Annotated in this window: 52 protein-coding genes (2 of these 52 cut by a window edge); 23 read left to right on the forward strand and 29 right to left on the reverse strand. The window is 74.3% G+C overall.

Annotated features, from left to right (window positions below; translation table 11 throughout):
* A protein-coding gene (locus AB0M16_RS21100; protein WP_365345009.1) for a beta-ketoacyl-ACP synthase III crosses the window boundary here: on the reverse strand, positions 1-553 show its 5' portion. 392 nt of this gene lie to the left of the window's left edge; 553 of the gene's 945 nt are visible here — the first part of the coding sequence; it begins with the start codon at positions 551-553; the stop codon falls past the left edge of the window.
* Positions 554-776: 223 nt separating this feature from the next.
* On the opposite strand from AB0M16_RS21100, the gene fdhD reads away from it, so the two are divergent.
* A complete protein-coding gene (fdhD, locus tag AB0M16_RS21105) occupies positions 777-1,619 on the forward strand; it encodes a formate dehydrogenase accessory sulfurtransferase FdhD (RefSeq protein WP_365345011.1) in 843 nt (280 codons plus the stop codon).
* A gap of 163 nt (positions 1,620-1,782) precedes the next feature.
* On the opposite strand, the gene AB0M16_RS21110 is transcribed toward fdhD, so the two are convergent.
* The 3 genes from AB0M16_RS21110 to AB0M16_RS21120 all read right to left on the reverse strand — a co-directional run bounded on the left by AB0M16_RS21110 (position 1,783) and on the right by AB0M16_RS21120 (position 4,308).
* A complete protein-coding gene (locus AB0M16_RS21110; protein ID WP_365345013.1) occupies positions 1,783-2,166 on the reverse strand; it encodes a (2Fe-2S) ferredoxin domain-containing protein in 384 nt (127 codons plus the stop codon).
* On the reverse strand, positions 2,163-2,684 hold the full coding sequence (locus AB0M16_RS21115; RefSeq protein WP_365345015.1) for an isochorismatase family protein: 522 nt from the start codon (positions 2,682-2,684) through the stop codon (positions 2,163-2,165). Before AB0M16_RS21115 ends, AB0M16_RS21110 begins: the two co-directional genes overlap by 4 nt.
* Positions 2,685-3,081: 397 nt before the next feature.
* Positions 3,082-4,308 (reverse strand): bile acid:sodium symporter family protein, encoded by a 1,227-nt coding sequence (locus AB0M16_RS21120; protein ID WP_365345017.1) that lies wholly within the window; start codon positions 4,306-4,308, stop codon positions 3,082-3,084.
* A 97-nt stretch (positions 4,309-4,405) separates the two neighbouring features.
* Here AB0M16_RS21120 and AB0M16_RS21125 point away from each other — a divergent pair, with 97 nt between their 5' ends.
* The 7 genes from AB0M16_RS21125 (at position 4,406) to AB0M16_RS21155 (ending at position 13,837) form a co-directional block, all read left to right on the forward strand.
* Positions 4,406-5,281, forward strand: coding sequence for a LysR substrate-binding domain-containing protein (locus tag AB0M16_RS21125; RefSeq protein WP_365345154.1), 876 nt, complete (start codon positions 4,406-4,408; stop codon positions 5,279-5,281).
* Between the two features lie 276 nt (positions 5,282-5,557).
* The gene (locus AB0M16_RS21130) at positions 5,558-7,414 is read left to right on the forward strand and encodes an AMP-dependent synthetase/ligase (RefSeq protein WP_365345019.1); all 1,857 of its coding nucleotides are present in this window, start codon (positions 5,558-5,560) and stop codon (positions 7,412-7,414) included.
* Positions 7,415-7,526: 112 nt separating this feature from the next.
* Complete coding sequence (locus AB0M16_RS21135) at positions 7,527-8,792, forward strand: ABC transporter substrate-binding protein (protein WP_365345021.1); 1,266 nt, start codon at positions 7,527-7,529, stop codon at positions 8,790-8,792.
* 13 nt (positions 8,793-8,805) lie between these two features.
* On the forward strand, positions 8,806-11,736 hold the full coding sequence (locus AB0M16_RS21140) for an ATP-binding cassette domain-containing protein (RefSeq protein ID WP_365345023.1): 2,931 nt from the start codon (positions 8,806-8,808) through the stop codon (positions 11,734-11,736).
* Positions 11,733-12,497 (forward strand): ABC transporter ATP-binding protein, encoded by a 765-nt coding sequence (locus AB0M16_RS21145; protein WP_365345025.1) that lies wholly within the window; start codon positions 11,733-11,735, stop codon positions 12,495-12,497. The genes AB0M16_RS21140 and AB0M16_RS21145 overlap by 4 nt, the downstream gene beginning before the upstream one ends.
* A gap of 92 nt (positions 12,498-12,589) precedes the next feature.
* Positions 12,590-13,384, forward strand: a complete 795-nt coding sequence (locus AB0M16_RS21150; protein WP_365345156.1) for an aldo/keto reductase — start codon at positions 12,590-12,592, stop codon at positions 13,382-13,384.
* A 3-nt stretch (positions 13,385-13,387) separates the two neighbouring features.
* Positions 13,388-13,837: an RICIN domain-containing protein gene (locus AB0M16_RS21155; protein WP_365345027.1), complete on the forward strand. Its 450-nt coding sequence runs from the start codon at positions 13,388-13,390 to the stop codon at positions 13,835-13,837.
* A 21-nt stretch (positions 13,838-13,858) separates the two neighbouring features.
* Here AB0M16_RS21155 and AB0M16_RS21160 read toward each other — a convergent pair whose 3' ends face one another.
* Together AB0M16_RS21160 and AB0M16_RS21165 are read right to left on the reverse strand one after the other, a co-directional pair.
* The gene (locus AB0M16_RS21160; protein WP_365345029.1) at positions 13,859-14,782 is read right to left on the reverse strand and encodes a class I SAM-dependent methyltransferase; all 924 of its coding nucleotides are present in this window, start codon (positions 14,780-14,782) and stop codon (positions 13,859-13,861) included.
* 102 nt (positions 14,783-14,884) lie between these two features.
* Positions 14,885-15,817, reverse strand: a complete 933-nt coding sequence (locus AB0M16_RS21165) for an AraC family transcriptional regulator (protein WP_365345031.1) — start codon at positions 15,815-15,817, stop codon at positions 14,885-14,887.
* 81 nt (positions 15,818-15,898) lie between these two features.
* Here AB0M16_RS21165 and AB0M16_RS21170 point away from each other — a divergent pair, with 81 nt between their 5' ends.
* On the forward strand, positions 15,899-16,858 hold the full coding sequence (locus AB0M16_RS21170) for an NmrA family NAD(P)-binding protein (RefSeq protein ID WP_365345033.1): 960 nt from the start codon (positions 15,899-15,901) through the stop codon (positions 16,856-16,858).
* Here AB0M16_RS21170 and AB0M16_RS21175 read toward each other — a convergent pair.
* A complete protein-coding gene (locus tag AB0M16_RS21175) occupies positions 16,849-17,799 on the reverse strand; it encodes a WYL domain-containing protein (RefSeq protein WP_365345035.1) in 951 nt (316 codons plus the stop codon). The two genes, AB0M16_RS21170 and AB0M16_RS21175, sit on opposite strands and share 10 nt — an antisense overlap.
* A 39-nt stretch (positions 17,800-17,838) precedes the next feature.
* On the opposite strand from AB0M16_RS21175, the gene AB0M16_RS21180 reads away from it, so the two are divergent.
* Both AB0M16_RS21180 and AB0M16_RS21185 read left to right on the forward strand, forming a co-directional pair.
* Positions 17,839-18,327, forward strand: coding sequence for a hypothetical protein (locus tag AB0M16_RS21180; RefSeq protein ID WP_365345037.1), 489 nt, complete (start codon positions 17,839-17,841; stop codon positions 18,325-18,327).
* A complete protein-coding gene (locus AB0M16_RS21185) occupies positions 18,324-18,791 on the forward strand; it encodes a hypothetical protein (protein WP_365345039.1) in 468 nt (155 codons plus the stop codon). The genes AB0M16_RS21180 and AB0M16_RS21185 overlap by 4 nt, the downstream gene beginning before the upstream one ends.
* On the opposite strand, the gene AB0M16_RS21190 is transcribed toward AB0M16_RS21185, so the two are convergent.
* Both AB0M16_RS21190 and AB0M16_RS21195 read right to left on the reverse strand, forming a co-directional pair.
* Positions 18,769-19,512: a class I SAM-dependent methyltransferase gene (locus AB0M16_RS21190; protein ID WP_365345158.1), complete on the reverse strand. Its 744-nt coding sequence runs from the start codon at positions 19,510-19,512 to the stop codon at positions 18,769-18,771. The two genes, AB0M16_RS21185 and AB0M16_RS21190, sit on opposite strands and share 23 nt — an antisense overlap.
* Before the next feature lie 47 nt (positions 19,513-19,559).
* Positions 19,560-19,862 carry a 4a-hydroxytetrahydrobiopterin dehydratase gene (locus AB0M16_RS21195; RefSeq protein WP_365345041.1) on the reverse strand — a complete coding sequence of 101 codons (303 nt, stop codon included), beginning with the start codon at positions 19,860-19,862 and terminating at the stop codon, positions 19,560-19,562.
* 105 nt (positions 19,863-19,967) lie between these two features.
* Between AB0M16_RS21195 and AB0M16_RS21200 the strand changes: the two genes are divergently transcribed.
* Complete coding sequence (locus tag AB0M16_RS21200; protein ID WP_365345043.1) at positions 19,968-20,777, forward strand: helix-turn-helix transcriptional regulator; 810 nt, start codon at positions 19,968-19,970, stop codon at positions 20,775-20,777.
* Here the strand turns inward: AB0M16_RS21200 and AB0M16_RS21205 are convergent.
* Complete coding sequence (locus AB0M16_RS21205; protein ID WP_365345045.1) at positions 20,767-21,183, reverse strand: hypothetical protein; 417 nt, start codon at positions 21,181-21,183, stop codon at positions 20,767-20,769. The two genes, AB0M16_RS21200 and AB0M16_RS21205, sit on opposite strands and share 11 nt — an antisense overlap.
* 369 nt (positions 21,184-21,552) lie before the next feature.
* On the opposite strand from AB0M16_RS21205, the gene AB0M16_RS21210 reads away from it, so the two are divergent.
* Complete coding sequence (locus AB0M16_RS21210) at positions 21,553-22,719, forward strand: low temperature requirement protein A (protein WP_365345047.1); 1,167 nt, start codon at positions 21,553-21,555, stop codon at positions 22,717-22,719.
* A 64-nt stretch (positions 22,720-22,783) separates the two neighbouring features.
* Here the strand turns inward: AB0M16_RS21210 and AB0M16_RS21215 are convergent, their stop codons facing one another.
* The 5 genes from AB0M16_RS21215 to AB0M16_RS21235 all read right to left on the reverse strand — a co-directional run bounded on the left by AB0M16_RS21215 (position 22,784) and on the right by AB0M16_RS21235 (position 27,982).
* On the reverse strand, positions 22,784-22,945 hold the full coding sequence (locus AB0M16_RS21215; RefSeq protein ID WP_365345050.1) for a hypothetical protein: 162 nt from the start codon (positions 22,943-22,945) through the stop codon (positions 22,784-22,786).
* Positions 22,946-22,994: 49 nt separating this feature from the next.
* Positions 22,995-23,303, reverse strand: coding sequence for a hypothetical protein (locus tag AB0M16_RS21220; protein ID WP_365345052.1), 309 nt, complete (start codon positions 23,301-23,303; stop codon positions 22,995-22,997).
* A gap of 130 nt (positions 23,304-23,433) precedes the next feature.
* A complete protein-coding gene (locus AB0M16_RS21225) occupies positions 23,434-24,882 on the reverse strand; it encodes an amino acid permease (RefSeq protein WP_365345054.1) in 1,449 nt (482 codons plus the stop codon).
* A 67-nt stretch (positions 24,883-24,949) separates the two neighbouring features.
* Positions 24,950-27,142 carry a phage holin family protein gene (locus AB0M16_RS21230; RefSeq protein WP_365345056.1) on the reverse strand — a complete coding sequence of 731 codons (2,193 nt, stop codon included), beginning with the start codon at positions 27,140-27,142 and terminating at the stop codon, positions 24,950-24,952.
* 435 nt (positions 27,143-27,577) lie between these two features.
* Positions 27,578-27,982 (reverse strand): recombinase family protein, encoded by a 405-nt coding sequence (locus AB0M16_RS21235; RefSeq protein WP_365345058.1) that lies wholly within the window; start codon positions 27,980-27,982, stop codon positions 27,578-27,580.
* 156 nt (positions 27,983-28,138) lie between these two features.
* Here AB0M16_RS21235 and AB0M16_RS21240 point away from each other — a divergent pair, with 156 nt between their 5' ends.
* Together AB0M16_RS21240 and AB0M16_RS21245 are read left to right on the forward strand one after the other, a co-directional pair.
* On the forward strand, positions 28,139-28,918 hold the full coding sequence (locus AB0M16_RS21240) for an MBL fold metallo-hydrolase (RefSeq protein WP_365345060.1): 780 nt from the start codon (positions 28,139-28,141) through the stop codon (positions 28,916-28,918).
* Positions 28,919-28,946: 28 nt separating this feature from the next.
* A complete protein-coding gene (locus tag AB0M16_RS21245; RefSeq protein ID WP_365345062.1) occupies positions 28,947-29,582 on the forward strand; it encodes a VTT domain-containing protein in 636 nt (211 codons plus the stop codon).
* Positions 29,583-29,944: 362 nt separating this feature from the next.
* Here the strand turns inward: AB0M16_RS21245 and AB0M16_RS21250 are convergent, their stop codons facing one another.
* From AB0M16_RS21250 to AB0M16_RS21265, 4 genes are all read right to left on the reverse strand, one after another.
* Positions 29,945-30,748 carry a HEAT repeat domain-containing protein gene (locus AB0M16_RS21250; protein WP_365345064.1) on the reverse strand — a complete coding sequence of 268 codons (804 nt, stop codon included), beginning with the start codon at positions 30,746-30,748 and terminating at the stop codon, positions 29,945-29,947.
* Positions 30,749-31,111: 363 nt separating this feature from the next.
* Positions 31,112-32,161, reverse strand: a complete 1,050-nt coding sequence (locus AB0M16_RS21255) for an MBL fold metallo-hydrolase (RefSeq protein WP_365345066.1) — start codon at positions 32,159-32,161, stop codon at positions 31,112-31,114.
* 89 nt (positions 32,162-32,250) lie between these two features.
* Complete coding sequence (locus tag AB0M16_RS21260) at positions 32,251-33,498, reverse strand: aminotransferase class I/II-fold pyridoxal phosphate-dependent enzyme (protein ID WP_365345068.1); 1,248 nt, start codon at positions 33,496-33,498, stop codon at positions 32,251-32,253.
* Between the two features lie 233 nt (positions 33,499-33,731).
* The gene (locus AB0M16_RS21265) at positions 33,732-34,868 is read right to left on the reverse strand and encodes a sulfite oxidase (RefSeq protein ID WP_365345160.1); all 1,137 of its coding nucleotides are present in this window, start codon (positions 34,866-34,868) and stop codon (positions 33,732-33,734) included.
* A gap of 393 nt (positions 34,869-35,261) precedes the next feature.
* Here AB0M16_RS21265 and AB0M16_RS21270 point away from each other — a divergent pair, with 393 nt between their 5' ends.
* Entirely contained in the window at positions 35,262-35,780 is a 519-nt protein-coding gene (locus AB0M16_RS21270; protein WP_365345070.1) for a GNAT family N-acetyltransferase, read from the forward strand.
* A gap of 326 nt (positions 35,781-36,106) precedes the next feature.
* A complete protein-coding gene (locus AB0M16_RS21275) occupies positions 36,107-36,919 on the forward strand; it encodes a methyltransferase domain-containing protein (RefSeq protein WP_365345072.1) in 813 nt (270 codons plus the stop codon).
* A 63-nt stretch (positions 36,920-36,982) separates the two neighbouring features.
* Here AB0M16_RS21275 and AB0M16_RS21280 read toward each other — a convergent pair whose 3' ends face one another.
* Positions 36,983-38,953, reverse strand: a complete 1,971-nt coding sequence (locus tag AB0M16_RS21280) for a DUF5107 domain-containing protein (protein ID WP_365345074.1) — start codon at positions 38,951-38,953, stop codon at positions 36,983-36,985.
* 148 nt (positions 38,954-39,101) lie between these two features.
* Between AB0M16_RS21280 and AB0M16_RS21285 the strand changes: the two genes are divergently transcribed.
* Complete coding sequence (locus AB0M16_RS21285) at positions 39,102-39,434, forward strand: DUF6204 family protein (protein ID WP_365345076.1); 333 nt, start codon at positions 39,102-39,104, stop codon at positions 39,432-39,434.
* Here the strand turns inward: AB0M16_RS21285 and AB0M16_RS21290 are convergent.
* The 3 genes from AB0M16_RS21290 to AB0M16_RS21300 form a co-directional block, all read right to left on the reverse strand.
* Positions 39,422-40,075 carry a GNAT family protein gene (locus AB0M16_RS21290; RefSeq protein ID WP_365345078.1) on the reverse strand — a complete coding sequence of 218 codons (654 nt, stop codon included), beginning with the start codon at positions 40,073-40,075 and terminating at the stop codon, positions 39,422-39,424. The two genes, AB0M16_RS21285 and AB0M16_RS21290, sit on opposite strands and share 13 nt — an antisense overlap.
* Before the next feature lie 301 nt (positions 40,076-40,376).
* Positions 40,377-40,727 (reverse strand): hypothetical protein, encoded by a 351-nt coding sequence (locus AB0M16_RS21295; RefSeq protein ID WP_365345080.1) that lies wholly within the window; start codon positions 40,725-40,727, stop codon positions 40,377-40,379.
* The gene (locus AB0M16_RS21300; protein ID WP_365345082.1) at positions 40,724-40,975 is read right to left on the reverse strand and encodes a LapA family protein; all 252 of its coding nucleotides are present in this window, start codon (positions 40,973-40,975) and stop codon (positions 40,724-40,726) included. Before AB0M16_RS21300 ends, AB0M16_RS21295 begins: the two co-directional genes overlap by 4 nt.
* A gap of 175 nt (positions 40,976-41,150) precedes the next feature.
* Here AB0M16_RS21300 and AB0M16_RS21305 point away from each other — a divergent pair, with 175 nt between their 5' ends.
* Together AB0M16_RS21305 and AB0M16_RS21310 are read left to right on the forward strand one after the other, a co-directional pair.
* Positions 41,151-41,903, forward strand: a complete 753-nt coding sequence (locus tag AB0M16_RS21305) for a GntR family transcriptional regulator (RefSeq protein WP_365345084.1) — start codon at positions 41,151-41,153, stop codon at positions 41,901-41,903.
* A gap of 101 nt (positions 41,904-42,004) precedes the next feature.
* Positions 42,005-43,114: an adenosine deaminase gene (locus AB0M16_RS21310; RefSeq protein ID WP_365345086.1), complete on the forward strand. Its 1,110-nt coding sequence runs from the start codon at positions 42,005-42,007 to the stop codon at positions 43,112-43,114.
* Between the two features lie 324 nt (positions 43,115-43,438).
* Here AB0M16_RS21310 and AB0M16_RS21315 read toward each other — a convergent pair whose 3' ends face one another.
* From AB0M16_RS21315 to AB0M16_RS21330, 4 genes are read right to left on the reverse strand one after another with little or no spacing between them, the layout of a single operon-like run.
* Complete coding sequence (locus AB0M16_RS21315) at positions 43,439-44,368, reverse strand: LD-carboxypeptidase (RefSeq protein ID WP_365345088.1); 930 nt, start codon at positions 44,366-44,368, stop codon at positions 43,439-43,441.
* Positions 44,365-46,350 (reverse strand): prolyl oligopeptidase family serine peptidase, encoded by a 1,986-nt coding sequence (locus AB0M16_RS21320; RefSeq protein WP_365345090.1) that lies wholly within the window; start codon positions 46,348-46,350, stop codon positions 44,365-44,367. Before AB0M16_RS21320 ends, AB0M16_RS21315 begins: the two co-directional genes overlap by 4 nt.
* Positions 46,351-46,397: 47 nt before the next feature.
* The gene (locus AB0M16_RS21325; RefSeq protein WP_365345092.1) at positions 46,398-47,732 is read right to left on the reverse strand and encodes a M20/M25/M40 family metallo-hydrolase; all 1,335 of its coding nucleotides are present in this window, start codon (positions 47,730-47,732) and stop codon (positions 46,398-46,400) included.
* Entirely contained in the window at positions 47,725-48,558 is an 834-nt protein-coding gene (locus AB0M16_RS21330; RefSeq protein WP_365345094.1) for a M55 family metallopeptidase, read from the reverse strand. The genes AB0M16_RS21325 and AB0M16_RS21330 overlap by 8 nt, the downstream gene beginning before the upstream one ends.
* A gap of 160 nt (positions 48,559-48,718) precedes the next feature.
* Here AB0M16_RS21330 and AB0M16_RS21335 point away from each other — a divergent pair, with 160 nt between their 5' ends.
* Positions 48,719-49,795, forward strand: coding sequence for a hypothetical protein (locus AB0M16_RS21335; RefSeq protein WP_365345096.1), 1,077 nt, complete (start codon positions 48,719-48,721; stop codon positions 49,793-49,795).
* Between the two features lie 78 nt (positions 49,796-49,873).
* Here the strand turns inward: AB0M16_RS21335 and AB0M16_RS21340 are convergent, their stop codons facing one another.
* Both AB0M16_RS21340 and AB0M16_RS21345 read right to left on the reverse strand, forming a co-directional pair.
* A complete protein-coding gene (locus AB0M16_RS21340) occupies positions 49,874-52,324 on the reverse strand; it encodes an MFS transporter (protein WP_365345099.1) in 2,451 nt (816 codons plus the stop codon).
* 290 nt (positions 52,325-52,614) lie between these two features.
* A complete protein-coding gene (locus AB0M16_RS21345) occupies positions 52,615-53,058 on the reverse strand; it encodes an SRPBCC family protein (protein ID WP_365345101.1) in 444 nt (147 codons plus the stop codon).
* Between the two features lie 148 nt (positions 53,059-53,206).
* Here AB0M16_RS21345 and AB0M16_RS21350 point away from each other — a divergent pair, with 148 nt between their 5' ends.
* The gene (locus AB0M16_RS21350) at positions 53,207-54,259 is read left to right on the forward strand and encodes an Rv2578c family radical SAM protein (protein ID WP_365345103.1); all 1,053 of its coding nucleotides are present in this window, start codon (positions 53,207-53,209) and stop codon (positions 54,257-54,259) included.
* A 114-nt stretch (positions 54,260-54,373) separates the two neighbouring features.
* On the forward strand, positions 54,374-55,514 hold the 5' portion of the coding sequence (locus AB0M16_RS21355; RefSeq protein ID WP_365345105.1) for an alpha/beta hydrolase. 461 nt of this gene lie beyond the right edge of the window; 1,141 of the gene's 1,602 nt are visible here — the first part of the coding sequence; its start codon is at positions 54,374-54,376; its stop codon lies beyond the right edge, outside the window.

Here is a 55,514-nt window from a genome sequence, read left to right on the forward strand (position 1 = left end):
CGGAGCCCCACAGGACGGGGCCGATGGCACCGGTGTCGGTGTCCGTCGCCTCGACGACGGCCGCGCCGGCGCCGTCACCGACGAGCACGCAGGTGGTGCGGTCGGTCCAGTCCGTCACATCGGTCATCTTGTCGGCGCCGATGACCAGCGCGCGGCGGGCGGCCCCGGCCCGTACCGCGTGGTCGGCGGTGGCGAGGGCGTGGGTGAAGCCCGCGCAGACCACGTTGAGGTCCATCGTGGCGGGCGAGCCCATGCCGAGGCGGGCGGCGACGCGCGCGGCGGTGTTGGGCGAGCGGTCGATCGCGGTGGAGGTGGCGACGAGCACCAGGTCGATGTCGCCGGGGCCGAGGCCGGCCGCGGCGAGTGCCTTGCCGCCGGCGTGCGCGGCGAGTTCGTCGACCGGCTCCTCGGGGCCGGCGACGTGCCGGGTGCGGATGCCGACCCGGCTGGTGATCCACTCGTCGCTGGTCTCGACGAGGGCGGCCAGGTCGTCGTTGGTGAGCACCTTGGCGGGCTGGTAGTGCCCGAGCGCGGCGATTCGAGTGCCCGTCATGCCCGGGACCCCCTAGGTCGTTCGATCGGTGGTTCGTTCGTGCGGTTCGTGCGTCTGGTTCGTTCCTGCGGCAGGACCACCCAGTCTTGCCAGCGACTGATGGGTAACAGGTGACGTAAACCACCAAGATTCACCCGAAGTGCCTGTCCGACCGTGACAAGAGGAGAATGGCCCGGTCAGGCCGTACGCGGCTTCCCGCACGGACAGAATCGAGTGCAGCCTCATGGGACGGGTCACCGAGCGACGGCGCGTGCTGCGCATCCGGGGCGGGGCGGTGAACGAGCGGCCGGACACCCTGGTGGCCGAGGAGCCGCTGGAGATCCGGCTGAACGGCCGGCCGATCGCCATCACGATGCGCACCCCGGGCGACGACTTCGCGCTGGCCGCGGGGTTCCTGGTGAGCGAGGGGGTCCTGGCGGCCGCCTCGGACGTACGGAACATCGTGTACTGCGCGGGCGCCAAGGACGACGGCTCCAACACGTACAACGTGGTGGACGTGCAGCTGGCGCCCGGCGTGGTCGTTCCCGACATCACGCTGGAGCGGAACGTCTACACGACCTCGTCGTGCGGTCTGTGCGGCAAGGCGAGCCTGGACGCGGTACGGACCACGGCGCGCTTCCCGATCGCCGACGCTCCCCCGGTGCGGCTGACGCCCGAGCTCCTCGCGGCGCTGCCCGACCGGCTGCGGGCCGCGCAGCGGGTCTTCGACCGGACCGGCGGCCTGCACGCGGCGGCGTTGTTCTCGGAGGACGGCGAGCTGCTGGACGTACGGGAAGACGTGGGCCGGCACAACGCCGTGGACAAGCTCGTGGGGCGGGCGCTGCGCGAGGGCCTGCTTCCGCTGCGGCGGGCGGTGCTGCTGGTGTCGGGGCGGGCCTCGTTCGAGCTGGCTCAGAAGGCGGTGATGGCGGGGGTACCGGTGCTGGCCGCGGTGTCGGCACCGTCCTCGCTGGCCGTTGACCTGGCGGCGGAGTCGGGCTTGACCCTCGTCGGCTTCCTGCGCGGGCAGGACATGAACGTGTACGCGGGCGAGCACCGGATCGCCCTGGAGCCGGCGACCCGCTAGGCCTGCCCGGCAGGGCCTGGGGGAAAGGGAAGAGCGCCAGGGCCTGGAGAAGAAGGGGAAGCGGGGGCCGACGAGGAAGGCGGGGGACGCCGGCGGCGCCCGGCAGGGCGCGCCGTGCCGGGCTTTTCGGCCCCCGCCCTGGTCCGCCGGCCCCGGTCCGGCCCTAGGTTCGGGGCGGGTCGATCATCTGGAGTGCGAGGGTCGCCGGGGGCGCCGCGATGCCGGGACCGCCGGCCTCGGTCCAGGCCAGGACCTCGTCGAGGCAGTCGTCGTCCGCGCTCCAGCCGATCCAGGCGGCCCGGCCACCGCGTCGCCTTCCCTCCGTGGACGGCTGGACCACCAGCACGTTGGCCTGGGCGCAGGGTCCGAGGCAGTCGCTGGTACGGACGATCAACCGGCCGCCGGAGGCCGCGGCGGCCGCCCGGAGCCGGGCCAGCTGCCCGTCGTGGTCCATGCCGGGGTTCTTGCGGGCGTCGCCGCAGCAGCAGCCGCGGCACACGACGAGGGAGCAGGGGCGGGCCCCGTACCGTATCGGCACCCGGGTCACGCGGCCGGGTCCAGGGTGATGGCGTCGACCTGGGCGACGGTGCCGAGGCGCGGGAAGTCCAGCTGGACGGAGGCGCGGTGCTCGTCGGCGGTGAGGGCGGTCATGGCGTCCTCGGCGAAGACGAGGTCGTAGCCGAGGTCGCCCGCGGCGCGGGCGGTGGACTCGACGCCCAGGTTGGTGGCGATGCCGCCGAAGACGAGGGTGGCGACGCCGTGCTTCTGCAGGAGCTCATGGAGGCCGGTGCCCTGGAATCCGCCGATGCTCCGCTTGACGACCACGTCGTCGCCGTCGTGGACGAGCGCCGCGACGAGTTCGCTGCCGGGCGGCTGGGTGTCGACGCCCGGGCGTTCGACGCGGATGTGGACGACGGGTGCGCCGGCGGCCCGGAATGCGTCGGCGAGGCGGCCGGCCGCGGCGAGGGCTTCGGTGCCGGGGCGGGGGGCGAGGGGCAGCGCGACGATGCGCTCCATCAGGTCGACGAGGACGAGCGCGGTGCGGCCGGGATCGAGTGCGGGCATGGGAGCACCGTATCGGCCCCGATGATCAACGAGGTGCGACCAGGGATGTGATCCCGCCAACGGGCGCCCGGCCCGGCGGGGGGCGGCCCAGGGGACGAAGCTCGGGGGCGACCCCGGTACCGAGCTCGGGGGGCGACCCCGTACCGAGCTCGGGGGGCGACCCCGGTACCGAGCGTCCGAGCCGGCGCGGGAGAGTCGACAGGACCGAGTTCGGGACCGGCCGCGGGACCGAACGCGGGAGCTTTGACGGGACCGAGCTCAAGACCGGCCAGGCCACGGGACCGAGCTCGGGAGCGTACGCGCGACCAAGCTCGGGACCGGCCGCGGGACCAGGTTCGCGAGCGTTCGCGCGACCAGGCTGCTCGGGACCGGCCGCGCGGCCGGTCTCCCGACCTGCCTAGGGGGCTGCCTCGGGAGCGCCGGCCTCGGCCGCGAGCACCCCACCGGCGGCCACCCCACCGGCGAGCGCCCCGCCCCCAGGCCGCCCGTCCACGACCACCCCGCCCACGACCGCCCCGCCCCCAGGCCGCCCGTCCACGACCGCCCCGCCCCCAGGCCGCGCGTCCACGACCACCCCGCCCACGGCCACCCCATCCGCGGCCGCTCCACCCCCGACCGCCGCGCCCGCGGGCTCCGGGTCGCGGGCGCGGCGTCGGGCGATGACGGCGCAGACCATGAGCTGCATCTGGTGGAAGAGCATCAGCGGCAGCACGGCGAGCGAGGCGTGCGCGCCGAACAGGACACTCGCCATCGGCAGACCGGCGGCGAGGCTCTTCTTGGAGCCGGCGAACTGGATCGCGATCCGGTCCCCCCGGCGGAAGCCGAGCCGCTCGGCCCCGTACCAGGTCAGTGCGAGCATCACCGCCAGCAGCACCGCCTCCACGGCGAGCAGCAGGCCGAGCCGGGCCGGGGTCACGAGGTGCCAGACGCCCCGGTTCATGCCCTCGCTGAAAGCCGTGTAGACCACGAGCAGGATCGAGCCCCGGTCCACGTGGCCCAGCACCTTCTTGTGCCGGACGAGGAATCCCCCGACCCATCGGCGCAGGAGCTGCCCCGCCAGGAACGGCACGAGCAGCTGCAGCACGATCTTGAGCACCGAGTCGGCGGAGAGGCCGCCCGCGCGGCTCCCGAGCAGGAACGCGGCGAGCAGCGGGGTGATCACGATGCCGGCGAGCGAGGAGAAGGAGCCGGCGCAGATGGCGGCGGGCACGTTTCCGCGGGCGATCGAGGTGAAGGCGATCGAGGACTGGATCGTCGACGGCACCAGGCACAGGAAGAGGAAGCCGCTGTAGAGGTCGGGGGTGAGGACGGTCGGCACGAGGCCCCGCGCGGCCAGGCCGAGCAGCGGGAAGATCACGAAGGTGCAGGCGAGCACGGTGCCGTGGAGCCGCCAGTGCTTCAGGCCGTCCAGCGCCTCGCGGGTGGAGAGGCGGGCCCCGTAGAGGAAGAAGAGCAGGGCCACCGCCCCGGTCGAGGCGCCGCTGGCGACCGTCGCCGCCGCCCCCGTGGCGGGCAGCAGCGCGGCGAGACCGACCGTGCCGAGCAACGCCAGGATGTACGGGTCGATCGGCAGCCAGGACGGCAGCAGGGGCCTGTGGGGCCCACGGGGCGTGCGGGAACTCATGCGTCCATCCTGGTGGATGGCCCCCCGATCGGGAATCCCGCACAGCGCACTGACTGTCATCACGAATCGCGATAACGTCGGGGAGGTGAGCGCCAGCGTGTACGAGCCGACCCAGCTGCGGACCTTCCTCGCGGTCGCGCAGACCCTGAGTTTCACGCAGGCCGCGCGGCGGCTCGGTCTGCGCCAGTCCACGGTGAGCCAGCACGTGCGGCGTCTGGAGGAGGCGACCGGCCGGCCGCTCTTCGTCCGGGACACGCACGGCGTGGAGCTGACCGAGGACGGTGAGGCGATGCTCGGTTTCGCCCGGACGATCCTGGAGGCGCACGAGCGGGCGGCGGCCTTCTTCACCGGCACGCGGCTGCGCGGCCGGCTGCGCTTCGGCGCGTCGGAGGACTTCGTGACGACCCGGCTGCCGGAGATCCTGGAGGCCTTCCGGCGGGAGCACCCGGAGGTCGACCTGGAGCTCACGGTCGAGCTGTCCGGCACGCTCCAGGCGCGCCTGGAGGCGGGTCGGCTCGATCTGATCCTGGCCAAGCGGCGCGGCGGCGAGGACGGGGACGGCGGCGGCGAGCTGGTGTGGCAGGACGTGCTGGTGTGGATCGGTTCGCCGCGGCTGCGGCTCGATCCGGACCGCGCGGTGCCGCTGATCGTCTTCCCTCCGCCGGGCATCACCCAGGCCCGCGCCCTGGAGGCGCTGCAGGCGCAGGGGCGCCCGTGGCGGATCGCGTGCACGAGTTCGAGCCTGAGCGCGAACGTGGCGGCGGCCCGGGCGGGGCTCGGCGTGATGGCGCACACCCGCGGTCTGGTGCCGCCCGGCCTCGTCGAGCTTCCCGCCCGGGCCGGGCTCCCGGAGCTGGGCGCGGTCGACTTCGTGCTGCGCAAGGGGCGTCGGCGCGGGGCGACCCAGGACGCGGCGGACGCCCTGGCCACGGCGATCCTGGCGGGCGGCGACAGGCTCCACCGGCCACGCTGAGCACCGGACGGGCGCCCGCCGGCCGCCGGCGAGGCGCGTCCGCCCGACCGGTGGGCGCCCGGTCCGCCGCCTGGCGGGTGGCCGCGGTGATCGCTCCGTACAGATTCGGTGGAGATTCCGCCCACCAGGGATTACCGGGGGTCACCCAACCGGCCTCGCGAACCACTCACTTGCCCGGTTTCCCTTCGCTGACCTGTGGAGACGTCCAATGTCGCGGCTTGGTGAAGCCCCTCCCGTCGCGTCGCGGCGTGGGGTAGGTTCACCGGCGCCGTACGGATGGCGACATCGAGCGGGCGAGGGAGCAGATCAGTGCGCGAGTTCACCGTGCCGCCCGTCGAGGCGGCGCCTCAGGTCGGCGGTCTGGCGGACGCCGTGTTCGATCATGCCGACCGGGATCCGTTCCGGGTCGCGCTGGGCCGCAAGGACGCCGAGGGGCTGTGGCGGGACGTGACCGCCGCCCAGTTCCGGGACGAGGTCATGGCGCTCGCGAAGGGCCTGATCGCGGAGGGTGTGCGGTTCGGCGACCGGGTCGCGATCATGGCGCGGACCCGGTACGAGTGGACGCTCTTCGACTTCGCGCTGTGGGCGCTGGGCGCGCAGTCGGTGCCGGTCTATCCGACGTCCTCCGCCGAGCAGGTCCTGTGGATGCTGCACGACGCCGAGGTGACGGCCTGCGTGGTGGAGCACGAGGACCACGCGATGACGATCGGCTCGGTGATCGACCGGCTGCCGCGGCTGCAGCGCCTGTGGCAGCTCGACGCGGGCGCGGTCGGCGAGCTGATGGCGGCCGGCGCGGACATCGACGAGGACGTGGTGCAGCGGCACCGCAAGGCGGTGACGCCGGAGTCGGTGGCGACGGTGATCTACACGTCGGGCACGACGGGCCGCCCCAAGGGCTGCGTGATCACCCACTCCAACTTCATGTTCGAGACGGACATGCTGATCGGCCGCTGGGAGCCGGTCTTCCACTCCCGGCCCGGCGACGAGGCCTCCACGCTGCTGTTCCTGCCGCTCGCGCACGTCTTCGGGCGGATGGTGCAGGTGGCGGCGGTCCGGGGCGCGGTGAAGCTGGGCCACCAGCCGGTGCTCGCGGCGTCCGAGCTGCTGCCGGACCTGCAGGCCTTCCGGCCGAGCTTCGTGCTGGCCGTGCCGTACATCTTCGAGAAGGTCTTCAACGCCGCCCGGCGCCGGGCGGAGTCGGAGGGGAGGCGGGGTCCGTTCGACAAGGCCGTGGACGTGGCCGTGCGCTACGCGGAGGCGTTGGAGCACAAGGCCTTCGGCATCGGGCCGGGCCCTTCCGCGGGGCTGCGGATGCAGCACCAGTTCTTCGAGAAGACCGTGTACGGGAAGGTCCGCGAGGCGCTCGGGGGCCGGGTGCGGCACGCGATGTCCGGCGGTTCGGGCATGGACCGGCAGCTCGGGCTCTTCTTCGAGGGCGCGGGCGTGACGATCTTCGAGGGGTACGGCCTGACGGAGTCGTCCGCGGCGGCGACGGCGAACCCGCCGGAGCGCACCAAGTACGGCACGGTGGGCCAGCCGGTGCCGGGGACGACGGTGCACATCGCGGAGGACGGGGAGGTGTGGCTGCACGGCGGCCAGGTCTTCTCCGGGTACCTCAACAATCCACAGGCCACGGGTGCCGTGTTGAACGACGGCTGGCTGGCGACCGGGGACCTGGGAGCGCTCGACGAGGACGGCTATCTGACGATCACCGGGCGGAAGAAGGAGATCCTGGTGACCTCGGGCGGCAAGAGCGTCTCGCCGGCCGGCCTGGAGGAGCGGGTGCGGGCGCATCCACTGGTGGCGCAGTGCATCGTGGTCGGCAACGACCGCCCGTACGTGGCGGCGCTGGTGACGCTCGACCAGGAGGCCGTGGAGCACTGGCTCGCGATGCAGAACCGGCCGCCGCTGCCGCCGGCCGAGCTGGTGCGCGATCCGGACCTGGAGACGGAGATCCGGCGGGCCGTCGTGTCGGCCAACGTGCGGGTCTCGCAGGCGGAGTCGATCCGGACCTTCCGGATCCTGGCGCATCCGTTCAGCGAGGAGCACGGGCTCCTGACCCCGTCCCTGAAGCTGAAGCGGAAGGCGATCGAGCAGACGTACGCGGCCGAGGTCGAGGCGCTGTACCGCTGAGCCGGCACCTCCACCAGATATCTGACGCATCATCAATTGACGTTGCATCAGTTATTGACGGTTCATCAGGTCGCTCACAGAATGCGGTCACCCGACGGAGGGATGACCGACCGTGCCCAGAACGCTCCGCACCCTCGCCGCCGCGGCAGCGGCCCTGTTCCTCGTCACAGCCTGCAACTCCGCTTCCACCGGCGGCACTTCGCCCGCACCGGGAGCCTCCGGCGGCACCGTACGCGGAGTGACCGCCGACACGATCAAGGTCGGCGGAATCGTCTCCATGACGAGCGCCAGCGGCTACTCGAAGAAGGACACCGACCTCGGCGCCAAGGCGCGCTACGACCGGGCCAACGCCGAAGGCGGCGTCAACGGACGCCGGATCGAGTACCTGGGCGCCCAGGACGACGGACAGGACCCGGCGCGCAATCTCGCCGCGGCCCGCAAACTCGTCCAGCAGGACCGGGTCTTCGCCGTCGCGCCCATGAGCTCGGTGACCTTCGCGGGCGCCGACTTCCTCGACGCCCAGGCGGTTCCCACGGTCGGCTGGGGCACCCTCCCCTCTTTCTGCGGCCCCAAGCACCTCTACGGCTTCAACGGCTGCCTCGTCCCCACCCCCGGCGGCACGCTCAACCAGACCTGGCCCGAGGGCCTCGCCACGATCCTCGGCGGTGCCAAGGGCCGCTCGGTCGCGCTGATCGCGGGCGACAACGACGCAGGCAAGTTCGGCATCCGGACCTTCACCCAGGGCTTCAGGGCCGCCGGCTTCGAACTCGCCTACGCCAAGGCCGCCGTGCCCGCCGGCTCACTGCCGAACGACTGGTCCGCCTACACCAAGGAGATCCTGCGCTCCGGCCCCGGTGGCAAGGCTCCCGACGCCGTCGTGTCCGTGATGCAGACCCCGTACAACATCGGCCTGTTCACGGCCCTCAAGCGGGCCGGCTACCGGGGCGTGCTCTCCGACCCCACCGACTACGACCCGGGACTCCTCGCCAGGGACGCCACCCGGCAGGCACTCGACGGGGTCGTGGTGCTCCTGCAGTTCCAGCCCTTCGAGGCCGACAGCCCGGCGATGCGGCAGTTCAAGGCGGACATCAGGAAGGCGGCCGGCAAGGACGTCCCCCTCAACATGCACATGATGACCGGCTACATGAGTGCCGACCTCTTCCTCTCGCTCGCCGCCAAGGCGGGCAAGGACCTCACCGTCGAGTCCTTCCAGAAGGCGGCGAACGGCTTCTCCGACACCGGCACCCTCGTCGGCGACCGGGCCGAGCCCAAGGGCCAGAAGGAGAGCTTCGGCTGCGGCGCGCTCGTCCGGCTGACCGGCGGGCGCTACGAGGTGGCCGTGCCCTTCCGCTGCCACCCGCCGATCCCCTTCCGGTAGGGGGCGCGGATCCGTGGGCGACCTGCTGGCCTTCGTGCTGAGCGGTCTGGTCTCGGGCGCGCTGTACGCGCTGCTCGCCACCGGGCTCGTACTGTCCTCCGCCGCTTCCGGGCTGTTCAACTTCGCGCACGGCGCGACCGCGTACCTGTGCGCGCTCGCCTTCCACGAGCTCCGTTCCGGCTTCGGCTGGCCCGCCGTCCCCACCGCCGTGCTGCTCGTCCTGGTCGTGGCGCCCGGGCTCGGCTGGGGGCTCGACCGGCTGATGTTCCGCAAGCTGGCCAAGGTCGGCGAGACCGCGCAGATCACGGCCACGATCGGCCTGCTCGTCGCGCTGCCGGCCGCCGGCCTGTGGGCGGTGGAACTCCTGGAGCGGGCCGGGGCGCCGGTCGTGCCCGCCGAGAACCAGTTCGGCCTGCCGGGGGTGGGGCCGAGCCCGGCGGTCTCCTGGCGCCCGTTCGAGGCGCTCGGGATCGACGGCGTCGGCGTGGACTCCGACCAGCTGATCACCTGGCTGGTCACGGCGGCGGTCGCCGTCGGACTGTGGGTGCTGCTCCGGCACACCCGGCTCGGGCTGCGGCTGAGGGCCGCCGTCGACAACCGCTCGCTCGCCGAACTGCGGGGCGTGGACGCCGACCGGCTCTCGTCCGTCGCGTGGATGCTCTCCTCGGCGCTCGCCGGTCTCGCCGGCGTCCTCGCCACCCCGCTCCTCGGCCTCTCCGCCCACGACTACACGCTGTTCCTCTTCGTCTCGGCGACGGCCGCGGTCCTCGGCCGCTTCGCCTCCGTGCCGCTGGCCTTCGCGGGCGGGCTCGGGCTCGGGGTCGTACAGAACCTCGTCGCCGGCTACGCGAGCTTCGCCGAGGACGTCACCGGCTTCCGCACCGCCGTGCCCTTCCTCATCCTCTTCGCCGGACTCGTGCTGCTCGCCCGACGGGAGCGCGTCGCGGGTACGGCGGCCGTCGATCCCCCGCCCGACGACCGGCTCGCCGCGCTCGGCCCGGCCCGCCGCTGGGGACCGTGGGTGGCGGCGGCGGCGCTGCTCGCCCTCGCCTTCTCCACGGTGACGACCCCGTTCTGGAGCGGCATCCTCGCGCAGGGCCTGGCGATCGGCCTGGTCTTCCTGTCCTTCTCCGTCGTCACCGGCCTGGGCGCGATGGTCTCGCTCGCCCAGGCGACCTTCGTGACCGGCGCGGCACTCGTCGCCGGGCTCCTGATGAGCCGCGGCTGGCCCTTCTTCGCGGCGACGCTCGCCGGTACGGCCGTGGCGGCGCTGCTCGGCGCGGTGGTGGCGCTGCCCGCGCTGCGGCTCGGCGGGCGCTCGCTCGCCCTGGCGACCCTCGCGCTCGCCTTCCTCGCCGACCAGGTCCTCTTCCAGTTCGGATGGCTGCGCAACGGGGACACCGGTTGGGAGATCCCCCGCCCCGTCCTCGGACCGCTCGACCTGTCCGACGACCGGGCCATGGGCGTGGCCCTCGTCCTGCTGTGCACGGCGGGCGTGGCGGCGCTGAGCCGGCTGCGGGGCTCGCGCCGGGGACGCGCGATGCTGGCGGTCCGCTCGGCCCCGGCCGCGGCGGCGGCCTCGGGCGTCTCGGTGGTGCGGACGAAGCTCCTGGTCTTCACGGTGTCGGCGGGCGTGGCGGGGTTCGGCGGCGTGCTGTACGCCTCGTACAACACGCGTGTGACGGCGACGGACTTTCCCGCGATGGCGGGCCTGGTGTGGCTGGCCGTGGTCGTCGCGGCGGGCGTCCGCCGCCCCCAGTACGCGGTCGTCGCCGGCCTCGTCTTCGCGGTCGCCCCCCACCTCCTCGCCTCGTACGTCACCGACTCCGCCCATCTCCCGGTGGTCCTCTTCGGTCTCGCGGGTCTGGCCCTGGCCAACGATCCGGACGGCTACGTGGCGGCGATCCCCGCTCGCTGGGCGGCCCGCCGGGGCGGCCGTGCGGGCGCTGTCGGTCGGGGCACGGCCGGCCGAGGTGGCGCCGGTCCCAGTGGGGCAGGTCCGAGTGGCGCTGGTCCTGGCCCGGCCGGGCCAGGCGCGGCCGGGCCAGGTGTCGGGCCCGATGGGGTCGGTCCCGACGGGGTCGGGCCCGACGAGGTCGGTGGCGGCGCCCGCGGCGCCGATTCCCTCGGCCGGGCCGCCATGACCGGCGTCCCCTCGCCCCGCGCCGAAAGCGCCCCCGCCACGGACGGCCCGGGCGCGGGTCCCGGCCGTGCGGGAGCGGGCACGGCCGCCGGGGTGGGCCGCGCCGCGCTGGAGCTCGCCGGGGTGCGGGCCGGGTACGGGGCCGGCGCGGACGTGCTGCACGGTGTGGACCTCGGCGTGCGGGCCGGGGAGATCGTCGCCGTGCTCGGGGCCAACGGGGCCGGGAAGTCCACGCTCTGCCGGGTGGCCGGTGGGCTGTTGCGGGCCCGGGGCGGCGACGTCCGGGTCGGCGGGACGGAGGCCCGGGCGGACTCCGCTGTGGAGCGGGCGCGGCGCGGGGTGCGGTTGGCGCCCGAGGGGCGAGGGATCTTCGCCGGGTTGTCCATCGAGGAGAACCTGGCGCTGCAGCTGGCCGACGCGGCCGACCGGGAGGCGGTCCTCACCCGCTTCCCCGCGCTCGCCGCGCGGCGGGGCGTCGCCGCGGGCTCGCTGTCGGGGGGCGAGCAGCAGTTGCTCGCGCTCGCGCCGCTGCTGCAGCGGCCGCCGGACGTGCTGATCGCCGACGAGCCGTCGCTCGGGCTCGCGCCCCGGGTGGTCGACGAGGTGTTCGCGGTCCTGGGCGAGCTGCGGGCGCGGGGGACGGCACTGCTGCTGGTGGAGGAGAAGGCGGCCGAGGCGCTGGGGCTCGCGGACACCGTCGCGTATCTGGCCGAGGGGCGGATCGTGTGGTGCGGTCCGCGGGCCGAGGCGGACGCCGAGCGGCTCGCCGACGCCTATCTCGGGATGGGAGTGCGTTCATGACGGCGCTGCTGGAGGCGACGGGCGTGGAGGTGCGCTTCGGCGGGGTGCGCGCGCTCGACGACGTGGCGGTCGCGGTCCGCGGCGGCGAGGTCTGCGGGCTCATCGGGCCCAACGGGGCCGGGAAGACGACGCTGTTCGACGTGCTGTCAGGGATCCGGCGGCCGGACCACGGGCGGGTGTTGCTGGACGGGACCGACATCACGCGCCGTTCCCCGGTCTGGCGGGCCCGGCACGGGGTGCGCCGGACCTTCCAGCGGCAGCAGCTGTTCGGGCAGCTGACCGTCGAGGACAATCTCGTCGTCGCGCAGGAGTGGCGCCGCGGCCCCGTCGCCGCGCGCCGCGCGCGGGCCGCCGAGGTGCTGCGCGTGTGCGGACTCGACGCGCTCGCGGGGACGTACGCGGGCGTGCTGCCGGTCGGGCAGGCCCGGATGGCGGAGCTGGCCCGGGCGCTCGCCGATCCGCCGCGGCTGCTGCTGCTCGACGAACCCGCGTCCGGCATGTCGGCCGAGGAGCGGGGCCGGCTGGCGGCCGTGGTGCGGCGCCTGGCGGAGGAGGAGGGGTGCGCGGTGCTCCTCGTCGAGCACCACGTCTCCTTCGTGATGGAGCTGTGCGCCCGCGTGGTCGTCCTCGACCTGGGGCGGGTGCTCGCCGAGGGCCCGGCGGAGGACGTGCGGGCGGACCCGCGGGTGCGGGCCGCCTATCTGGGCACGGCCGGGACTTCCTCGGGCCCGGCGGAATGCGATCCGGCCGGTGATCGTTGACGCTGGCTGGAGAGAACCGACGACGTTAGGAACGACCCCTCGTGAGCACGGACAACAAGGTCCCCTTCCTCACCCTGAACAACGGCGTGCGGATGCCGCAGCTCGGCTTCGGCGTCTGGCAGGTGCCCGACGACGAGGCCGAGGGCGCCGTCGCCACGGCGCTGGAGGCGGGTTACCGCTCCATCGACACCGCCGCGATCTACGAGAACGAGACGGGCACCGGCAAGGCGCTCGCCACCTCGGGGCTCCCCCGCGAGGAGCTCTTCGTCACGACGAAGCTGTGGAACAGCGAGCAGGGCTACGACTCCACCCTGCGCGCCTTCGACGCCTCGCTGGCGAAGCTGGGCCTGGACCACGTCGACCTGTACCTGATCCACTGGCCGGTCCCGGCGAAGGACGCGTACGTCGACACGTACCGCGCCTTCGAGAAGATCCTGTCCGAGGGGCGGGCCCGGGCGATCGGCGTGTCCAACTTCCTGCCCGAGCACCTGGAGCGGCTGATCGGCGAGACCTCGGTCGTCCCCGCGGTCAACCAGATCGAGCTGCACCCGCAGCTCCAGCAGACGGAGTCCCGCGCGGCGCACGAGAAGCACGGCATCGCCACCGAGGCCTGGTCGCCGCTCGGGCAGGGCCGTGGCCTCCTGGAGGTCCCCGCGCTGGTGGCGATCGCGCAGAAGCACGGCCGCACCCCCGCCCAGGTGGTGCTGCGCTGGCACCTCCAGGTGGGGAACGTGGTGATCCCGAAGTCGGTGACCCCCGCCCGCATCCGGGAGAACATCGCCGTCTTCGACTTCGAGCTGGACGCCGAGGACCTCGCGGCGATCGCCGCGCTGGACGAGGGCCGCCGCCTCGGCCCGAACCCGGGCGAGTTCAACGTCGGCGCCTGACCCGTGCAGGTCGCGGAGGGGGTCTACCGGGTGCGGAACGTGGCCAGCGGGCTGCTCCTGGAGGTGTACGAGGGGTCGACGCGCAGCGGCGCCCCGGTGCGGCAGGCGGCCGACCGGGGCGCGCCCGGCCAGCACTGGCACATCGCCCCGGTGCCGAACGGCAGCGGCCTCCACCACCTGGTGAACGTGGCCGGCGGCAAGCGGCTCGACGTGGCGAACGCCTCGACGGAGAACGGCGCCCGCATCCAGCAGTGGAGGGCCAACAACTTCGGCGCCCAGGAGTGGATCATCGAGCAGGACCTGCAGTCGCCGGGCACGGTGACTCTGGTGAGCTTCGTCAGCGGCCTGCTCCTTGAGGTGGCGGACGGCTCGCACGAGGACGGCGCGGACGTGCGTCAGTGGGAGGACACCGACTCCCCGTCACAGTGGTGGCGGTTGGAGCCGGTGTCCTGAGCCGAGGGTCGCGCCCGGGTGTCAGGCGGGCCTGCGCGCCGTGTGGACCGTACGGGCGGCGAGCAGGAAGACGTCCGGGCGGCGGTGCAGGGAGAGCGGGTCGGCCGGGTCGAGCAGCCGGTCGAGGGCGGCGCGGTCGTCGTCCGCGAGGCACTCGGCCAGGCCGCTCCGCTGCCGTTCGTAGTAGGCGACGACCTGCTCGCGGACGGCGTCCGGCAGCGGGGCGGGGAGGTCGGAGAGGAAGCTCCGGGTGCCGCTGGGGGTGAGCCCGGCGTCGGCGAGGAGGCCGGCCCAGTCGTCGATCTCCTCCTTGGTGCCGGGCAGCGCGGCCCGCATCTCGCCGAACCAGTCGGCGCTCGCCGCGTCGATCCTGGCCTCCAGTCCGGGGCGGCCCACGCCCGCGTTCCACGGCAGGTGGCGGGCGGGGAGGCCGCCCTCGGCGAGGGCGATGACACCGCCGGGGTCCAGCACGTCGGCGAAGGACGCGAGGGCGGCGCGCTGGTCTCCGATGTGGTGCAGCGAGTGGCTGGCCCAGATCAGGTCGGCGGTGCCCAGCGTCGCGAAGTCCGCCGGGAGTTCGGCCCGCAGGGTGCTGACCCGGCCGCCGAGCCCGCGGGCGTCGGCGCGTTCCTGGGCGAGGGCGAGGAGTTCGGGGCTCGCGTCCACGGCGACGACCTCGGCCTCGGGGAAGGCCTCCGCGAGCAGGGCGGTGACGACGCCGGGCCCGCTGCCGATGTCCAGGACCCGGCGCACCGATGCCGCGGGCGCGAGGACGGCGAGCCAGGCGGCGGCCTCGGCGTAGAGGGGGCTCTGGGTCTCCGCCTGGCGGGTGAGCAGGGGTGCCAGTTCGACCCAGTCGAGGTGGGCGCGGTCGTGGTGGGCGTGGTGGGCGGCGTGGCTGCGGCCGTGGCCGTGCGGGCGGCCCTGGTGCTCGATAGCGCTCATGGGGACAGCGTGCGCCCATCCGTGCCGGAGAGGCGAACGAACTTGCCGATCCGGCAAATGTCGCACGTGCGTCGGATCGGCCCCGCGCGCCCTGGGGAAGGCTCAGTTCCCTCGGTGCTGCTGCGGGCTGATCCCGCGGACCCGCTTGAAGGCGGCGCTCAGCGCGAAGGCGCTGCTGTAGCCGACCTGGCGGGCGACGGACTCGACGGTGGCGTCGGTCTGCCGCAGCAGGTCGGCGGCGCGCGCGATGCGCCAGCCGGTGAGGTACGCCATCGGGGGCTCCCCCACCAGGTCGGTGAAGCGCCGGGCGAGCGCGGCCCGGGAGACGCCGGCCTTGTCGGCGAGGGAGGCGACCGTCCAGGGATGGGCCGGGTCGTTCTCCATGAGCCGCAGTGCCCGCCCGACGACCGGGTCGCCCATCGCCCGGTACCAGGCGGGGGCGGCGGCCCCCGGCCGGGAGAACCAGGCGCGGACGGCGGCGATCAGGAGCAGGTCGAGCACCCGGTCGAGGACGACGCTCTGCCCGGGCTCGTCGCGAGAGATCTCCTGCTCCAGGAACGGCATCAGCGGGCAGTTCCACGCGTCGGCGGGCAGGTGCAGCAGGCCGGGCAGGGCGTCGAGCAGCCGCCGGCTGACCTCGCCGGCCAGCAGGTAGGTGCCGACGAGGACGGCGGTGCCGCCGTCGGGGGCGTTGCCCCAGGTCCGCACGCCGAGGCTCATCGACTGCTCCAGCGGCTCCCCGCTGAGGGTCGAGCAGTGGCCGCCGGGGCCGATGACGGCGGTGGGCACGGCGTCGGCGGTGTGGGCGACGTTGTACGGCTCCGGGCCGCGGGCGATCGCGATGTCACCGGGCCGCAGCAGGACCGGAGCCCCGCCTCCGTCGGGCACGATCCAGGCCTCGCCGTCGGTGACGCACATCAGGCAGAGCGGGGCTTCGTCCGCGATCCGTACGGACCAGGGCGGTGCCATCACCATGCGCAGGATGAAGGCGCCCTTGGCGCGGGGTCCGTCGAGGAGGCCGGCGAGTGCGTCCATGGCCGCCAGCGTAGACGGAGGCGTATGCGGGTGAGCCGGTGGAGCATGGGAATCCCGGTCCGCGACGACGAGTCTTGAGCCATGACGACGCACACGGAGAACACGCAGACGGACAACTCGCAGACGGACGGCACGCGGAGGGACGGCACGCGGACGGTTCTGGTGACGGGTGCGACCGGCAAGACCGGGCGCCGGGTGGCCCGCGGCCTGGAGGAGCGCGGGGCGCGGGTCCTCGCCGGCTCCCGCGGCGGCCCGACCCGCTTCGACTGGGAGGACCCGGCCACCTGGGGTCCGGCCCTGGCGGGCGCGGACGCCGCGTTCGTCAACTACTACCCCGACCTGGCCGCGCCGGGCGCCGAGGAGGCGATGCGGACCTTCGGCGGGCTCGCGGCCGCGCACGGGGTGCGGCGGCTCACCCTGCTCTCCGGGCGGGGCGAGCCGGAGGCGGTGCGGGCGGAGCAGGCGCTGCGGGCGGCCGGGGTCGAACTCACCGTCGTACGGGCCGCGTTCTTCGCGCAGAACTTCGACGAGGGGCTGCTCGCGGAAGGTGTCGCGGCCGGGGTGATCGCCTTCCCGGCCGGTGACACGGCGGAGCCGTTCGTCGACGTGGACGACCTCGCGGAGGTCGTCGTGGAGACCCTGGTGCAGGACGGGCAGGCGGGTCTGGTGCACGAGCTGACCGGGCCGCGGGCGCTGACCTTCGCCGAGGTGGCGGCCGAGCTGTCGCGGGCCTCGGGCCGGGAGGTCGCGTACGTGCCGATGGGCGAGGTCGAATTCGCCGGGATGCTGGCCGGGTTCGGCATGCCGGAGCCCGAAGCGGCATGGCTGGCCGCCTTGTTCACGACGCTCCTCGACGGGCACAACACCCCGGTGACGGACGGGGTGAAGCGGGTCCTGGGCCGCGAGCCGCGCGACTTCTCGGCCTACGCGGACCGGGCGTTCGGCCCGGCCGCGGACCAGGACGGCGTGGCGGACCGGGAGGGCGAGCCGGCGGCGGACCAGGACGGCGACCCGGCGGCCACGGTCGCGGCTCAGGCGTAACGGGCGGCGAGGGTCCGCACGGTGGCGGCGATCCGCTCGCGGAGGTCCTCGGGGGCGAGGACCTCCACCTCCGTGCCGAGGGCGAGCAGGGTGTCGTGGGCGTGCCGGGGCCCCTCGACGGGCAGGGAGGCCCGGATCCAGCCGTCGGACTCCGTGACGCCGTGCTCGGCGACGGCCAGGGCGGCGGCGCCGCTGAGCCGGGCGACACCGCGCGGGGAGATCCGGACGAGGGCCTCGCCCTGGTGCAGCCGGGCGTGGAAGTCGTCCTGGGCCGCCCGCCAGTGGGCGGTCAGGTCGAAGTCCTCGGGGATGACGGCCTCCTCGTCGGTGACGGTGAGGTCGAGGATCTGGTCGACCCGGTAGGTGCGCGGCCCGGGCCCGGCGACCAGGTACCAGCGGCCCGCCTTGAGCACCAGGCCGTACGGCTCCAGGCGCCGGTCGACGTCGGTGGGCTCCTTCCAGCGCCGGTAGCGGACGGTGATGACGTGCCCGGTCCGGACGGCGTCGGCGACCTGCGGCAGGAACGGGGCCGCTCGCTCCGTGGCGTACCAGCCGGGTGCGTCGATGTGGAAGCGGGTGCGCAGCCGGTCGACGTGCTCGCGCAGCGGCGCGGGCAGGGCGGCCCGCAGTTTCAGCTGGGCGTCGGTGAAGTGGCCGCCGAGCCCGAGCTCGTCGGCGGCGACGGGAAGCCCGGCGAGCACGAGGGCCTCGGCCTCGCGCGCGTACAGGTCGGTGAGCCGGTTGCGGTGTCCGGCGAGCAGCCGGTAACCGCCGCGGTGCCCGGCGTCGCCGTACAGCGGCACTCCGGCGGCGTGCAGGGACTCGACGTCCCGGTAGACGGTGCGGACCGAGACCTCCAGCTCCTCGGCGAGCTCGTGGGCGGTCATGCGGCCGCGCGTCTGCAGGAGCAGCAGGATCGTGAGGAGACGGCTGGACTTCACTGACACAAGGTGTCAGTGAAGTGCTCCTACAGTCCAGCCATGACTTTCGCGGAGAAGCACCTCATCGTTCTGCCGCCCGTCGAGATCGGCGGCCGGCACATCAAGCGCTACCACGTGACGGCCGACCCGGCGGGCATCGAGCCGGAGGTCGAGAAGGCGGCGTACGCGCTGCTCCCGGAGCTCCTTCCGGCGCCGGACGGCACCCCGGCGGCGAGTTTCGTGGTGCTGCACCGGGGCGGCGACACCGGCGCGTACCTCAACGTCTACAGCTGGGTGTGGGACAACGTGCTCCACTTCACGGGCGCGGCGGCGGGCCAGCCGGCCCTCGACTGCCCGGACCTGGACCCCACCCGTTTCGTGCCGACCGAGCCGGGCGCGCGCAACTGGATCGGCTGTGTTTGGGAGTTGGCCCCGCTCGGTCACGAACGGGCCGCCTGGGTGCGGCACATGCTCGCAGCCGAGACCGCCGACCTCGACGCGTACCTGGCGGACGCGCTGACCAGCGGCACGACGGGGGTGGACGCGTGAGCGGCGGCGGCTTCGACTTCCTGGAGGGCGGGTGGACCGTCCGCAACCGGCGGCTCGCCGACTTCCTCGATCCGGACAGCGGCTGGGAGGAGTTCGACGGGCACACCACCGGGCTCCTGTTCCGGGACGGTCGGGCGCACGTCGACGAGATCGTCTTCCCCGCGAAGGGCTTCAGCGGGCTGACCCTGCGCCTGTACGAGCCGGAGACCGACGAGTGGACGCTGAACTGGTCCAACAGCCGCACCGGCCGGCTGGAGCCGCCGGTGCGCGGGCGCTTCGGCCCGGACGGCACGGGCGAGTTCTTCGGCGACGACCACTACGGGGGCCGTCCGGTGCGGGTGCGGTTCCGGTGGTCGGGGATCGGCCCGGAGACGGCCCGCTGGGAGCAGGCGTTCGCGCCCGCCGGGACCGAGCGGTGGGTGGTGAACTGGGTGATGGACTTCAGCCGCGGGCCGCGTCCTTGACGTAGCGGGCGAGCCGGTAGGCGGGATCGGCGCGCGGCCGGTCCTGGTCCGGGAGGGCGGCGAGGGCCCGGGAGAGGGCCTCCACGGTCGCGGGGGTGCCGTGGAACCAGGACGCGTAGGAGCCGCGGCGCAGTTTCTCGGCGGTGCCGCGCGGGGTGCCGCCCTGGCCGTGGCCGGTGAAGTCGGTGCCGGAGGCGGGGACGAGGCCGTGCGCGGCGGCGTACGCGGTGACGAGGCCGAGCCGGTCCGATGCCGCGTCGGGCGCGCGGTGCGGGCGGAGCACGGCGTCGATGTCGCTGCCGACGTCGTGGGCGAGGTCCTTGTCGACGGTCGTGACGAACACGCCGCCGGGGCGCAGCACCCGGGCCGCCTCGGCGACGACGTCCTCGACGAACGGCACCAGGTGCAGCAGCCAGACGGCGCTGACGGCGTCGACGGCACCGTCCCGCAGCGGCAGCCGCCGGGCGTCGGCGCGCACGGCCCGGCCGGGGACCCGGCCGGCGGCCGTGCGCAGCATCGCGTGCGCGGCGTCGGCCCCGTACACGGCGAGGCCGGGCCGGGCGAGGCGTTCGGTGACGAGGCCGGTGCCGCAGGCGAGGTCGAGCAGCGTGCGGGCGTCGGGCGGCACGAGCCGCAGCACGGCGTCGGCCGCCGCCCGAGCCCGCGGCACCCCGCCGCGGGTCTCGTCGTAGTGCGCGGCCTCGGCCTCGTAGTCGAGGATCGGCTTCCCCGTGTGCTCCCCCATGCGGGAGATCGTACGTGGCGGTGTCAGCGAGCGCCGTGGCCGGGCGCCACCGCCTCCACGCGTTCGGCGAGCCCGAAGTCCTTGTCGGTGACCCCGCCGGCGGTGTGGGTGTTCACGGAGACGGCGACGGTGTTGTAACCGAGCGTCAGATCGCTGTGGTGGTTCAGCTCCTGCTGGATCTGGGCGACATGGACGACGAGCGCGGTCGCGGCGAAGTGGTCGGCGAGCTCGTACTTCCGGGTGATGCGGTCGCCGTCGAGGGCCCAGCCGGGAAGCTCCCGCAGGCGGTCCTCGATCTCCTTCTGCGACAGGGGCTGTGTGGGCACGTGGTGCTCCCTCCGGTCGTGCTGGCTGGTGGCGGTGCGCTGGGTGGTGACGGAGCGGTCCCGGGGAGAACGTACCCGGGTCCCCCTCTGGGATACCGTCTGACCATGACAACTGTCGCGACCGACACGGGTGTGGGTCCGCTGCTGCGCGGCTGGCGCGAGCAGCGGCGGTTGAGCCAGCTGGAGCTGGCGCTGCGGGCGGACTCGTCCGCGCGGCACATCTCCTTCGTCGAGACCGGGCGCTCGCGGCCGAGCGAGGAGATGGTCCTCAAGCTGGCGGAACACCTGGACGTGCCGGTCCGGGAGCGCAACGCCCTGCTCCTGGCGGCGGGTTACGCCCCCCGGTTCACCGAGTCGACGCTCGACGAGCCGTTGCTGGAGACGCTCCGCGAGGGCATCGCGCGGCTGCTGCAGGGCTACGAGCCGTTCCCGGCGCTCGTCGTGGACGGCTCGTACACGGTCGTGGCGGCCAATCAGGGGATCGGGATGCTCCTCACCGGGCTCCCGGAGCACCTGCTGACCCCGCCGTTGAACGCGATGCGGATCACCCTCCACCCGGAGGGCCTCGCGCCGCGGATCCGCAATCTGCGGGAGTGGCGGGGGCATCTGCTGGCCCAGATGGAGCGTCAGATCGGCCTGGTCCGCTCGGAGGCGCTGCGCGCGCTGTACGAGGAGGTGGCGGCCTATCCGCTGCCGGAGGGCGCCGGGGGTCCCGACGACCGGGAGGACCCGGTGCCGTACCCGTACTTCGCGCTGCCGCTGCGGATCGAGCACGACGGGCACGTGCTGTCGTTCGTGTCGTCGATCTCGACGTTCAACACGCCGCTGGACGTGACCGTCGCCGAGCTGGCCATCGAGACGTTCCTCCCGGCCGACCCGGCGACGGTGGCGTACCTCCAGTCGCTCAAGGCGTAGCGGCCCGCAGGGCCGACCACTGGAGTCCGGCGAAGCCGGCGACGGTACCGGCCTGCAGCAGGGTCCACACCGCGCCCGCGGTCGTGGGCTCCAGCCAGGCGACGAGCGCGACGACGCTGAGCACCGTCCACAGCAGGTTGGCGTCGACCACGGTCTTCACGCCGAGGGCCGACGGCCGCGGACGGCTCGCGAGCCAGGCCACTCCGGCCGCGTACGCGGTCAGGAAGAGTCCGAGTTCGAACAGCAGCCCGCGGTCGACGCCGAGGAACTCGCCGAGGGGGCCGGGGGCGGCGACGTAGGCGAGACCGTTGGCGCCGGTGACGACGGCGTCGAGCGCGAGGAACCGGCGCACCATGGACCGCGGCTGGGTGGTGCGGGCAAGACCGGCGAGCAGGGCCTGGGACATGGCGGATCACCCTCCTGAGAGGCGTATCTGACGGGGTGTGGGCCCGGCGCCCGGGCGGAGTGCGCCGCCCGGGACCCGGTGATTCGAGAGTGCCGTGCACCTCTCGGGGCGTCGATTACGTGCGAGGTAATGCGGACCTGGACGCTCGGGAGGACGGGGACGCTCGGGGGACCGGAACGCTCGCGAGGACCAGGTCGCTCGGGAGGGCCAGATCGCTCGGGAGGGCCAGATCGCTCGGGAGGACCGGGGCGAGGGACCGGGTAGGGTTCGCGCCTGGATGGCCGGATGAGGCCGGCCCGTTCGTTCAGGGGGACTGCCGTGGGGGGCAAGGGACGGTCGCATCTCGTCGCGACCGGGGACGATCACAAGGTGACGCCGGCGGAGCTGTTCTTCGACCTCGTCTTCGTCTACGCGATCACGCAGGTGACGGCGCTGATGGCGGCCGACCCGTCGCCGGTGCGGGTGGTCGGGGCCATGGCGGTGCTCGCGCTGATGTGGTGGTGCTGGTGCGCCTTCTCGTGGCTGGGCAATGTCGTGCGGGCCGACTCGGTCGCCCTGTTCGGGGTGCTCGTCACGGTGATGGCCACGGTGTTCGTGGTGTCGCTGGCGGTGCCGGAGGTGCTGGCCGACGCGCCGGGCGGGCTGCCCGCGCCGCTGGTGTTCGTGCTCAGCTACGGCGTCGTGCGGGTGCTGCACCTGGCCTCGTACCGTCTGGCCAGCCCCGGCGACAAGGTGCTGCACCGCGTCCTGGGGCGGACGGCGCTGCTGTCGGTGCTGCCGCCGTTCGTGCTGCTGCTGGTGGGCTGCGCCTACGACGGGAAGATCCGGCTGCTGTTCTGGCTGGGCGCGGTGGCCGTGGACTACGGCGCGATCTTCGTGACCGGCTCGTCGGGCTGGCGGGTGAACGCGCCGGGTCACTTCTCCGAGCGGTACGGCCTGATCGTCATCATCGCGCTCGGCGAGTCGATCGTGGCCATGGGCGTTGGCATGGAGGGCTTCCCGCTGACCGTCGCCGTGATCGGCGCGTGCGCGGCGGGCCTGCTGCTGTCGGCGGGGCTGTGGGCGCTGTACTTCCGCCGTTTCGGTGAGCACCTGGAGCACCGGCTCGCCGCGCTGGACGGCGACGAGCGGACCCGGTTCGCCCGGGACGCGTACACCTTCCTGCACCTGCCGCTGGTGGCGGGCGTGGTGCTGTGCGCGCTCGGTATGAAGAAGGTCCTCACCCAGGTCGCCGACACCGGCCACTACGATCTGGCCGAGCCGCTGCACGGCACCGTGGCCTGGTCGTTGACGGGCGGGGTCGGCGTCTTCCTGCTGGGCTCGGCGGCGATCATCCTGCGCGCGGGCGGACCGCGCCCGACCCCGCTCCTCGTCGTCGGCGTGTGCTGCCTGTTCGCCGGACCGCTGGTCGCCCGCGTCCCCGCGCTGCTCGTGCTGTCGCTGCTCGCCGTGGGGGTGCTCGTCCTGGTGCTGGTCCACGGCCGCCGGGCCGCCGCGGCGCCGTCCGCCGCCGGGGACCTGCCGCACGCGGCGTGACGTCCCCGGCGACGGAGACCGGTCGGCCGGAAGGTCCCGGAACCGGGACGAGGGAACTGGGCGGTCAGTCCGCCCGGCGCTCCGCGTCGGCGGAGAGCTCCGGCGCGGTGCGGGCCACGTGCGGTTCCGTTTCGTGTTCCCGCTCGGCGCGGCGTTCCGTGGCGCGTTCACGGGCCGCCTCGGCGCGCAGCAGGGCGTTGAGGACGGCGTAGGGGTCGACGGGCATGGCGGTGCTCCTTGCGGTGGGGGGTGGGGTGCGAGGGAGGCCAGGCCCCTCAGCACCGCATCACCGCCGACCGGGGAGCGTCGCCCTGCGCGGACGGAACGGGGACGGGGGCGGGGTCGCCGGCGGGGGCGGCGCACGGCGCGGCCCGCGGCGGCGCGGGGCGCCGTACCCCGCGGACGGGCGCGGTCGCCTCGGTCTCGGCGGCGTCGTGGCTCTCCGCTCCCGGATCGGCCGCCGCGGAGACGGACCGCGACTCGCCCTCGGCGCCCGGCACCCCCGCGGCGGCTCCCGCGCCGGCGCCGAGCAGCGCGGCCAGCACGAGCAGCACCGCGAGCGCGAACCGGGCGAGGGACCTCATGGAGATCCGTACTGCCCCGCGGGAAGGGGCGTAGGCCGCCCGGGCGCCAGATCCGCCCGGGCGGCCTACGCCCCCGGCCCGCTTTTCACCGCACCGGGTGTCCCGGCGGCAGCGGTCGTGCGTCCCCGCTTCAGGAGGCGCGCCCCTTGCGGGCCGCCATCACCGCGTACACGAGGACGCCGGCGAAGAGGAACAGCACGCCCTGGTAGACGGCGGCGTAGCCGGAGCCCGCGACCAGCCAGAGGGAGAAGCCGAAGGCGGCGAGGGCGAGCACGCCGTCGCGGACGAGGCCCGCACGGGAGACCTTCTCGCGCTGCCCGGACAGCAGGAAGTAGATCTGGGCGGCCGTGGAGAGCAGGTAGGGCACGGTGGCGGTGAAGGTGGTGACGAGCACGAGCATCTCGAAGACGCCCTCGGTGCCGGCCGTGTAGTTGTAGACCGTCAGGAGCGAGGCGAGCGCGACGGTGACGACGACGCCGACCGTGGGGACACCGCGCCGCTCGACCGTGAAGGCCTTCGGGAACAGGCCGTCGCGGGCGGCGGCGTAGGGCATCTGGGCGCTGAGCAGGGTCCAGCCGTTGAGGGCGCCGAGGATGCTGACCATGGCCATGCAGGCGACGGCCACGCCGCCCCAGGAGCCGCCGAACATGATGTCGGTGGCGTCGGAGAAGGGGGCCGTGGAGGTGACCAGCTCGTCGTGGGCCACGGTGCCGAAGACGGACAGCGTGCCGAGCAGGTAGAGCGCGGCGGCGCCGAGGGTGCCGAGGACGGTGGCGCGGCCGACGTTGCGGCGCGGGTCGCGCACCTGGCCGGCGCTGACGGCGGCGGACTCGACGCCCAGATAGCTGAAGAGCAGGATCGCGGCGGACGCGGAGACGGCGCCGAGCGCGCTGCCGCCGCTCGCGTGGAAGGGACCGAGATTGTCCGGATCGAAGAAGAAGAACCCGCCGATGGCGACCAGCAGCAGCGGCACGAACTTCAGCACGGTGGCGACGACCTGCACCGCGCCGACGTACCGGGTGCCGGCCAGGTTGGCGAGGCCGGGCAGCCACTGGAAGGCGAGGGCGGCGGCGATCGTGACGAGCGTGGACCCGTGGACCGGGAGGACGACGTCGAGGTAGCCGACGGCGGCGACGGCGAGGGCCGCGTTGGAGACCCAGGCGGTGACCCAGTAGGACCAGGCCGCCAGGAAGCCGGCGAAGTCGCCGAAGGCGGCGCGGGCGTAGACGTAGGGGCCGCCGGTCCGCGGGAGGCGGTGGGCGAGCCGGCCGAAGACGAGGGCGAGGGCGATCGCGCCGAGGGTGAGGACGCCGAAGGCGAGCAGGCTGATGGTGCCGAAGGGCGCGACGGAGGCGGGGAGGAGGAAGATGCCGCCGCCGATGATGTTGCCCATGACGAGGGCGGTGGCGACCGGCAGACCGAACCGCCGGGCGTGCCTGCCGGCCTGCGGGTCCTGCTCCCCGGCGGGTGCGGGAGCGGCCAGTGCGGGGCCGGGGGGTGCGGCAGCGGCCAGTGCGGGGCCGGACGGTGAGGGAGCGGCCTGTGCGGGGCCGGGGGGTGCGGTGGGGGCTGTGCTCATGGGGGGTGGTGGTGCCTCTCGTCGGACAAACGCCCCCATGGTCCAGAAATCGGGACGGCGCTCCAAGTCACCCGTTTTTGTCCCGCACGGCGGGCCCATCCACCGGAAGAAATGCTCCCGCGTCGCGCTTCGGCGGGGAAATCTCCAACGGCACCTGCGGCCCCTCGCTCTCCCGCAGCCAGCCGCGCAGCACCTGGTGCACCTGCTCCGCGCCCACCAGACCGTCGGGCGGGGCGGTGAGCTCGCGCGGCCAGAGCACGAACGGTTGCGCCTGCTCGCCGCCCAGACCGCCGTGCGAGCCGATCTGTTCCTCGAAGGCGTGGACCGCGCCGGTCGCCGGGTCGTACATCGAGTTGACCATGATGTCCGCGACGTGCGGGAACCCGTCGGTGCGGCGTACGGCCGCGGCCGCGCCCGGGCCGAAGACGGCGAGCGGCCCGTCCGCGTCGTCGTCGGTGAGTGCGGCGACCGGCACCTCGACCCCGTCGCGCGCGAGCACGACCGAGCCGTGCTCCTCGCTCGCGACGAGCACGAAACCGATGCCCGGGTGCTGCGCGAGGGTGCGCAGGAGCGCCGGGTGCAGCCGGTCGATCTCCTCGCGGGTCATCCGGTGCGGCACGCCGGGGAACGAGACGAGGCCGAGGTTGCCGGACGCGAGGACGACCGGCTCTGGCGCCCGTGCCGCCGCGACCGCCGCCGCCTCGGCGCCCTCCGTCCCCTCCTCGTCCGCCTGGTCGACGGGGCGGTGCAGCGCGCTGCGCAGTGCGTCCCGGGCCGCGTCCCGCGCCTCGGAGCCTCCCCCGGACTCCGTCTGGGGGTGCCCCCGGCGGGTCCGGCGCACCCGGCGCGGCACCGGCAGCCCGCAGCCGGCCCGGACCAGGTCGCGCAGCGTCAGCCCGTACGCCGACGCGAAGGTCTCCCCCGGGCTCTGGCCGTGGTCGGAGAGGAGCACGATCCGGTACGGGCGGGGGGCGTGCTCGGCGACCTTGGCGATCAGGGCGATCACCCGGTCGAGCCGCGCCAGGACCTGGTCGGTGTCGGGGCCCTGCGGCCCGGAATGGTGGGCGACCTCGTCGTATGCGACCAGGTCGGCGTAGACGGCGGTCCGGCCGGCGAGCATGTCGCCCATCACGGCCGCGACCACCACGTCGCGCTCGACGACCGTGGCGAAGGCGCGCACGAGGGGGTAGAGGCCGCCGCGGGAGACCCGTGGGGTGGCCCGGCGCAGCCGGGCCCGGGTCGCCTGGAAGATCTCGCGGAAGGTCTCGGCGACGAAGGAGCCGGCCGTGCGGACGGCGTTGGCGGGGTCGGAGAAGTACGCGAAGTAGCCGGCGCGCGAGCGGTTGCGGCGGCCACGGCGGGCGGCGGTCGACAGGACGAGGGCGATCTGGTCCGCGCCGCCGCTGAACAGGTTGCCGCGGGAGGCGCCGTCGAAGGTGAGGAGTCCGCCGTCGCCGGTGCGCTCGACGGCGCGGCGCTGGAGTTCGACGGCGCTCGCGGGGCGGTTGGACACCATGAGCCGGCCGGTGTCCTTCTCGTACCAGCGGAAGGCGGGCACGTCCTCGTTCGTGCCGTGCAGGATCCCGAGCTGGCTGGCGCCGGTCTGGCTGGACCAGTCGGTGCGCCAGGGGGTGAGGGTGTGGGTGCCGGCGAGCCAGTCGGCGACGGTGGGCATCCGGCCGGCGGCGACGGCGTCGCGCAGCACGCGGTGGCCGACCCCGTCGAGTTGCAGGAAGAGAGTGCCGGGGACGGGTTCGGCTCCGCCCTCGCGGACGATCCGGGGGCGTTTGCGGTCGGTGAGGCGGTAGAGGCGGCGCCGGTAGGCGTCGTCGTCGCGGACGGCGAGCGCGGTGGAGGTGGCCGAGGCGACGGCGGACATCACGGCGGCGACCACGACGGCGGTCTCGGGCGCGGCGGCGCCCCGCCCGTCGGGGATCAGCCAGAGCGCGACGAGCAGCAGCGAGCCGTTGAGGAAGAACACCAACAGGCCCAGCACGAGCGCCGGTACGAGCAACAGGGCGCGCACGATCAGCGGCCAGACCAGCGCGCCGAGCAGAGCGAAGGCACCCGCGCCCCAGGCCGCGGTGAGCGCGGTCCTGGTGATGCTGTCGCCGTCGGCGGACTGCAGTTGGAAGTCGGGGAGGAGGGCGGCCAGGGCGAGCAGGGTGAGCGTGGAGACCACCCACACCGTGATCACCCGGAACAGGGCCCGCCCCGCGCTCCGCCAGCGTCCGGCGGTTCGCCCTCGCCGTTCACCCACGCCTGGTTCACCTTTCACCCGTTTCCTGCTTCAAGCGTGGCACAACGACTGCGGGGCGGGGACGTGGCAACAGGCGTTCGAAGGCACGGGCCGTGCGGGGCAGGGGCGTGGCAACAAGCGTTCGAAGGCGTGGGCCCTGTGGGCACGGCCCCTGCGGCATGAGGGCCCCCTCCTTGGCAGGGCGGTCTGCAGGGCAAGGGCCCCTGCTCGGGACGGGCGGGCCTGCGGGGCAAAGGCTCCTGCTCGGGACGGGCGGGCCTGCGGGGCCACGGGCCCCTGCTCGGGACGGGCGGGCCTGCGGGGCAAAGGCCCCTGCTCGGGACGGGCGGGCCTGCGGGGCCACGGGCCCCTGCTCGGGACGGGCGGGCCTGCCGAGCCCAGGCCTCGCAGGCGCGACGGGCAGCCCGCCTGGGGACGGGCCGCTGCCGGGGAGCGTCAGGAACCGTCGTACCCGGCGGTGGGCATGGAGAGCCGGCGGTGCACCCCGGCCTTCATGGGCGCGTCGTACGCCGGTTCGTCGAGCCCCGCGGTCTCCAGCCGCACCCCGCGCCGCTCGCACTCGGCGAGGAACTCCGGCACGTCCGTCAACGCCCGGGCGAGAACGCGCTCGTTCGGGGCGACGAAGAGGTCCACGGTGCCCTCCTCGACGTCCGCCCACAACGCCTGGTGGTCGGGCCTCATGCCGTAGCAGAGCAACTGCCGTGCCACCACGTAACCCTTGTCGTGCGCCCAGCGGACGCACATGGCGTACTGGCTGCGGGTATCGACCAGAAACGGGTCGTCGTCGAGCTCTTCGAGCGGGGTGAGGCTGGCGATCGCCGCCACCCGAACGTCGTCCATGGACCGACCCTACTGCGTCCCGGGGCACCCGAGGAGGGGTTCGGTATACCAAGTGCGGGTGGTCCGGCGAAGACCGGCCACACCGACGGCCGCGGACATCTACCCTCGTTACGGAAGGTCCATGGGTTCGGCCGCGGGAGATCGGGAGAGGGTGGCGTGGCGGTGGAGGTCACCTGGTGGGGTCATGCCACGTGCACGGTCGAGGACTCCGGGATCCGCTTCCTGACCGACCCGCTCTTCGCGCGCAGGTTGGCGCACCTGCGCCGCCGCCGCGGCGCGCTGCCGCCGCCCGAGGCGGCTCGGGCCGAGGCCGTGCTGGTCTCGCACCTGCACGCCGACCACCTGCACCTGCCCTCGCTCGCCCGCCTCGCCCCCGGCACCCACGTCATCGTGCCGAGCGGCGCCCCGCGGGCCGTACGGGCACTGCGCCGGCTCGACGTCCGCGGGCTGCGGCTCACCGAGCTCGGGCCGGGCGACGAGGTGTCCGTCGAGGGCGTGACCGTACGCGCGGTACCGGCCCTGCACGACGGGCGCCGGCTCCCGGTCGGCCCGCACCGCTCCCCCGCGCTCGGTTACGTGGTGGAGGGCGAGGCCCGCACCTACTTCGCCGGTGACACCGGCCTGTTCGACGGCATGGCGGAGGCGGTCGGGCCGGTCGACGTGGCACTCCTTCCGGTCGGCGGCTGGGGGCCGTACCTGGGTCACGGCCATCTGGACGCGGGCCGCGCCGCCCAGGCACTGGCCGCCCTGTCCCCGGCGGCCGCGGTCCCGGTCCACTTCGGCACGTACTGGCCGATCGGCATGGACGCGATCCGCCCGCACGAGTTCCACGCCCCGGGCGACGAGTTCGTCCGCCATGCCGCCCGCCTGGCCCCGAAGGTGACGGTGCACCTGCTGGGACACGGCGAGCGGGTCCGCCCGGAGGTGGCGCGGTGAGGCGTCCGGGTGGGGCGGGGGCCGCCCGGTGATCGAACGACTCGTGGCGGCGGTGCGGGAACTGCCGCCGGAGTCGACGCAGCAGGCCGTCGGCTATCCGTCCCTCTTCCTGCTCGTGGCGCTCGGCGCGCTCGTGCCGGTGGTGCCGACGGGGGCGATCGTGAGCTCGGCCGCCGTGGTGGCCTTCCACCAGAGCGCGCCGCTCGCCCTGCTCTTCGTCTTCCTGACGGCGGCCTGCGCCGCGTTCCTGGGCGATCTGGCCTTGTACTGGCTCGGGCAGCGGGGCGTGAGGTCCCGCAACGGCTCGCGCTGGCTCGCGGCCCTGCGCGGCCGGGTCACCCCGGAGCGGCTGGCCCAGGCGCAGGAGCGGCTGGACAGCCAACAGGTGCCGGTGCTCGTGCTGTCCCGCCTGGTGCCGGCGGGACGGATCCCGGTGATGCTGGCCTGCCTGCTCGCCGGGATGCCGCTGCGGCGCTTCGCGCGGGGCGATCTGCCCGCGTGCCTGGCGTGGGCGGCGACGTACCAGCTCATCGGCATCCTCGGCGGATCGCTCTTCCCCGAGCCGTGGCAGGGCGTGGTGGCCGCGGTGGGACTCACGGTCCTGATCAGCGCCGCACCCGCACTGTGGCGGCGCATGCGCGGTCCCGGCCGCGGGGCTTCGTAGGCCCTGCCGTCACACCTCCGTCACACCTCCGTCGTCGCCGAGCGGGTTCCCGACCGCCGGGGCCGGTCGGACGGACCGGCGGCCATGGGCAGGCACGGCGGGAGCGGCGTGGTCGCCGGACTACTGATCCTTCGTCACCGGACGGGGTACGCGGCCGTCCTCGACGGGTTCCGGCCGTCCGGCGTCGCTCCGACCGCCCGGGTGGCGTACGGCGCACAGGAAACCCAGGCCCAACGCGATGGCCATGCCGTAGAACACCCATTTGACCCAGACGGGCCCTCGTCAGGACGCACTCTGACCCAGACGGGCCCTCGTCAGGGCGCGCATTCGTCAGGACGCGCTCTGGCCCAGACGGGCCCTCGTCAGGGCGCACTCTCGTCGCGGACCTCCGCCACGGCCTCCCGGACGTCTGGGTGCGGATCGTCGGCGAGTCCGTCGAGCAGGCGTGCCACTCCCGGCGTGGACCAACGGCCCACCGCCCACACCAGGTTCTCCCGTACGCCGGCTTCGGGGTGGGCGGCGAGCGGAGCCAGCCGGTCGAGCGGCCCCCGTCGGCGCATGCCGAACCAGTGCAGCGCCTCGGACAGCACGGCCGGATCGCCGGGTTCGCCCGCCGCCTCGATCCTGGCGAGCAACACGCCGACGGGCGGCGGCGGACCGTCGAGCGGATGCGGCAGCCGCTCGCGCAGCCGCCGGCCGCCGTACTCTCCGCGCACCCGGCATCCGAAGCAGGTGCAGGGCCGTACGCCGTGCGCGTCCGGTCGGTACCGCCAGCCCACGACCTGGGGCGCGGTCCGGATCCGGTGCACCTCGCGGGGCCGGATCGCCCGGGGTACGAACACCTCCCAGCCCCGCGGGTCGTCGAGCCCCGCGACCCGTCGCACCGCCTCGGCCGCGGGCACCGTGGACTGCGCTTCGCGCGCCCGGTCCGCGTAGTGCCCGACCCACACCGGCTGCGCGTCGTCCAGGCGCACGTGCACGGCCACGAGCCCACCGCGGCTGCCGAAGCGGGCCAGTTCACGCAGCCATTGATGGGTGAGCGTGTACGACGGCAGCACCGGAAAGCAGTACACGCCCCGCACGCCGCCCTGCCCGCGCGAGTCGGCCCGGATCCCGGAACGGCGCAGACGCGGCGCGTTGGCCGCGGACGTCAGGTGTACGAACATCGCCGATGCAGCTGCGGCGCCGCACCCTCGCGCTGCCACGCGCGCAGCACGCCCAGTACATCGCGCAGCTCGTCGACCCGCGGCTCGCTCAATGTCGTCCTCATGCCGCGATGACACACCACCGGGCCGCCGGTCCGCACGCGGTTTCCGAGCGGGCGGGCCCGGGCCCGGGCCCGTCCGGCCCTGAGCCGCCGGCCGGGTCGGCCGGCCCGGTCGGGTCGGGTCGGTCGAGCCGGTCGGGTCCGGTCCGTCCGGTCGGGTCGGTCAGCCCTGAGCAGGTCGCGTCGGTCGGGTCGTGTCGGTCGGGTCCGGTCCGTCCGGTCGGGTCGGTCAGCCCTGAGCAGGCCGCGTCGGTCGGGTCGGTCAGCCCTGGGCGGCGAGGACGCGGGACGCGCCCACCGCCAGGTCCCACAGGTCCTCGCGCGGCAGGCCCGCCTCGTCCCAGGCGGCGAGGACGCGGGTGTGGGGTTCGAGGACGGGTTCGGACGAGAGGGCGAAGGTGGCCCAGTGCATGGGGGCCATGCGGCGGGCGCCGAGGTCCTGGAAGGCGCGGACCGCTTCCTCGGGGTCGGTGTGGACGTCGCCGAGCCACCAGCGCGGGTCGTAGGCGCCGATCGGCAGCAGGGCGAGGTCGATGCCGGGGAGGCGGCGGCCGATCTCGGTGAACCAGTGGCCGTAGCCGGTGTCGCCGGCGAAGTGGATGCGTCGGCCGGAGCGGTCGGTGAGGACCCAGCCGCCCCAGAGGGAACGGCAGGTGTCCAGCAGGGTGCGCTTGGACCAGTGGTGGGCGGGCACGAAGTCGAAGCGCACGCCGTCCAGTTCGGCCGCCTCCCACCAGTCGAGTTCGGTGACGCGGCTGAACCGGCGGCGGGTGAACCAGCGGCCCAGACCGGCCGGCACGAACATGGGTGTGCGGCGCGGGAGTCGTTTGAGGGTGGGTGCGTCGAGGTGGTCGAAGTGGTTGTGGCTGATGACGACCGCGTCGACCGGGGGCAGGTCCTCCCAGCGGACGCCGACGGGGGTGAGCCGGGCCGGGGTGCCGAGGATGCGGCGGGACCAGACCGGGTCGGTGAGGACGGTGAGCCCGCCGATGCGCAGCACCCAGCTGGCGTGTCCGGCCCAGGTGACGGCGAGGGTGTCGGGGCCGGCCTCGGGCAGTGGCCCGGGGGCGAACGGCAGCAGCGGGACGTCGCGCAGCCCTTCGGGCCCGGGGCGTACGGCGCCCTCGCGGGCGAACCGGGCCATGGCCCGTACGCCCGGCAGCGGGGCGGTGAGCCGGTCGGTGAAGCTGCGCGGCCAGTCGTGGCGCAGCCGGCCGAGGGGCTGGAGCGCGGGAGCGGGGGCGGGGGGCGGGGTGTGGGGGGTGCGGGCGGAGTGCGGGGCCCGGGGTGGCCGGGCCGTCTGTTCCGTCATCTCTGCGGCCTCCGTCTGTTCCGTCAACCGTTCGCGAAGCGTCGAGGCGTCGCCGGACCGTCGTCGTCGGGGTTCGTCGACCGGCCCGGCTAGCCGGTCAGTTCTTCGAGGGCCGCTCCGAAGGAGCTCAACGCGCCTGCCACGTGGGGCAGTTCCTCGGGGCGCGGGGATGTGAGGGATCCCGTCCGCTGCTCCTCGGTCCTTCCCAGGAAGGCCGCGGTGTCGAAGCGGACGCGGAGCGCCCCGAGTTCGTCGCCGAAGCGGTGGCCGCCGGGGACCGGGGTGCCGAGCCGTTCGGTGAGGTGGTTCTCCAGTTCCAGGGAGTCGGTGACGCCTCGGGCGGCGAGCCCGGCGCGCAGCGGGCCGAGGTCGGCGTAGACGTGCCGCCCGGCCTGCGGCGGGCGGGCGACACCGCCGGCCGCGAGCACCGCGTGATGCGCCGCGGCGGCCACGCGCCCGTGCACGCGGGCGGTCAGCCGGGCCCGTACGGTCACGTCCTCGGGTTCGTCGAGGGCGTGCGCGGCGGCCGGGGCGAACGGCCCGGGGACGAGCGCGCCGAGCGCCGTGAGGATGTCGAGCGTACGGGCCCGCTGGTCGCCGTAGCCGTCGGCGCGCGCGCCCGCGGCGGGCGGGAAGCGGGCGACGGCCAACGGCCAGGCGGCGGGAGCGAGGGCGCCGGCCAGGTCGGTGAGGACCGTGACGTCGTCGGGGCACATCTCGGCGGGACTGAGCAGCACGGTCTCGTGGGGCCGGTGCAGGGTGTCGCGCCAGGTCTCGTCGCTGATGATGTGCAGCCCCTCGGCCACGGCCGCCTCGCAGGCCTCCCGGACGAGCTCGGGCGGGGCGACGGTCGCGGTGGGGTCGTCGGCGACGGAGATCAGCAGGAGGCGGGGGTCGCCGCCCTCGGCGCGGATCCGGCGGACGGTCTCCAGGAGCGCGTACGGGTCGGGGACGCCGCCGCATTCGGCGGGGGTGGGGACGTGGTACGCGGGGCGGCCGAGCAGCCGTGCCTGCGGCGTCCACCAGGCCGGGCACGGGCGGGGCATCAGGAGGTCACCGCCATGGGCGGCGATCAGGGCGAGCAGGAGGGGCGGGGCGCCGGGCGCGGCGACGACGTCCTCGGCGTGGGTACGCAGTCCGCGCCGCCACCAGTAACCGGCGGCGGCCTCCCGCAGCACGGGCCCGCCGCCGGGGGGTTCGGGAGCGGTGCGGTCGGCCGCGGCGGCGAGGAGGGCGGCGAGGCCGGGCAGCACGGGGAGGCCGGGCTCCGGCGCGGGCGGTCCGTAGCGCACCGGTCCGCGGCCTTCCAGGGCTGTCCGCCGCACGTCCCGCTGCATGTCCCGAACCTCCCAGAGCCTCCGGAGCCTCCTGAGCCGGCGAACCTGCCAGGCGCCCGGCCCGCCGGGGTGCACGCGGAGCTCGCCCGACACCCTTCAGAGCCCTTTATACGGAGGTTCCGCCGGATCCGCCGCTCGTGACGCCGTGCCGGACACCGTGCCGACGCCGTGCCGACGCCGCTCCGGGCGCCGCGCCGGGGGCCGGAGCCGCGACAGCGGCCCTCGCCCGACGGTCAGACGACGGTGACGGGGTGCCGGACGACCGCGTCGAACAGATACCCCTGCGTGTTGTGCACGGCCCGCTCGGGCTGGGTGTTCCCCGCCAGGTCGGTGACCCGGGACAGCAGGGTGACGGGTCCGGGGCCGTGCGGGCGCCAGGGCGTCGTCCAGCGGACCCAGGGCTCGTGCCGGGAGGGCTGGAGGAACCGGGCGGGCCGCCAGCGGGCTCCGCCGTCGGTGGAGACGTCGACCCTGCGCACGGGCGCGTGTGCCGACCAGGCGCGGCCTTCGAGCCGATGCGTGCGGCCGGCCTCCAGGGTGGCGCCGAAGGGCAGTTCGTACGCGCTCTTGAGGGTCTGGCGGGTGAGCGGAGCGCTGCCGCCGGGCGGGTGGGCGGCGCCGAAGAACCGGTAGTGGTCGGTGAACCAGGGCGAGGCCAGCGGGGCGCGCGAGACCTCGATGTCGCCGAGCCACTTGATGGACGCGATGCCGATCCAGTTCGGCACGACGAGCCGGACCGGGTGCCCGTGGTCGTACGGGAGGGGCTCGCCGTTCATCTCGTAGGCGAGGATCACGTCGTCCAGGGCCTTGGCGACGGTCAGCGGGCGGCGCACCCGGCCGAGGTCGACGCCACCGGTCACGTACGAGGCGTCGAGGCCGCGGGGCTGGACGTCGACCGCGTCGGAGGCGATACCGGCCAGCCGTAGCACGTCGGAGAGCCGCGCCCCGCGCCAACGGGCCGCGCCGATCGCCCCGAGCGTCCAGGGGGTACCGGCGACGGACTCGCCCTGCTGGGTGGTGTAGAGGCTGCGGCCGTTTCCGGCGCACTCGATCAGCGCCGTACGGGTGACGGACGGCAGGTCACGCAGCTGCCCGTACGTGAAGCGGACGGGCGTACGGCCGTGCAGACCGTCGCCCCAGACGGTGAGGTGCCAGTCGGAGGCGTCGAGGACGGGCGTGGAGGTGTGGTTCCGTACGAAGAAGCGGTCGACGGGGGTGAGGACCCCGGTGTCCTTGAGGGTCTCGTAGCGCGCCTCCGCGTTCGTCCCGCGCAGGGTGAAGTACTCGGGCGGGAGCGGCTTGAGGATGCCGGGCGCGGCGAGGGAGGGGGCACCGGCGGTGGCGGACGGGACCCCGAAGGCGGACAGCACGGGAGCGGCGACGAGCGCCTTCAGGAGGGAGCGGCGGGCGGGCACGGGCGTCTGTCTCCTCGGCAGGTCGGGAGGGGCGAGCGGAGGGGTGGGCCACACCCTAGGGGCGGAGAGGGGACGGAGGGCGGCCGGCGACGGGGCGTTCATCGTCCTGTCATGTGACAGACCGTCAGGTCGGTTCGTGGGCCGGTGGGCTGAGGGATCCGGCTTGCGGGCCGGGGCCCGGGGGCCCGAGGCGGGGGGCCTGCGGGCCGGCGGGGGGCTGCGGGCCCGCGGGGGACTGCGGGCCCGCGGGGGACTGCGGGCCCGCGGGGGTCCCGAGGCCGGCGCGGGTCCCGAGGCCGGCGGGGGGCCTGAGGCCGGCGGGAGGCCGTCGCCCGGGAGACTGTGCGGATGAACGCCTTCGAGCCGAACCGCGTCGCCGCCGTCCCCTTGAGCGGCGCCCGCCTGGACCTGGAGCCGCTGCGGCTCGATCACGCCGCGGAGATGGCCGGGGCCCTCGCCGATCCCGCGCTGCACTCCTTCATCGGCGGTGCACCGCTTCCGCAGCCCGAGCTCCGGGCCCGCTACGCGCGCCTCCTCGCGGGTCCGCCGGACCCGACGACGACGTCCTGGTGCAACTGGGTGCTGCGCCTGCGCGGGACCGGCGCGGCGGTCGGCACCGTGCAGGCCACGGTGGTGCCGGGCGGCGCGGAGATCGCCTGGGTGGTCGGCACTCCGTGGCAGGGGCGCGGCCTGGCCCGGGAGGCGGCGGCCCTGCTGGCCGACTGGCTGCGGGAGCGGGGCGCGCCGACGCTCGTGGCGCATGTGCATCCGGAGCACCACGCCTCGGCGGCCGTGGCCGAGGCGGCGGGCCTGACGCCGACGGAGGAGTTCGAGGACGGGGAGCGACGCTGGGAGTGGCGCGCGTAGGGGCCGCGAGGGCGCAGGTGGTGGGGAACGCCGGGAGGTGGCGCTCCGCCGTCGCCGGGGTGACGTCGGCATGGCCTCGGAAATGGCGTGGCCGGGGCGGCCGGGGACGCCGGCTGGCGCCCCGACGGCGTGTCCGTCACCGACGACACCGGCGGCCGACTCCTCAGCGAACTCCGATACGGAATTCCCCTGTTCACCTGACACGCGCCTGACCCTGGCCCACATCGCGAAGGTCCACATCATGAGAATGAGGTCTCACATTCCGAATGGGCGGCGTACGGTGATCACAGCGGTGCTCACACCCACGCACACAAGGGAGTCCGGTCATGTCGCATGCCGAAACCGCCGTCTACACCCATGGACACCACGAGTCGGTCCTGCGGTCGCACCGCTGGCGCACGGTGCGGAACTCCGCCGCCTATCTGATCCCCGCGCTCCGGGCCGGGCTGGACGTCCTGGACGTGGGCTGCGGACCGGGCACGATCACGGCCGACCTGGCGGCGCGGGTCGCGCCGGGCCGGGTGACCGCGGTGGACACGGCGGAGGACGTCCTGGTGCAGGCTCGGGCGGCCGCGGCCGAACAGGGGGTGGACAACGTGGAGTTCGCGGTGGCCGACGTCCACGCCCTGGACTTCCCCGACGACTCCTTCGACGTCGTGCACGCCCACCAGGTACTGCAGCACGTGGGCGACCCGGTGCAGGCGCTGCGCGAGATGCGACGGGTCTGCCGGCCGGGAGGCGTGGTCGCCGCCCGTGACAGCGACTACGGCGCCTTCACGTGGTTCCCGGCCCAGCCCGGCCTGGAGCGCTGGCAGGACCTGTACCGGCGGGTGGCGCGCTCCAACGGCGGCGAACCCGATGCGGGCCGCCGTCTGCTGTCCTGGGCACACGAGGCCGGCTTCACCGACGTCACCGCCTCGGCCGGCGTGTGGTCCTTCGCGGGAGGGGACCAGCGGGCGTGGTGGAGCGGCCTGTGGGCCGACCGCACGACCGAGTCGGTCTACGCCCGCCTGGCGGTCGAGGGCGGCCACGCGACCCACGAGGAGCTGACCGGGATCGCCGACGCGTGGCGCGCCTGGGGCGAGGAGCCGGACGGGTGGTTCATGGTCCCGCACGGCGAGATCCTGTGCCGGGTGTGAAGCGGGCCCGGAAGACGGACCCCGGCCTCTCCGGCCCAGCTCCGGCGGCCGCTGCCGAGGGCGTCAGCTCGGGCGCATCCTGAAGTCGTAGGCTCCCGGGAGGGGTTCGTCCGACGTCCGGGACCAGAGCTCGCCCAGCTCCTCGGCGCCTTCCCGCAGGTCCGCGACCTCGAAGCCCGCGTCGAAGACGGCGCCGGCTTCGCCCCTCCGCCCCTCCGCCAGCAGCAGCCGCGCCTCCAGGTAGCGGAAGGCCCCGCGGGCGCGGACGTCTTCCGGGAGCCGGGCCAGCACGCCGCGTGCCTCCCCGACACGGCCCGTGTCCAGGAGCGCGGTCACCGCCTCGCGTCCGAGGGCGGCCGTGACGAGGGGGTCACCGCCGTCCAGGTCGTCGAAGGCCTCCGCGTAACGATCGGCCGCCCGCTGCGGGTGGCCCCCCTCCCGGTCGGCGACGGCCAGGCAGTAGAGCAGCGGCCAGCGGGTGGCCGTGTTCTTGAGGCCGCGCTCCCAGCTCCGTACCGCCTGGGCCAGATCGCCGGCCGCCCACTGGGCGACTCCCAGGTGGTACTCGGTGGACGGATCGGCCGGAGCGGTCTCCAGCATGTCCCGCCACGCGTCCGAGACGAGCGTGGTCCCGGGCCGCGTACCGGTGTCCGTGCCGCCGTCCGGGAGCGCTCCCGTACGCAGCAGGTCCAGCCAGGGCCGCTGCTCCTCCCCCAACAGCTCCTCGGGGAAGGGCGTACCGGGCAACTCGTGCTTCCCGCGGAGCACTTCGAGCGCACCCCAGCCGGAGCCGGTCGCGAGGGACGGGCCCGGTCCGGCGTCGGCGACGACGGCGCGCCACTCCTCGTAGGCCGTGTCGACCCCGTTCCGGGGCAGCGCCGCCTCCAGGGCGTCCTCGACGCTCGCGCGGGCGGCCGTCCAGTCCGGACCGTGCGCGGTGGCCGGGTCGGCGGTCAGCGGACCGTACGCCTCCAGCCAGGAGACCTCCTCCCCCGCCTCCAGGAGCGGGTGCTCCAGCTGGGTGCGGGCGAGTCCGGCCTGGATCTCGGCGTAGCCGGGGGTGCCGGGCTCGGTGAGCCACTCCTGCCAGCGTCGGCCGCCGCGTCCGGTGCCCCACAGGAAGAGCTTGCGGCCGAGCAGCCCGTCGGTGGAGGTCTGCACGAGGCCGTCGCCGTGCTCGTCGAGGGCGGCGATCCAGCGCCGTCGGCCGTCCGGAACGGCGTAGAAGTAGTCGGCGGCGTGGGTGCTCCGCAGCGGGTACGTACGGTCGGTACCGTCGGAGGTACGGGGCAACGGGACGCGTCGCAGGGCGTGTTCGTAGCCGAAGTGCCAGGCCTCGTCCGCGGGGGCGAGGACGCGGCGGTCCTCGGGGACGGCGGTGTTGGACCACCAGTAGCAGGGCACGGCACGCTCGTGCGGGTTGCGGATGCGGATGCCGACGCGCAGGTGCTCGGCGCCGTCCGGCAGCCACAAATCGACCTGGAACGGCAGGTCGCGCAGCCGTTCCCACTCCCACAGGCGCAGCACCGGGCCGCCGTCGGGTCCGGGGACGACCGCCGCGTGCAACGGGGCGCAGGAGAGGGTGGTGTGGCCTCGGGCTCCGATGTTCCACTCGATGCCGCCGGAGAACCAGGCGCCGTTGAGCGCGAAGGCGGCCGGTTGCAACACCGGGTTGCGGTAGAGGAGTTCGCGACCGGTCGGTTTGTGGAACAGGCTGTGGACGCGCCCGCCGAGCCCGGGCAGGACCGTGACGCGCAGCAGGTCGTTCTCGATCTCGATCGCGTCGAGAGCGGTGGGAACGCGCTCGCGCCCGTACCCGTCACGGATCCGGGTGGGGAGCACGGTGCGCAGGGGGGCGCGGCCGAGCTGCCGGGCCATGTCGCGCGGGATCCGGTCCCGGTCGCGCTCGTCGACCACGGGAGCTCCGCTTCCGGTCCCGGGCGCACCGACGAGCAGACGGAGGGCGGGCAGGGGGTTGTCCGGGCCCAACTGCGCCGCGGGCAGGGTGATTACGGCACGTCGTACGGTCGTCATGTCGACCATGGAACACGGCGGAACCACCGCTGGCCAGGGGGTGGACAACGGCCCCCGGGAGGCTTGACCCAGAAATTCCGTTGCGGCGCGGACCGGCCGACCTAGTGTGGTTCCGTCACGGAGGAGCGGCGCGGAAAGGGCGCGGGGCATGAGCGAGCAGCACACCTACCGGGTGATCGTCCGAGGGACGTTCGACGGACTGTCGGAGGAGAGCCGGAGCCGGCTGCTCGCCGAGGCCGACGAGCACGGGCTCGCGGCGATGCAGTTCACGGAGGAGGGCTCCCTCGCCTACGACCGGAACCTGAAGCACTTCTCGTACCGCCTGGTCGTCGTCTCCGACGTGGCGGACGGCGACGAGATGGCGGCGGCGATCGCGGAGGACCGCGTGGAGCAGGCCCTGGAGGCGCTGGGCCACGCCCATGCGAGCCTGAGGTCCACGGTCACCGACATGGACACCATGAAGATCAACTACAAGCGCTGACCTTCCTCGCCGGCACGTCCGGCACCCCCGGCACCCCCGGCACCCCCGGCACCAGCGTGCCCGGATGCTTCCGCCCCGCTCCGGCCCTCGCCGCCGCCCTCGCTCCCGTCGGCCGTGATCGCCCAGCGTTCGTGGTCCCGCCAGGCGCCGTCGATGAACAGCATCGCCGGCGAGAAGCCCTCCAGGCGGAAGCCGGCGCGGCGGACCAGGGCGCGGGAGGCGGTGTTGCCCGGCTGGATGTTCGCCTCCAGGCGGTGCAGGCCGAGCGGCCCGAAGGCGTGCGCGAGGACGAGACCGAGGCCCTCGGAGAGCAGTCCGCGGCCCGCGGCGTGCGCGAAGGCGCCGTAGCCGAGGGCGCCGGAGAGGAAGGCCCCGCGGACGATGTTGTTGACGTTGACGAATCCGGCGATCCGCCCGTCGGCCCGCTCACAGACGAGGAACCCGGCCCGGGCCGGGTCCTCGATCAGTTGCCGCGCATAGGGTGCGAACGCCTCCGCCGTCTGCGGCGGGAACAGCCACGGCGCGTGCAGCCCACGGCTCTCGCGGGCGCGCGCGGTGAACTCCTCCGCGTCGCCGAGGGAGAACGGTCGCAGAGCGACGCGGGGCCCGACAGCGAGATACGCCTCAAGATCGCCAGCCATGCCCCCAGGCTAGCGACCGCGGGCCGGCACCCGGCCTACGGCACGGGCACCCGTCGACGGGGGGCCGGCACCCCGCGCCCGGCACCCGGCAGGTGCCCGGTTGACCTTCGCCCCCATCGCCGCGCAGCGCCGGACTGCGTCGGGGCCGCAGGCCCCGGACCCGGCACCTGGGACCCGGTGGCGGGACCCGGCACCCGGTGACGGGGCCCGGCGGCGGGCGGGACGCCCCGGGCCGCTGACTCCGGCGCCCGGTGACGGGCGCGGTGTGCCGACGCCCGGGCCCCGGTGTCCGTCGACGGGGTCAGCGGCGGGCGGCCGTCACGCGGGCCGGGCACGCCTCGCCCTTCTTCACGACGCCCACCACGACCCGCCCCCGCGCCCCCCGCGCAGCGCCCGGCGCCGGATGCTGGGTGCAGACGCGCCAGCTCGGGGGCCACAGCACACGCCGGTCGCCGCCGCCCACGTCGTGGACGTCGAGCCGCGTCCGCGGGTCGAGCGCGGTGAAGACCCGCCACAAGCCCTTGCCCAGGAGGTCGGGCATGGGCAGGGCCCCTCCCTCGTCCTCCGCCGCGGCGACCGGTTCCGCCGAGCTGACCGCCACGGCCGCCAGCGCGAGGGCGGCGCCCGCGCCGAGGACGGCCGCGCGCTTCACCCGCGCCTCCGGCGGGCGGTCACCCAACCGCCGCAGACCGCGCCGAGCAGGGCGGTCACGAGCAGCGCGAGGGAGAGCGGCGCGGAAACCTCGGGAACCAGGAGCCTGATCCGCACCTGCCGGGTGTTCTCGAAGGCGAGGACGAGCGTCAGGAGCGCGACCGCCGCGGTCGCGATCCGGCCGGGGGTGAAGACTCCGCCCGCCCGGGCCTCGCCCGTGGTCGAGCTCGATGTCTCCTTGAGACTCATGACCGGCCCTCTCCTCCGTCGTTCGTTCCCCCAGGATGGGGGGATTCCGGCGACTCGGCGGCGGTGGAAGCCTCCGTACGAGTGACTTGTCAGACAAGGCGGGACGACTACGGTAGACGTGAGCAGACGTGAGCAGGGCACGGCACGAGCACGAGCACGAGCACGAGGAGGATCCGTGGCAGCCGGCGGACAGCAGCGGCGACCCGTCGTCGCGCTCTACGAACGGATCGCGGACGCCATCCACGACGGCACCTACCCCCCGGGCTCCACGCTCCCCTCCGAACCGAAGCTCGCGGGTGAACTCGGCGTCAGCCGTCCCGCGCTCCGCGAGGCACTGCTGCTGCTCCAGGAGGACGGTCTGCTCACGGTGCGCCGCGGGGTGGGCCGCACCGTCAACGCGCACCCGCCGAGGCGCGGTTTCGAGCACGTCCAGGCCCTGGAGGAACTGCTCGCGGCCGGCGGCCCGCCGCTGCGGGTCCGGGGCCTGCTGCGCTCGGTGGAGGAGCCCACGGACTTCACCACCCAGCACCTGCTGGCCCCGGCCGGGTCGGAGCTGCGCTTCTGGGAGTCCGTGCTGGCCGGGGAGGCGGGGCCGGCGGCCCTGATCCACGAGTGGGCGGCCGCCGACGAGGTCCTGGACCGCGCGCATCCTGCGTTCGCGGAGGCCCTGCGGACGACGGCGGCCCCGGAACGCACGTCGATGCTGGCCGTGCTCGCGGGAGCGTCGCGAGGAGTACCGCTGGCCGCGCACGGCGCGGTCACCGCCACGCTGCTCGGCCGCCGCCGGGGCGAGCAGCTCGGCCGCTCCGCGGACACTCCGGCGGTCCTGGTCACCCAGGTGGTACGGGTCGACGGAACGCCCGTCCTGGCGGCGAAGCACATGCTCCCGACGGGCGCCCCCGCGCTGCCGGTACTGCAGTCGAACTGACGGCGGCACGGCTCGCGGGACGGGCCGGCGGGCAAGGGGCGGATCCCCCTGTCGCCACCGTCACATCACCACCCTCCCCACGTGGCGTACACTTCCCCGCCATGCACTTGTCTGACAACCTTGCCGCCGCCCCTGCCCCTGCCTCCTCCGCCGTCGTCGCCGACTGGATCCGGCAGGCCCCGAAGGCCGTCCTGCACGACCACCTCGACGGCGGGCTGCGCCCCGCGACGATCGTCGAGCTGGCGCGGGCATGCGGATACGCCAGGCTGCCCACCGAGGACCCGGCCGAGCTGGCGGTCTGGTTCCGGGACGCCGCCGACTCCGGTTCGCTGGAGCGGTACCTGGAGACCTTCGCCCACACCTGCGCGGTGATGCAGACCCGCGAGGCGTTGGAGCGGATCGCGGCCGAGTGCGCCGAGGACCTGGCCGCCGACGGGGTCGTCTACGCGGAGATCCGTTACGCCCCCGAGCAGCACCTGGAGGGCGGCCTCACCCTCGACGAGGTCGTCGAGGCCGTGAACGCCGGCTTCCGTGAGGGCGAGCGGCGGAGTGGCGGCCGGATCACCGTCCGCACCCTCCTCACCGGCATGCGGCACACCGACCGCTCCCTGGAGATCGCGCAGCTCACCGTCGCCCACCGGGACAACGGCGTGGCGGGCTTCGACATCGCCGGCGGCGAGATCGGCAACCCGCCGGCCCGCCATCTGCCCGCCTTCCAGCACCTGAAGCGGGAGAACTGCCACTTCACGATCCACGCCGGCGAGGCCGTGGGCGCGGAGTCGATCCACGAGGCCGTGCAGGTGTGCGGCAGCGAGCGGATCGGGCACGGTGTGCGGATCACCGACGACATCGCCGAGGACGGCACGCTCGGCCGGCTCGCCTCGTACGTCCGTGACAACCGCATCGCCCTGGAGGTCTGCCCGACCTCCAACCTCCAGACGGGCGCGGCGAAGGACTACGCCTCGCACCCGATCGACGAGCTGCGCCGCCTGGGCTTCCGGATCACCCTCAACACGGACAACCGGCTGGTCTCCGGCACCACGATGAGCGAGGAGTTCCAGCACATGGTGGACGCCTTCGGCTACGGCCCGGAGGTCTTCGAGGAGTTCACGGTCGCGGCTGTCGAGGCCGCCTTCCTCCCGCTCCCGGAACGCCGCCGTCTGATCGACGAGCTGATCCGCCCGGGCTACGCGGCTCTCGCCACCCGCTAGCCCCCCGGCCCGGACCGAGGGCATCCGCTGCGCGGGGCGGGGGCGCGGGGGGCGGGGCGTACAGGAGAATCCCCGTACGCCGCGCCCCTCACCACCCCCGCACCGCACTGCACCGCACCACCCCCGCACCGGCCCGCGACGTCCCGGCCGGTCCCGGTCCCTGCCCCGGCCGCTCAGCCGACCCGGCCCTGGACCAGCGGAAGTTCCAGCGTGCGCTCGTCCTCCGGCGCGCTGACGATCGTCACCGGCTTGCCCCCTCTGTTGCCGGTGTACGCGGTGTCGCCGGCTGCGACCGTCGCCGTCAGCCTCTCGTGCGCGCCGCCCTCAGACCAGCGCCGGTACGTCCAGCGTGAGCGTTCCCGCCTCCGCGTCCAGGACGGCCGGTACGCCCAGCGGCATCGTCGGCGCGCTCTCGTGGTGCCCGAAGCCCATCTGTTCCAGGACCGGGACGCCCAGCGCGCCGAGCCGGTCGAGCAGGACCGCGCGGACCCCCTCGTACGGGCCGCACTCCTCCCACGAGCCGAGACCGATGCCGGCGACACCGTCCAGCCAGCCGGAGCGCAGGAGCTGGGTGAGCATCCGGTCGAGGCGGTACGGCTCCTCCCCGGTGTCCTCCAGGAGGAGCAGCCCGCCCCGGGCGGAGGGGCGGGCGTGCGGGGTGCCGAGATCGGCGGCGAGGAGGCAGAGGCAGCCGCCGAGGGTGACGCCGTGGGCTCGGCCCGGGACCAGGGCGCGGGCGGAGTCCAGGCCGATGGTCCGCACCGACTCGGGCGCGAAGAGGGTGGCGCGCAGGGACTCCTGGGTGCGGGTGTCCTTGAGGAAGGCCGCGGCGGCGACCATCGGGCCGTGCAGGGTGGCGAGGCCGAGGCGGCCGGCGAAGGCTTCGTGGAGTGCGGTGACGTCGCTGTAGCCGACGAACACCTTGGGGCCCGCGGCCCGCATCGCCGTCCAGTCGAGGAGGTCCGCCATGCGCTGGGCACCGTAGCCGCCGCGGGCGCACAGGACCGCGGAGACGGACGGGTCGCACCAGGCCTCGGTGAGGTCGCGGGCACGGTCCGCGTCCGTTCCGGCGAGGTGGCCGAGGGTGGGGTGGGTGTCGAGGACATGGGGGGCGACGACCGGGTCGAGGTCCCAGCCGCGCAGGATGTCGAGGCCGGCCTGGAGGCGGTCCTCCGGGATGGGGCCGCTGGGCGCGACGACGGCCACGCGGGCGCCGGGGCGCAGCCGGTGGGGGCGGAGCAGTTCCGGGGTCACTTCCTCAGCTCCAGCCGTGGGACGTCGGACCGCTCGATACCGAAGGTCCCGGTGTACAGGGCGAGTTCGGCCTCCAGGCAGCGGATCATCGTGTCGGCCCGGCGGAAGCCGTGCGCCTCGCCCTCGAAGGCGAGGTAGGCGTGGGGCACGCCCCGGCCGGCCATCCGGGCGAGGAACCGTTCGGCCTGGGCCGGTGGGCAGATCACGTCGTCGAGACCCTGGAGCAGCAGGAAGGGGGCGGTGATCCGGTCGACGTGCTCCAGCGGGGAGCGGTCGCGGTAGCGGGCGGGGACCTCGTCGAGGGGACCGATGAGCGACCGGGGGTACTCCGACTCGAAGTCGTGGGTCTCGCCGTCGGCCCAGGCCGCGGGGTCGAGGATGGGGTAGATGATCGTGCCGCAGGCGTAGACGTCGCTGTGGACGAGGGAGGCGGCGGCGGTCCAGCCGCCGGCGCTGCCGCCGCGGATGGCGAGGCGGGCGGGGTCGGCCGTGCCCTCGTCGGCGAGCGCGCGGGCGACGGCGGCGCAGTCCTCGACGTCGACGACGCCCCACTGCTCGCGCAGCCGCTCGCGGTACTCCCGTCCGTAGCCGGTGGAGCCGCCGTAGTTGACCTCGGCGACGCCGATGCCCCGGGAGGTGAAGTAGGCGATCTCCAGGTCGAGGACGAGCGGGGCGTGTCCGGTGGGGCCGCCGTGCGCCCAGATCACATAGGGCGGGAGCCGGTCGCCGGGCGCGGTGCGGTCCGGGTTGTGCGGCGGGTAGACGTGGGCGTGGATCTCGCGGTCGTCGGGTCCGGTGAAGGTGCGGATCTGCGGTTCGGGGTAGTAGGCGGGGTCGACCGGGTCCTCGTGCGGGCAGCCGACGACCCGGGCCCGGCCGGTGCGGGTGTCGAGCTCGACGACCTCGTAGGCGCTGCGGGGGCTGGCGGCGACCCCGACGACTCGGGTGCCGTGGACGGCGAGGGTGGCGGCCCACTCGGTCCAGGGGCCCGCGGCGTCGACCAGTTCGCCGCTGTCGGGGTCGAGTATCCCGAGGGCGGTGGCGCCCTTGCCGTGGACGACGGCGACGAGTCCGCTGTCCAGCGGCTGGAACCAGCTGAGGCCGATCTTCCACAGCGCCCCGCCGAACTCCTCCGGGCGCGGGCAGAGCGCGACCGGTGTGCCGTCCGCGGCGGTGCGGTAGAGGTTCCACCAGCCGCTGCGGTCGCTGAGGTGGAGCAGCTGCCCGTCGGGGGTCCAACCCACCTGGGGCACGGATTCCTCGGGGCCGCCGGCGACGGTGCGGGGGGTGCCGAAGGCGCCGTCCTCGGTGATCTCGGCGAGCAGCACCTCGGTGCCGTCCCAGGGCATCCGGGGGTGGTCCCAGGCGATCCAGGCGGCCTGCCGGCCGTCGGGCGAGAGCCGGGGGCCGGTGACGAAGCGGTGACGTCCGTCGGTGAGTTCGCGGACGCGGGAGCGGTCCTCTGCGGCCGAGCCGTCCAGGGGCACCGCGGCGATCACCCGGCGCACGTCGGTGGTGCCCGGTCCGGTGAACTCCTCCAGGACGCACCACACCTCGCCCTGTTCGGGGCGGAGCACCGGGTCGGCCCAGCGCAGTCCGCCGCCGACGTCGGACAGGGGGGTGAGGGGGCGCGGCGCGGCGCCGTCGGCCGCGTCCGGCTCGTAGGCGTAGAGCCGCTGGTCGGGGAGGTGGCAGAAGACGACGAGCGCCGAGCCGTCCGCCCGCGCGGTGCCCGCCCAGGGCTGACCGCCGTATTCGATGACGCGGCTGCGCACGTTCCACGGGGCCGGCAGCACCGACTCCTCGGTGCCGTCGCCGCGGCGGCGCACGAGCGCACGCCGGCCGCCCTCGGCGGGGCGCGGGACGGTCCACCACACCTCGTCGCCGACGAAACCGACGTGGTCGGGCCGTCCGTCGTGGGCGGCGGCGAGCGCGGCGGCGATGGGTGACGGCCAGCTGCCGTAGGTGGCCGTGGGTGCCATCAGGTTCCCCCCTGTGCGGGTCGTGCGGGCGTCGAACTGCGGTGCGACTAGGCGGATCTCAGGTAGTGGTCGAGGACGCGGACGCCGAAGTGGAGGGCGTCGACGGGGACGCGTTCGTCGACGCCGTGGAAGAGCGCCCCGTAGTCGAGCTCGGGGGGCAGTCGCAGCGGCGAGAAGCCGTAGCCGGTGATGCCGAGCCGGGAGAACTGCTTGGCGTCGGTGCCGCCGGACATGGCGAAGGGGACGACGTGCCCGGCCGGGTCGAACCGCTCGACGGCGGCGCGCAGCCGGGCGAAGGTCGGCGAGTCGACGGGCGCTTCCAGCGGCACTTCGCGGTGGTGGAACTCCCACTCCACGTACGGGCCGGTGAGCAGGTCCATGGTCTCGGTGAACTCGTCCTCGCCGCCGGGCAGCATCCGCCCGTCGACGTACGCCACGGCGTGGCCCGGGATCACGTTGACCTTGTAACCGGCCTCCAGCATCGTCGGGTTGGCGCTGTTGCGGACGGTGGGCCGGACGAGGGCGGCGGCCGGGCCGAGCTTCTCCAGGAGGAGGTCGGTGTCGAAGTCGGGGGCGTCGACGTCGGTGTCGATGCCGTACAGGGCGGCCAGTTCGGTGAGGGCGGCCCGCACGGTGGGGGTGAGCCGTACCGGCCACGTGTGGGCGCCGATGCGGGCGATGGCCTCGGCTAGGCGGGTGACGGCGTTGGCGGTGTTGACCTTGGAGCCGTGTCCGGCGGTGCCGTGGGCGGTGAGCTTGAGCCAGGCGGTGCCGCGCTCGCCCGCCGCGATCGGGTAGAGCGTCATCCCGGGGTCGGGGTGGAAGCTGAAGGCTCCGGACTCGCTGATGCCCTCCGTGCAGCCCTCGAAGAGATCGGGGTGCGCGTCGGCGAGGAAGCCGGAGCCGTCCTCGGCGCTCGCCTCCTCGTCGGCGGTGTACGCGATGACGATGTCCCGGCGCGGTCGGACGCCCTGCCGGGCCCAGGAGCGGACGACGGCCAGCACCATCGCGTCCATGTTCTTCATGTCGACGGCCCCCCGTCCCCACACGACCCCGTCGCGGACCTCTCCCGAGAAGGGGTGCACGGTCCAGTCGGCGGCCTCGGCGGGGACGACGTCGAGGTGCCCGTGGACGAGCAGCGCGTCGGCCGTGGGGTCGGTGCCCGGGATGCGGGCGACGACGTTGGTGCGGCCCGGGGTGCGTTCGAGGAGCGTGGGCTCCAGGCCCGCGTCGGCGAGCCGCTCCGCCGCGTACTCGGCGGCGGGGCGTTCGCGGCAGTCGCCGCCGCCCCGGTTGGTGGTGTCGATCCTGATGAGCTCGGACGTGAAGGTGACGACCTCGTCGAGTGCCGTCGGGTCCGGGCCCCTGTCCTCCTCAGCCATACTGCTCCTCCACGGCGGCCGACACGATCGTGGTGACCGCCTTGAACGTGCGGATTGCCTCGTACATCGTCTCGCTGGTGTAGGCGACCCGCCGCTCGCCACTCCGCTCGGCGCCCGGGACCACCGTCGCGGCGGCGGCCAGGTGCTCGGCGTCGAACTCGAGCTCCACGGTGAACGGTCCGCCTCGGACCGGCTCGTGCCGGACGGCGAGGGAAGCGGCCTCCTTGGCCGCGGCGCGGATGTCGGAGGCCGTGCGGGCCGGGGTGCGGCAGATCGCCGCGTACCGCGACACGTGGTCCTTGACCGCGACCTTGAGCGCCTCCGGCGCGTAGCCGAGGGCGTCTTCGCAGGTCAGGTCGTCGCCGGTGACGAGGACGACGGGGACCCCGAACTCGGCGACCACGTGCGCGTTGAGCATGCCCTCGCCGGCGCGGACTCCGTTGAGCCAGACGCCGGTGATCGAATTGGCCAGGTAGGTGTGCGCGAGGACGCCCTCGGCGCCCGCGCCGGTGTGGTACCCGACGAAGGCGATGCCGTCGACATCGCCGTGCTGGACGCCCTCGACCATCGACAGCGACTTGTGCCGCCCGGTGAGCATCTGGGCCCGCTCGTCCAGGCGCTCCAGGAGAAGATTGCGCATGGACCAGTGCGCCTCGTTGATCAGGACCTCGTCGGCGCCGCCGTCGAAGAAGCCGAGCACGGCCGCGTTGACGTCCGAGGTGAACATGGACCTGCAGCGCTCCCACTGGGGCGTGCCGGGCAGCACGTCGGCGGGCCACGTCACACCGGTCGCGCCTTCCATGTCGGCGCTGATCAGGATCTTCATGCCTGGCACCGTACGCGCCTCCCGGCGGGCCCGACCACCCCTGTGGAAAAGTGTCGAAGGCATGGACCGGTGGCGGTGATTCGGGCGAATCCTTTCATCAGGTGCGTATAGGCTGACGGGCGCAGTTTTCGTCGTCCCGCGTACCCCAGGAGACCCCTCGGTGACCACCTCGCTCGCCCCGTCCGAAACCCCCTCCCCCGTCGACAGCGCCCTCGACACCGGCGAGTGGGTCGAGCCCGCCGCGCAGGCGGTCGCCGAGGCCGTGGTCCGCGACGCGCGCGAGTTCGGGGTGTACGCGCGGACCGGCGGGTGGACGTTCGCGCTGAAGGTGGCGCGCAGCGTGCGGCCCGGCGGGCAGGCGGCCGAGGGCTCGGAGAAGGTGTCGGCGAAGGCCTTCGCGGAGCTCGCCGGCTGCTCCCCCGAGCGGGTCATGCGCTACTACAAGGCGTGGGACATGGCCGCCGACGACGGTCTGGTGCCGCAGTTCGAGGCGCTGGTCCCCGGCGAGGACGTCGAGCTGCCCGAGGCGGACGTCTGGCTGTCGTACTACTCCTCCCGCAACAGCGCGACCTCCGTGCGCGGCCACGCGATCACGGCGGCGGCCGAGGCGGAGGGCATCAAGGCGACGAAGGCGCTGGAGGTGGCGGAGAACCCGACGGCGCTCCGGGCCGCGATCCTCGCCGACCCGGGCACCGCCGAGGCCGCGCGGGGCGCGCTGCTCGACCGGATGAAGGAGGACCCGGCGCTGCAGACCGAGATGGCCCGGGCCATCGCCCGCACCGGCGACCTGAAGAAGGCGGTGGCGCACGAGGCGAAGGCGGCGGACCGCATCGAGTACGTCCGGCAGATCGCCGAGGGCGGCCGGATCAGGACGCCCGCCGGGCAGACCGTCGAGGCGCCGGCCGAGCTGCGCGCGGAGGCCGAGCGGCACCTCACGCTGATCGACGAGCTCGACGACTCGGAGGAGGCCGGCGAGTGGGCCGGTGAGGCCTACGACACGGTGAGGACGATGGTCGCCCGGACCGTCGAGGCGGACCCGGCGCTGCGGGTCCAGGAGCGCCGGGCGAAGTTCTACAACAGTCTGCAGAAGGCGACGAAGGTCTTCGAGGAGCTGACCCTCGACGAGGTCCTGGAGGAGGACGTCGTCGAGGACGACATGCTCCAGCGCCTGGAGGCCCTGCAGGAGGCGATCGGCGCCTGCATCAGCGCCCTGCGCAAGGCCACCACCGCCTCCTGAAACCCCGCGTACCCGGGGGCGGGTCTCCCGGGACCTCACCCCCGGGACGACGGGACCCGCGGAAACCCCGTCCGGTCCTCAGTCCTCGTGCCCGAGCTGGAGGTCGCGTTCCGTGCGGCCGCCGCCCGCGAGCTGGAGCACGGTCGCGACCGGGGGGTAGCCGGCGGTGATCACCGTGTACTCGCCCGAGGACAGGTCCACGAACCGGAAGGTGCCGTCCGGGCCCGTCGTCAGCGTGTCGACCACGTTCCCGGCGGCGTCGAGCAGGGTCACGCGGGCGTCCTCGACGGGCCGCCCGCCGCCCGCCCGTACCGTCCCGCGCAGCACGGCGCCGCCCGCCAGCTCGATGTCCTGGCGGGTCTCGCGGGAGGCCTGGACGCTGACCGGAAGCGCGGCCGGGCGGAACGCGGGGGCGCTGGCCGCCAGGGTGTACTCGCCGGCGACCAGCTCGCCGATGACGTAGCCGCCGTCGCGGCCGCTGCGGGTGGAGGCGACGACCTCGCCGCGCACGTCGGTGAGGGTGACGGCCGCGTCCCGGACAGGAGTTCCGTCGGCGGTGACGACGGCGCCGGCGAGCCGCCCCGCGCCACCGAGGACGACGTCCAGCTCGACGGGGCGCTCCCCCACGGTGACGGAGACGGCCTGCGGCTGGTGCCCGCCGGCGGCCGCGATCAGGACGTACGCGCCGGAGCCGGGCACGCTGAGCGCGTAGCGCCCGTCTTCGCCGCTGGCTCCGCGGCCGATCTGACGGCCCTGGACGTCGATGAGGGTGAGCGCGGCCCGGGGCACGCAGCTGCCGTCGTGGTGCTGGACGGTGCCGCAGACGGGCACGCCGGCGAGCGGCGGAGCGGCGGCGGGGGCGGCGGCCCGGGCGTGCGGGACGGGGGTGGCGGGGGCCTCGGTGGTGGGGGTGTGGTGGGACACCAGCGGTTTCTCCTTGAGGAAGAAGGCGAGGACGAGGCCGAGCGCGAGGACCGGCACGAGGTAGAGGAAGATCCGGGGCATGGCGTCGGCGTACGCCTGGACGAAGGCGTCGCGCAGCGCGGGCGGCAGTGCGTGGACCGCCTGCGGGGTGATCGAGTCGGCGGGCGGCAGGGCGGCGCCGTCCCTGGGGAGCCGGTCGGCGAGGGCGTCGTCGAGGCGGGCGGCGAAGAGGGTGCCGAAGATCGCCGCGCCGACGCTGCCGCCGATCTGGCGGAAGTAGTTGTGGGCGCTGGTGGCGGTGCCGAGGTCGGCGGGGCGTACGGAGTTCTGGACGGCGAGCACGAGGACCGGCATGACGAGACCGATGCCGACGCCGAGGACGGCCTGCCAGAGGCTGTGGGTCAGGCGCGGGGTGTCGGTGTCCATGCGGGACAGCAGCCACATGCCGAGGGCCGAGAGGGCGCCGCCGACCAGGGGGTAGAGCTTGTAGTGGCCGGTGCGGCTGATGAGCTGGCCGGAGACGACGGAGGCGACGACGATGCCGCCCATCAGCGGGAGCATCAGGAGACCGGACTCGGTGGCGCTGGCGCCCTCGACCATCTGCAGGAAGGTCGGCAGATAGCTGGCGGCCCCGAAGAGGGCGATGCCGACGACCGCGCCGACGAGACCGGTGACGGTGAACACGGAGTCGCGGAACAGGCGCAGGGGGATGAGCGGTTCGGGAGCGAGGCGCTCGACGAGGAGGAAGAGGGCGGTGGCCGCGACGGCGCCGCAGCCGAGCCCGAGGATGACCCGGGAGTTCCAGGCGTACTCGGTGCCGCCCCAGCTGGTGAGCAGCACCAGGCAGGTGGAGGCGGCGGCGAGGAGGACGGCGCCGAGGACGTCGAACCTGGCCCGGGCGGTGGGCTTGGGGAGCTTCAGGACGAGCGCGACGACGACGAGGGTGAGCAGTCCGAACGGCACGTTGAAGTAGAAACACCAGCGCCAGGAGAGGTGGTCGGTGAAGAAGCCGCCGAGCAGCGGCCCCGCGACCGAGGCGAGACCGAAGGCGGCGCCGATGAGGCCCATGTAGCGGCCGCGTTCCCGGGAGGGGACGATGTCGGCGATGATCGCCTGGACGCCGATCATCAGCCCGCCGGCGCCGGCGCCCTGGAGGGCGCGGAAGGCGATGAGCTGGTCCATGGTGCGGGACCAGCCGGCCAGACCCGAGCCGATGACGAAGACGACGATCGCGAAGAGGAACACGCCCTTGCGGCCGAGGAGGTCGCCGAGCTTCCCGTAGACGGGGAGGCCGATGGTCGCGGTGAGCAGGTAGGCGGTGATCGCCCACGACATCCGGTCCAGGCCCTGGAGTTCGCCGACGATCTTCGGCAGGGCCGTCGCGACGATCATCTGCTCGAGCGCGGCGAGGAGCAGCGCGAGCATCAGTCCGCAGAAGACGAGCCGGACGCGGCGCGGGTCGAGCGCGGCTTCCGGTCCGGAGGACCGCGCCGCCCGACCGGCGGGTGGGCCGGTCGGGCCGGTCGGGCCGGTCGTGTCGACGGCGAGGTGCGGCTCCGGGCCCTCGGCGTCCCTGGCGTCCTCGGCCAGCGTGATCGCACCCACGTGCTGCTCCCCTCGTCACGGCGTCTGCGCGCGCCATTCTTCGCATTGGGCGCGAAGCGGGAGCAAGTCGGGCGGTACGGGAGGAGGGCGGGGCGCCGGATGTTCAACGTCCCTGCGGGCGGGCGCACTTGGGGCGCTCATCAGGGGCTTTGCCGGGAAACGCGCGACCCCCGAGTGCGCCGGGCGCTCTTTCGGGGGTCGCGGGGAAACCACTCGAATCGGTGACCGGTCCGGGCGTTACTTCGGGGTTCCGGTTTCCCGAGGCTACTTCTCGACGCGGCCTCTCGGCCCTACTTCTCGACCTCGGTGGCGAGCTTGGCGAGCAGCGCGTCGTAGATGCGGCCGAGCCCCTTGGGAGCGAAGGTCTTCTCGAAGAAGCCGCCGATGCCGCCGGCGCCGTTCCACACGGTGCTGACGACGGCCTTGGACCTGCCCTCGCCGGCCGGGGTGACGGTCCAGGTGGTGACCATGGAGGAGTTGCGGTCCTTCTCCACGAGCTGCCCGTCGGTGGGCTCGGTGACCTCCAGGAGGCAGTCGCGGACGCGCTTGCTGGTGGCCTGGAGCTTCCAGTGGACGAGGGTCCCCTCCCCGTCCCCGCCCTCGCGCACCTCGTACTCGCTGAAGTGCTCGGGGAGCAGCTTCTCGCGCGTCCCGGTGTAGTCGGCGAGGGCGTCGAACACCGTCTCCGCGTCGGCGGCGATGATCCGCTCCGTCGTGGCCTCGACCTGCGCCATGGCGCTTCCTCCAGCTTGTTCTCGTGGTGCTTTCGGGGGATACGGGCCAAGCCAACCACCTGGGCGCCGGGGCCCAAAATCCGGGTTGCGGCGATCAAGGGAACATGTGTTCTAATCTGGGACCACCCCGTCCCCCGAGGAGGCGTCCATGAGATGGGATCGTCTGGCCGACGGCTCTGCTTCCGCCGGCAGCCCCGCCGCCCTGGCCGAGAGCGCGCTGTTCGGCGCGGACGCGGTCACCACCCGCACCTTCGACACGCCAGAGTTCCGCGGCATCACCTTCCACGAGGTGCGCGCCCGCTCGATCGTCAACCGGGTGCCCGGCGCCTCCCGCATGCCGTTCGAGTGGACGGTCAACCCGTACCGCGGCTGCACGCACGCGTGCGTGTACTGCTTCGCCCGCAAGACCCACAGTTACCTGGACCTCGACACCGGCATCGGCTTCGACTCACAGATCGTGGTCAAGGTGAACGCGCCGGAGCTGGTCCGCGGACAGCTCGCCTCCCGCCGCTGGCAGGGCGCGCACATCGCGATGGGCACGAACGTGGACTGCTACCAGCGGGCGGAGGGCCGCTACCGGCTGATGCCGGGCATCCTGGAGGCCCTGCGGGACTACGCCAACCCGTTCTCGATCCTCACCAAGGGGACGCTGATCCTGCGCGACCTGGACCTGATCCGGCAGGCCGCCGAGGTCACCGAGGTGGGCGTCTCCGTCTCCGTCGGCTTCACCGACCGGGAGCTGTGGCGCACGATCGAGCCCGGCACCCCCGCCCCGGAGCGCCGGCTGGACGTCGTACGGACCCTCACCGGCCACGGCATCGGGTGCGGAGTCCTGATGGCCCCGGTCGTCCCCTTCCTCGGTGACCGGCCCGAGCAGCTGCGCGACACCGTCCGCGCCGTCGCCGAGGCCGGTGCCACCTCCGTCACGCCGCTCGTGCTGCACCTGCGGCCCGGGGCCCGCGAGTGGTTCTTCGCGTGGCTGCGCCGGCACCACCCCGAACTGGTCGGACGCTACGAGCGCATGTACGCGGCCGGGGCCTACGCGCCGACCTGGTACCAGCGCCGGATCACCCGTCAGGTGCACGAGCTGGCCGCCGAGTTCGGCATAGGCCCGAACGACCGCCGGAGCTCACCGCGTCGGACGCCTCTCCCCGAGCACCACGCGCGCGTGCCGGAGGCCGAGCAGCTCACCCTGCTGTGACACCGCGCGCGACGCCCTCCCGCGCGACCCTTTGACGGCGTGTCACCTCCGCTGATCGGGTCAACTCTCGGCCGGAACGGTCCCACCGCGCCCGGATCCGGGCACGGACGCCGTATGAGAACACGCGCAGGAGTGCTGATCGCCGCTGGGGCGCTGGCCGCCGGGACGGTCACCGTCCTGCCCGCCACCCCGTCCGCCTCGGCCGCGAACGGCCCCGCACCGACACCCCGCCCCGTCGCCCGGCTCGCCTGGACCGACTGCGCCACCAAGGCCTACCCGAAGCTCCAGTGCGCCACCCTGAAGGTGCCGCTCGACCACGACGACCCGGCCGGCCGGACGATCAGCCTGGCCCTGACCCGGGTCCCGCACACGGCGAAGGCCTACCAGGGCCCGCTGTTGGTCAACCCCGGCGGCCCCGGGGGCAGCGGACGCGGGATGGCCGGCTACGTCGCGGCCTCGCTGCCCGCGAAGGTGGCCGCGCAGTACGACGTCATCGGCTTCGACCCCCGCGGCGTCGGCAAGAGCGAGCCCGCCCTGAACTGCCGCCCGGGCCACTTCGCCCCCGTGCGCCCGGATTCCGTGCCGACCGACGCCGAGAGCGAACGGATCGGTGTCGAGCGCGCCGAGGTCTTCGCCAGGGCCTGCGGCGAGAAGTACGCCGACGTCCTGCCGCACATCGACACCGTCTCCACCGCCCGGGACCTGGACGCCATCCGCGCGGCGCTCGGCGCGCCGAAGATCAACTATCTCGGCTACTCGTACGGCACCTACCTCGGCGCGGTGTACGCGCGGCTCTACCCCGAGCGGGTGCGCCGCATGGCGCTGGACTCCGTCGTCAACCCGCACGGCGTCTGGTACGAGGACAACATCGCGCAGGACTACGCCTTCGACGCCCGGCAGAAGGACTTCACCGCCTGGGTGGCGCGCAACGACGCCGCCTACCGGCTCGGCACGGACCCGGCGGCCGTCGAGGCCGCCTGGTACCGGATGCGCGAGGCGCTGCGGGCGACGCCCGCCGGCGGCAAGGTCGGCCCCGGCGAGCTGGAGGACACCTTCCTGCCGGGCGGCTACTACAACGGCTACTGGCCGCGACTGGCGACCGCGTTCGCCGCGTACGTCAACGACAAGGACGCGGCTCCGCTGGTGAAGGCGTACGAGGCCTTCGGCGCCGCGGACTCCTCGGCCGAGAACGGCTACTCGGTCTACACCAGCGTCCAGTGCCGGGACGCGGCCTGGCCGCGGGACTGGAACGTCT

Origin of the sequence: Streptomyces sp. NPDC051921 (assembly GCF_040680975.1) — a bacterium.
Lineage (GTDB): Bacteria > Actinomycetota > Actinomycetes > Streptomycetales > Streptomycetaceae > Streptomyces.

Bases quoted from the DNA above. Each gene is read 5' to 3' on its own strand.
- fdhD (WP_365345011.1), top strand. From the start codon at position 777: ATGGGACGGGTCACCGAGCGACGGCGCGTGCTGCGCATCCGGGGCGGG.
- AB0M16_RS21115 (WP_365345015.1), bottom strand. From the start codon at position 2,684: ATGCCCGCACTCGATCCCGGCCGCACCGCGCTCGTCCTCGTCGACCTG.
- AB0M16_RS21120 (WP_365345017.1), bottom strand. From the start codon at position 4,308: ATGAGTTCCCGCACGCCCCGTGGGCCCCACAGGCCCCTGCTGCCGTCC.
- AB0M16_RS21130 (WP_365345019.1), top strand. From the start codon at position 5,558: ATGGCGACATCGAGCGGGCGAGGGAGCAGATCAGTGCGCGAGTTCACC.
- AB0M16_RS21145 (WP_365345025.1), top strand. From the start codon at position 11,733: ATGACGGCGCTGCTGGAGGCGACGGGCGTGGAGGTGCGCTTCGGCGGG.
- AB0M16_RS21150 (WP_365345156.1), top strand. From the start codon at position 12,590: ATGCCGCAGCTCGGCTTCGGCGTCTGGCAGGTGCCCGACGACGAGGCC.
- AB0M16_RS21160 (WP_365345029.1), bottom strand. From the start codon at position 14,782: ATGAGCGCTATCGAGCACCAGGGCCGCCCGCACGGCCACGGCCGCAGC.
- AB0M16_RS21165 (WP_365345031.1), bottom strand. From the start codon at position 15,817: ATGGACGCACTCGCCGGCCTCCTCGACGGACCCCGCGCCAAGGGCGCC.
- AB0M16_RS21170 (WP_365345033.1), top strand. From the start codon at position 15,899: ATGACGACGCACACGGAGAACACGCAGACGGACAACTCGCAGACGGAC.
- AB0M16_RS21180 (WP_365345037.1), top strand. From the start codon at position 17,839: ATGACTTTCGCGGAGAAGCACCTCATCGTTCTGCCGCCCGTCGAGATC.
- AB0M16_RS21200 (WP_365345043.1), top strand. From the start codon at position 19,968: ATGACAACTGTCGCGACCGACACGGGTGTGGGTCCGCTGCTGCGCGGC.
- AB0M16_RS21205 (WP_365345045.1), bottom strand. From the start codon at position 21,183: ATGTCCCAGGCCCTGCTCGCCGGTCTTGCCCGCACCACCCAGCCGCGG.
- AB0M16_RS21215 (WP_365345050.1), bottom strand. From the start codon at position 22,945: ATGCCCGTCGACCCCTACGCCGTCCTCAACGCCCTGCTGCGCGCCGAG.
- AB0M16_RS21220 (WP_365345052.1), bottom strand. From the start codon at position 23,303: ATGAGGTCCCTCGCCCGGTTCGCGCTCGCGGTGCTGCTCGTGCTGGCC.
- AB0M16_RS21225 (WP_365345054.1), bottom strand. From the start codon at position 24,882: ATGAGCACAGCCCCCACCGCACCCCCCGGCCCCGCACAGGCCGCTCCC.
- AB0M16_RS21235 (WP_365345058.1), bottom strand. From the start codon at position 27,982: ATGGACGACGTTCGGGTGGCGGCGATCGCCAGCCTCACCCCGCTCGAA.
- AB0M16_RS21250 (WP_365345064.1), bottom strand. From the start codon at position 30,748: ATGTTCGTACACCTGACGTCCGCGGCCAACGCGCCGCGTCTGCGCCGT.
- AB0M16_RS21255 (WP_365345066.1), bottom strand. From the start codon at position 32,161: ATGACGGAACAGACGGCCCGGCCACCCCGGGCCCCGCACTCCGCCCGC.
- AB0M16_RS21260 (WP_365345068.1), bottom strand. From the start codon at position 33,498: ATGCAGCGGGACGTGCGGCGGACAGCCCTGGAAGGCCGCGGACCGGTG.
- AB0M16_RS21270 (WP_365345070.1), top strand. From the start codon at position 35,262: ATGAACGCCTTCGAGCCGAACCGCGTCGCCGCCGTCCCCTTGAGCGGC.
- AB0M16_RS21275 (WP_365345072.1), top strand. From the start codon at position 36,107: ATGTCGCATGCCGAAACCGCCGTCTACACCCATGGACACCACGAGTCG.
- AB0M16_RS21280 (WP_365345074.1), bottom strand. From the start codon at position 38,953: ATGACGACCGTACGACGTGCCGTAATCACCCTGCCCGCGGCGCAGTTG.
- AB0M16_RS21285 (WP_365345076.1), top strand. From the start codon at position 39,102: ATGAGCGAGCAGCACACCTACCGGGTGATCGTCCGAGGGACGTTCGAC.
- AB0M16_RS21290 (WP_365345078.1), bottom strand. From the start codon at position 40,075: ATGGCTGGCGATCTTGAGGCGTATCTCGCTGTCGGGCCCCGCGTCGCT.
- AB0M16_RS21300 (WP_365345082.1), bottom strand. From the start codon at position 40,975: ATGAGTCTCAAGGAGACATCGAGCTCGACCACGGGCGAGGCCCGGGCG.
- AB0M16_RS21310 (WP_365345086.1), top strand. From the start codon at position 42,005: ATGCACTTGTCTGACAACCTTGCCGCCGCCCCTGCCCCTGCCTCCTCC.
- AB0M16_RS21320 (WP_365345090.1), bottom strand. From the start codon at position 46,350: ATGGCACCCACGGCCACCTACGGCAGCTGGCCGTCACCCATCGCCGCC.
- AB0M16_RS21325 (WP_365345092.1), bottom strand. From the start codon at position 47,732: ATGGCTGAGGAGGACAGGGGCCCGGACCCGACGGCACTCGACGAGGTC.
- AB0M16_RS21330 (WP_365345094.1), bottom strand. From the start codon at position 48,558: ATGAAGATCCTGATCAGCGCCGACATGGAAGGCGCGACCGGTGTGACG.
- AB0M16_RS21345 (WP_365345101.1), bottom strand. From the start codon at position 53,058: ATGGCGCAGGTCGAGGCCACGACGGAGCGGATCATCGCCGCCGACGCG.
- AB0M16_RS21350 (WP_365345103.1), top strand. From the start codon at position 53,207: ATGAGATGGGATCGTCTGGCCGACGGCTCTGCTTCCGCCGGCAGCCCC.